We start from the raw sequence: 47,557 nt of genomic DNA on the forward strand, positions 1-47,557 counted from the left end.
CATGTCCTGCGGCGGCGGGGTGAATATTTCCATCCGTCGGGGTGCCCAGGGGACCATGGCATTGCTGGTGACGGATTGTGCGTGAAAAATGACCGGTAGCCTTCTGGGTTTGGAGGAGAGGGTCTTGGTTCCGCTGGCAGCCACCTGCTCAAGTCCCGCTGCAAACCGGCGGGCCTTCGCCTCGTAATAGTCCGGGAAAATGACCTGGAAATTTTGTGTCCGGATCTGTCTCCACCGGATCGATGCAGGATCCTGCCCCAGGTCAAAATACTGCGTAAAACCCTTAATGGATGGCAATACAAGCAAGATAAAACATACCCATATTCTACCCATACCTAAATTTCTCATATCTCCTCTCTCCTTTCTCCTCTCTCCTCTCATCTTCACTCCGGCTTCATCACCACCCCCAGTTTGTTTCTTCCATCAATGAAGATCTCAAGAGGATGTCCGAAGCAGACGTGGCGCAGGTATTCATCTTCATGAACCGCAGGCAGGGTGGAAAGGTAATCAACATCATAATGTCCTTCCCGGATATAGGAATTGATTGTGAAGTATCCCACCCGGAACGAAGTCAGGTTCTGGAAAAAATGCGTCCCCTGGCTGGGATCAACGCGGTAATGTGAAAGTCCTGATTCGACTATCAGCCTGGCAGATGAGATCTGGGGCCATTTGACGGGGATTCCCAGCCAGGGATCTGCCGAGCCCCACCGTCCCGGTCCTATCAGGATGTAATTTTTTTTCTCACCGGTGAACCATTCATTCAACCGGCTGACTTTCATTGCGATATCCTGTGTTTTGCTGGCAATGAAGGTCTGGGGCTTTACATAGACAATATCCCGGATATTCTTTATGGTTCCGTTCCCCAGGGCGGACCGTGAGTATAAAATGGTTTTTTCAAAGGGGATGGTGTCCAGCTTTTCTTCGATCATTTCCGTATTGTCAACGATCGGCCGGATCTGCAGCAGGTTAAAGACCATGGGTTCTCCTTTTACCGGGTTCAGGTCGACGGCAAACTCGATCTCAACCGGGCGGCTCATCTCCTGTGATCCCATTTCAAGGGCCATGTGGATGATCTCTGCAAGTGGAAAGACGTTATGGTTCAAGAGCTGTGAAAACGTGATCACACGCTGTCCCGGAAACTGAATGCCATCCCGCAGGATATTGTTCTCGAAATCCCACGTGGAGGCGATATTTTTCAGTGAATTATCCTTATTGGCTTCATTTACGGGAATTTTAAGCAAATTGATCGCGTCATCAACATCCGGTTTAAAACTGGAGGGATCCAGATTCAGTGCATAGAATATTTTCTGGGTCTCCTTCAAAGCCATCTCGGGGTTGGAAAGCTGCAGGATCTTTCTGGGATGTTTGGGCGAAAACCTCAGGGTAACACCTCCCTCTACGACATATTTCCCCAGTCCGAATGCGATATTGGCAATCCCGTCTTCAGGTTTCTCGGGTTCGATCGGGTAAAAGTTGATGGAGCGGGCCACTCCCGAGATGGAAGGATAAAAGCGGTTGTTGTATTTCTCTCCGCATATCATCTGAATCACGATAGCCATTTTTTCCTCATCGATCACGTTGGAGGTCGCCGTCATATACGACTTGCTGTCGGTGAAGAAGGCAGAAGCGTAGACACATTTGATCGCTTCGCTCAGGATCCGGATCATCAGCCGCTCGTCATTCTCCACATAAGGGATCATGTAGGTGTTGTAAATACCTGCAAATGGCTGATAATGACTGTCCTCCAGAAGACTGGACGATCGGATGGCCAGGGGTTTCCTGATATAGCTGATCAGTGTGTAAAGATCTTCGTGGATGCGGAACGGTAACCTGGCTTTGGCAAACTGTTCCAGGATCTGTTCATTGGAAGCGTCTGACAGGGCTATTTTATGAAGATCGTTCTGTTCGATGAACTCGTCGAAGACATCGGTGCAGAGGACTACCGTTTTAGGGATGGAAACAATGATGTCGTCGTATTTATCGAGGAATCTGTACTTTTTGATGAGTGTGTCCAGAAAGGCCAGTCCCCTGGCTTTTCCTCCGATAGAGCCGCTTCCGATCCGTGTGAAGCTGAGGTATTCATCGAAACTTTCCTTGTTGAATTCGGCGATGACCCCTCGCGACTTATACATACGGTAGCTCCCGATGGCATCGAAGATGAACCGGCGTATGGCATCAAGATCATTGTCAAAATCGGACATACGCAAATCACGCAGCAGATCGGCCAGGGGGAACAGTGCCCTGGCCCGGAGCCATTTGGAGATGTGGTTATGGGTTATGTGGTAAAGCAATGAATCATCCGGAACCTCAAACATCTTCAGCTGGAGGGTTTTCAGGTCAGGAGCCCGGTTGATCTCTTCCATGGTTTCAGGATCCTGAAAGACGAAATCGCCAAAGGCAAAAAATTCGATGATGAAATTCCGCAGCTCGATCGAAAGGGTCTTGGAGGTCTTGTTCAGAAAACCCACATTCAGCTCTTTGGCCAGCTTTTCATTTTCGGCATCGGAGCTTTGCAGCAACAGCGGCATGAAAACATCATCCTTTTTGACCCTTCTGCACAGTTTGATTCCTGCTTCCTTGTCCATTTCCCCGTTTCGCTCATAACTCACATCGGTGATGATCCCCAGCAGGTTATTCTTGAATTTTTCATAGATGGTTGTGGCTTCATTATAATTGGTAGCCAGCAGGATCTTGGGTCTGCCGCGCATCCGCAGCATCTGCTGGTGTTCATTGAGCCCTTCGAGCTGGAATGCCTTGGATTGCTTGAAAATGATCTTGTAGATGTTCGGCAGGTAACTGGAATAAAAACGGATCGAATCTTCCACAAGTAGGATCGCCTGCACTCCAACCTCATTCACATCGTGCTCCACATTCATTTTGTCTTCGATCAGCTTGATGATCGCCAGTAAAATATCCGGATTTCCCAGCCAGCTGAAAAAATAATCGATGTAGCTGTAATCTTCCTGGTTCAGCTTCAGGCTGACTTCCCTGGAAAAGGGAGTGAGAACAATGATGGGTTTTCTGGGGTATGCATTCTTGATCCTTTTTGCCAGATCGAAGGTCCCTGTATTGTCGGCACTCAGCATGATGATAATCAGATCGATGCTTTCATTTTCAAGGATGTCCCATGCCTCGTCGTTGGAGTGGGTGAGCATGAACTGCGGGGGGTACCGGAGGTTGAGCGCCACATATTCGTTAAAGATCTGTTCGTCGATCCGCCCGTCACCTTCCAGGATGAATGCATCATATGAACTTGACACCAGTAGCACATGGTAGATGCGTTTCTTCATCAGGTTGATGAAGGGCGTATCGGAGAAATAATACCGCTTTAAATTCAGAATCTTGGGATTCACAGTCATGTTGAGGCTTGTTGATGTAGCAATACAAATATACGATTCTTTTGATCAAAGGCTTTTTGATGATATTGCAACGGAGTTAAATTATAGCTATTTTTGAGCGGCACAAGTTTGCCTGTAACCAGATCCATCTGGTCAGTTCATTGATCGCTGTTTAACCAATTTAAAAACGAAACCATGAAAAAAATGATCCAATTTGCCTTTTGCTGCCTGGTGCTTTTATTTTTCTCAGCCTGCAGCTCACTGAAGATCACTACCGATTATGACCGGTCAGTCGACTTCACAAAATACCAGACTTTTGATTTCATTGAGCTGGATGTACAGGGTGCTATAAGTGAGTTGAACCAGAATCGCTTCATCGCTGCCATCAAGGCTGAGATGGAGAAGAAGGGATTTAAGCTGGATGAAAGTGACCCGGATATGCTGGTCAATGCTACAGCCATCATTGAGGATAAACAATCCGTAACAGCTGATACCTATGGTTATGGTGGATATTACCGTCCGTACAGGTGGGGCGGGGGTGTGACGACGACCAACTTCGATGTGTATGAGTATAAAACCGGTTCGCTGATCATTGACGTGATCGATGCCTCCACCCGGCAGCTGATCTGGGAGGGAACGGGTAACAAGGAAATTGACACCCAGGTGAAAGATCCGGACGCTGCTGCTGCAAACGTTGTGGCCCGGATCATGGCGGGATTCCCGCCTGTCAGCTCTACGCAGGGGAAGATTCGCCTATAAGGAGCCGGCCGGATGAAAGGGCGTGAGTGAACTCTTCGTCGAACCGTTTGTTCACAATATCGCAGCCATGGTGGAACATTCGGGAACCGAGTGCCCCATCGGGCGTATGGAAAGTATATCTTTCCATATCCGCCGGGATCTTCAGCAAGGTCAGCGCTTCCAGGCGTATATCTTCGAGGCTGGAAGTCCCGTTAAATCCAAATTTTTCCAGCAATGCATTCAATTGCTGATAACCGGTATGCTCAACGGGGCATTCAAGGACTCTCTCAAACGTCTGGATCATTCGTTGTGTGTTTGTGAAGCTGCCACCGGACTCAAAGGGCAAGGATGCTGGCAGGATCAGGTGAGCGTGTCTGGCTGTTTCAGTCAGGAAATAATCCTGAACCATTACAAAGTCCGCTATGGATAGCCAGCCAGCTACCTTTGCTTTATTATAAGCGCATCCCAGTGGATCTTCTCCAAAGATAAACAGGTTCCGCAACTGTGCATTTTCCAGCAATGCGTACAGGTCCAATACCCTTCCCGGGATGGAGTGAACCTGCCACTTTTCCTTCAGACGGCGATGCAAATCCCTGTCACAGATTGGGATTCCGCCTATTCCCAGTTCAGGGGTAATGCCCATGTCGATCAGTCCCTGAGCATTGTTCTTCTCCCTGAGTGCGATGATGCCATTGGATGTCTTGCCCAGCTTGCCGGTCAGCAAGGCCAGGTTGTAAATTTCAGTAGCAGTTCGGGCACAGCATTCTTTTTCGGAAAAGACGATAATGGCGTTGATCTCCCGGTTGATCTCCTTGGCAAATTCGATGACCCTATCCATGATCGGAGCACCGGAAGCATTCAGAAGGTGTACGAAATTTTCTTTAAGCAGATCTTGTTTGTATTGCTCAAAACCGTCACAGTTATCTTCAATAAAAAGACGGTTTTCAAAACTATTGGTGACCAGGTAGTAATTTACAGCCCTGATAAAATGGTAATACGATTGAATGATCACACTGGATTCCACTTTGGGTATCATCGTGCTTTTCGGATGCACCGTGATCAGTTCGACAGGGATGTTGTACTTATGATGTGCCTGGTTGATCATGAAGCCAACGACAGCATTGTCGATGTTCACCTCTGCTCCGATCAGATAAATTTTGCTGGCTCCGCTGATCTGTTCAAAAGGAACATTGTTGGAGGAATCGAATGCATACCCAGTTCCACGGTTCAGGTAATGGAAGCTGCTGATATTATTGGTATTGACAGCAGCCCTGGCCAGTTTCTGGGTCAGGTAGAGCTCTTCATTGGACAGTCTGGCTCCTGCGAAAAATGCATTTTCATTCGGTTTCACTTTACGAATGCGTTCCCGGATGATTTGAAAAGCTCTTTCAAATTCGATTTGTTGAAAATGACCGTTTTCCCTGTAGAGGGGTTTGGTGATCCGGGATCCATCATTGATATAGTGATACCCGAATTTAGCATACCTGCAGAGGTTGCTGTCCTTATTGATCATTCCTTCTGCTCCTGTCACTTTCATGACAAAACCATTTTTATGGTTAAGAGTGATCGTACAACCCACGGAGCAATAGTTACAGATGGTTTCAGCCAGTTGAAGCCTGACCGGTCCGGGTTTGAATGGAACATTTTCCGTGATGGCACCAGTCGGACAGGTGGAGATGCATAATCCGCAGGATTCGCAGGAGGTATTCTGCAAAGGTTTGCCCATTGCGGGTGCCACATAGGTTTCAAAACCCCGGTTAACCAGTCCCAGTGCATTGGCTCCTGCCACTTCACGGCAGATACGTATGCAGCGTGAACAGAGAATGCATTTGTTGTTGTCGATCTCGATGTAAGGATGCCGGAAATCGATCTCCCGTTCGGTGAAATCACCTTTATAGGTGTTCTGTTCAGCTTCGTATTCGGTACAATATCGCTTCAGGTCGCAGGTAAAATATTCCACACAGCCACATTCCAGGCAACGCTGCGTTTCATGAAGGGCCACTTGCAGGTTGGCATAGCCAAGCTCAACTTCATTGAAATTGAGGCGATGGCCGGGATCCAGCGTGGGCATTTCTTCCCGTTTCTGGTGTTGGAAATGAGCTTTATAATCCGCAGGGACCTGTTGTCTGAAATTTTCTTTTTTGCTCAGGAATTCCGATTTGAGCGGAGTTACGGGCTTTTCCATCAGAAAAAGATGGCAACTGTGCGCAGCAATCCGGGCCTGTGCGATGGCCTGGATGAGTGTGGCAGGTCCGCTCACGCCATCTCCTGCAGCAAAAATGGAGGGAATGCCTGTCTGGAGGGTCATCGGATCTGCATCAATATCTCCCCACCGGTTAAGTTTCAGTTCACGCTCATCATAATATTTGTTAATGCAATCCAGGAAGTTTACGTCTGTTTTTTGGCCAATAGCAGCAAGGATATAATCCACTTGTACATCGAACTCCGATCCCTCAAGGGGTATGGGACGACGGCGTCCCGACCGGTCCGGTTCGCCAAGCTGCATCTTCTGACAGGTGATGGATGTGACCTTTCCTTCGGTGTTCTTGTTTATTCTGGCTGGATTCGTTAGAAGCATGTACCGGACTCCTTCGAGTTTGGATTCGTGGATCTCAATCGGATTGGCGGGCATCTCTTTTTCCGTGCGGCGGTAGATGACGATCACCTCCTTGGCCCCGCATCTTCTGGCGGTGCGGCAACAATCCATAGCTGTATTACCTCCTCCGATCACAGCAACGCGTTTACCTTGAAAGTCGAATCGCTCACCGGTAAGTTCCATCTTTTTCAGAAAATCAATACCGGAAAACACATGGATAGCATCATCGCCTTCACAGCCGATGTTCGTACCTTTTTGTGAACCGATGGCGATGATCACAGCATGGTACTTAGTTTTGAGCTCTTCATAATTTTGATTTTCACCCAATTTTCTGTTAAAAAATATGCGGACTCCCATTTCTGTGATGTTGTCCACTTCTTTTTGAAGCACATCGTTCGGAAGACGGTATTCGGGTATGCCATAGCGCAGCCATCCCCCTGCCCTGGGAGCTGCTTCGAAGATATCCACCTGGTGTCCTTCTTTCTGAAGAAAAAATCCGCAGGACAGTCCCGCAGGGCCGGCACCGATCACGGCCACTTTTTTACCGGTGGAGGGCTTCATCAAAGGTTTCCACTTCTCCGGGGAATTCAGGTCTCTATCGGCAGCGAATCGTTTCAGGTAGTCAATGCCGACTGCATGGCCCTCGTCAAGCAGGTTGCGTCGGCAGGCCACTTCACAGGGCCTGACACACACCCTGCCGCAGATGGCGGGCAGCGGATTGGTTTCCTTGATCAATGCAACGGCTTCGTGGACCATTCCTTTCTCGATCAGGGATATATATCCCTGTACATCCACACCAGCCGGGCAGGTATCTTTGCAGGGGCCGATACAATCTGCGTAATGGTTGCTTACTAAAAGGCTGAGGGCTGTTTTCCTGGCACTGCGAATCCTTTCATTATCGGTGGTGATCTTCATCCCCTCACTGATCCTTGTGGAGCAGGAAGGTTGCAGACCGCGGAATCCTTCGATTTCCACCATGCACAAAAAGCATGATGTAAAGGGTTCCATCCTTGGATCGTAGCATAAAGTAGGTATCTGTATGCCGTGCCGGTTGGCCAGCTCAAGGATCGTTTCCCCGTACTTGCCTTTTAGTATCTTCCCGTTAAGTAGTATGTTCAGATCGTCGCTCATGGCAGATTTTCTTAAAACCTCCAGTCCTTATGATAACTTGATCGCTTCAAACTTGCATTTGGAAAAACAGACTCCGCATTTGATGCACTTTTCCTGGTGAATGAAATGAATTTGTTTGCGTTCACCCGTAATGGCTTCCACCGGACAATTTTTCGCGCAGACCATGCATCCGGTGCATTTCTCCGGAATGACCTCATAGGTCAGCAACTTCTTGCAGGCTTTTGCTGGGCATTTTTTATCGCGGATATGTGCCTCATATTCATCCCGGAAATATTTTATTGTCGTCAGAACCGGATTCGGGGCCGACTGGCCCAGAGCGCACAAAGAACCATCTTTGATGTGGTAGGCCAGGTCTTCCAGGCGTTCGATGTCTCCCTGTTCCCCTTTGCCTTCGGTAATGCGGATCAGAATTTCCAGCATCCGTTTGGTACCGATCCGGCAGAAAGTGCATTTTCCGCAGGATTCCTTCTGGGTGAAATCGAGGAAGAATTTTGCCACATCAACCATACAGGTCGTTTCATCCATTACGACCATCCCTCCAGAGCCCATGATGGCACCTGTGGCGGTGACTGAATCATAATCGATGGGCGTGTCGGCCAGGTATTCCGGGATACAGCCGCCCGAAGGGCCTCCCAGCTGTACGGCCTTGAATTTCTTATCGCCACGGATTCCGCCACCCAGCTTGAAAATGATATCACGGATGGTAATACCCATGGGTACTTCCACCAGTCCCGAACGTTTTATTTTTCCTGCAAGAGCAAACACCTTGGTACCTTTGCTTTTTGCAGTGCCATACTTTGCATAGGCCTCACCCCCATTGAGGATGATCCACGGAATATTAGCGTAAGTTTCTACATTGTTGATATTCGTGGGCTTTTTCCACAGACCTGAAGCGGCAGGGAAAGGAGGTCTCTTGCGCGGCATGCCTCTTTCTCCTTCCACAGAGGCGATCAGTGCCGTTTCCTCCCCGCAGACAAAGGCACCGGCGCCTTCTTTGATGTGAATGTCAAAATCAAAACCCGCGATACCCAGGATGTTTTTCCCGAGGTATCCTTTCCGGCGTGCCTGCTCGATGGCAATCGTAAGGCGTTTGATGGCCAGGGGATACTCAGCCCGGCAGTAGATCACCCCCCCGGTGGCTTCAATGGCATACGCTCCGATGATCATACCTTCCAGCACCGAATGCGGATCCCCTTCCAGCACCGACCGGTCCATGAAGGCACCCGGATCTCCTTCATCAGCGTTACATATGATGTATTTCTCGCTGGCTTTGTTGTCGTTTGCGAATTTCCATTTCAATCCTGTTGGAAAGCCGGCTCCCCCGCGACCCCGTAAACCGGATGATGTCACGGTTTGGATGACGTCGATACGGGAAATACGCTGACCCGCGATTTTTTTGATCGCACGGTATCCCTGCCTCCCTTCGTACTCTTCGATGTTTTCCGGGTCAATGTACCCGCAATTCCGGAGGGTGATCTTGATCTGGTTATCCATGAAATCATTGTCTGCGGTAGCAAACAGGTCGGTACGGACCACATATTCCTTCACGGGAACATGCTGCATGATGTGCTTATCAATGATCTCAACGGCTTTTAACTCATCTACCTCACCATACAGGTAGGAGCCTGTGTCATCGATCACTTCAACCAGAGGCTCACGGTAGCACATCCCGATACAGCTTGTTTTCTTCAGCTCAAAGCCAAGATCCTCGGATTGACGGAGGGCGTTGATTTTTTCGTAGGTTTTCCCTGCTCCGGCTGCAATCCCGCAACTGCCCAGTCCAACGATTACTTTAATATTTTCCATATCAGGATGGATAAAGAGTGGTCATTCAATTGTTTTCTTTGATCCGAATTTCCCGGATGATCCTTACGGCGTCCTTTCCTGTCAGCTTCCCATATACCTCCCCGGCTACCATCATCACCGGCGCCAGCGAGCAACACCCCAGGCAGGCAACCGATTCAAGGGTAAAAAGCCCGTCTTCCGTGGTCTCCCCGTCCTTAACCCCAAGGGATTCCTTAATCGAATCTGTGATGGTACTGGCATTCTGGACGTGACAGGCAGTGCCATGGCAAACCTTGATGATTTTTTTCCCTACCGGATGCAGGCGGAACTGAGCGTAAAACGTTGCCACCCCGTACAGATCGCTCAGCTTTAATCCGCTAACCCGGGATATTTTTTCAAACACCTCCCTGGGGATATAACCGTACAAATCCTGGGCACCCTGAAGCAGAGGGATAAGATTGCCTTTTTTATCTTTATATTTCAATAAAAGGGTGTCCAGCAGGGACAGATCAACAGGACTCTGGTCCTCTTTTGCCGGTTGGGTATGGATCCTCGAAATGCGCATAGTCTTCCATCAATATATGACCTGTAAAAGTAAAAAAATTGTTGTGAAAATACTTTAACACCTCAGAATTATTACCATCAGTCAGGTTTTTATACATTTGCCATCAAGATGATGACCATGACTTACTCCAAAGGGCAGGTTATTGCGCTTGTCTCCCTCCGCATCGTGACCGGCTGGCACTTTCTTTATGAGGGACTTGCCAAAATCGTTCAGGAAGACTGGACGGCCCGGGCTTACCTGATGGATTCCAAAGGATTTCTTGCCGGATTCTTCAACGGGATTACTGCCAATCCAGCCCTCTTATCTGTTGCAGATTTCCTGAATGAATGGGGACTCACCTTCATCGGCCTGTCGCTGATCCTTGGCCTGTTCACCAGGATCAGTTCATTATCCGGGATTCTTCTGCTGGCCTTTTATTATCTTTCCCACCCCAGCTGGCCGGGCTTTGAATATCTTTTCCCATCAGAAGGTGTTTATTTCATCGTGAATAAGAATATGGTCGAAATTTTCGGTTTGCTGGTGATCTGCTTCTTCCCGACTAGCCATATCATCGGAATCAAACGGTTGATAATGAAGTGGAAAGGGGTAAATGGGGTTAATAGTCATTCATAGTCATTCATGGTCATTCATGGTTATTTATAGTGGCAGGTATAATCCGACTAATTAACAAAAATGACCTTGAATGACGCGAGGCGCTGAAAGCGCCGAGCAAATAACCACGAATAACCACAAATAACAACAAATTCCGCGTATGGCCACTTTTTCCCGCCGCGATATCATCAAAGGCCTTGCGACCCTTCCGGTTGTTGGCGCCGTAGCTTACGGACTGTACCATCGTCAGAAAAGGGACAGGGAAATCAATCGTAACCTGTTGGAAAACATTCAGATACAATTGCCTGCGGAGGCGCCGGCGGTTCAGGGTGACAAAATCCGTATCGGCATCATCGGCACCGGAAGCCGTGGCCGTTATCTGCTGAAGGCCCTCGGGTACGTCCAGCCGGAATCCATTGAGAAGTGGCGTATAAATGCAGGGGAAGATCCTTTTTACAGGGATTATCTTCAGAATTTCCTGGAGCAGGAAGACCTGAATGTTGAGATCACGGCCATCTGTGATGTTTTTGAATCCAATGCACGGAAGGGGATGCTGGCATCTTCGAACTTCAGCAGGGAAGGCGGAGGAGGGAAACCGGGAAAAGAACCTGTGCGCTATAAGACATACCGCGAACTTTGCTCAGCCCCGGATGTGGATGCTGTGATCATCGCCACTCCCGACCACTGGCACGTTCCCATGGCACTGGAAGCTGCCCGGAATGGAAAGCACGTTTACTGCGAGAAACCCCTGTCGTGGACGGTCGGTGAAACCTATGAGATCCGCAGGGTAGTCAAAGAGACGGGGATTGTATTTCAACTGGGGCATCAGGGAAGGCAAACCGACAGCTACCAGGTGGCACGGTCGCTGATCCGCCAGGAAGCACTGGGAAAGGTTTCACTCATTGAGGTTTGTACAAACCGCAATGACCCGAACGGCGCCTGGGTGTATGAGATCCCCCCGGAGGCAGGCCCGGATACGATCGACTGGCAACAGTTCATCGGCCCGGCCCCGTGGCACGAGTTCAGCCTGGAGCGCTTCTTCCGCTGGCGGTGCTGGTGGGACTACAGCACGGGCCTGAGCGGTGACCTGTTCACCCACGAGTACGATGCCATGAACCAGATCCTGGATCTTGGCATTCCCCATTCAGCCGTGGCTTCGGGTGGAATTTACTTCTTCAAGGATGGCCGCACGGTACCCGATGTACTGAATATGTCGTTCGAGTATCCGGAACGTGACCTGACGCTGCTTTACAGTGCAACCCTGGCCAGCGAAAAGAACAGGGGCAAGGTGATCATGGGTCACGATGGCTACATGGAACTCAGCGAAACGCTGGTCATCAACGCTGATCCCCAGTCGACCAGGTATAAAGCCAAGATCGAACAGGGCCTGATCGAGCCACACAAACCCATTTATACATATGTACCAGGCAAAGACGGAGTGGATGCCGTAACCTCTGCGACTGAAAAATATTTTGCCAGCCGGGGATTGCTTTATACCTACCGTGGCGGGAAGGAAGTGGATACGTCGCACCTGCACCTGAAAGAATGGCTCAACTGCATCCGCCTGGGCAACGGCGCCCGTCCAAGCTGCCCCATCGAGGCCGCGTTCGAGGAGGCCATGACTGCCCATATGGGCACAATCGCCTACAAAGAGGGAAGAAGGGTGTACTGGGATAAGCAGCAGGAGGCGATTCTGTAGTTGGTATCTGGAATCGGGAAGGTTATTCCAAAGGAACGCGGATGACGCCGACAATACGGAAGATCGCGGATCATTCTACCGTGATCGCCCGCGGTATCCGTGTCATCCGTGTTCTGTTTTCCAGGAAAAATTCCTGCTAAAATTTCATTTCATCGTCATTAAATTCTCTTCTTTTCATAAATTAGCCCTTTCAATCTGGACAAATTCGATCATTTCATGAAAACACGCCGGGAGTTCCTCAAAACAGTGGGCGTTCTGAGTGCCAGCACCGTGGTATTGCGTGCATTTCCTTCCTGTTCGGTGAAAAAGGATATTGGTTTGCAGCTTTACACCCTGCGTGATACCATTGAAAAGGATACCCTGCCTATGCTTGAACAGGTGAGCAGGATTGGATACAGCCATATTGAGCCTTATGGGTTTGACGGGAATTTCTACGGGATCCCCGCTCACGAATTCAGAAGGATCGTGGAGGATATGGGCATGCGCATCACCTGTACCCATTCGGGTATTTCAAGCCAGAATGCAGATGCTTATCTGGAAGCCGCCGTCAAAGCAGGCCTGGAATATATCGTGTTGCCTTCTCCCGGCGGAAGGAAAGTGGATACAGCCGATGACTACAGGCGGATGGCCGCTGAGATGAACAAGATTGGAGAAAAAGCCCGGCAGGCAGGGATTCGCTTTGGATACCATAACCATTCCGGAGAGTTCAGCTCAGGTGATGAGGGAGTGTTTTATGATATCCTGCTCAGGGACACCGATCCTGAACTGGTGTGTTTCCAGCTGGATATTTTCTGGATCATCAAGGGCGGATATGAGCCGGTGGCTTATTTCCGGAAGTATCCCGGGCGGTTTGCCCTGTGGCACGTCAAGGATATGGACCCCTCGGGTGAAAGCACCGTGATCGGAAAAGGATCCATCGACTACAGGGAGATCTTTACGTTTGCGGAGCAGGCAGGGATGGAATACTTCTACGTGGAACAGGAGAGCTACACAAAAAGTCCAATTGAATCTGTGAAAGATAGTTATAACTATATTCGGAATAATTTAATCTAAACGGAGGTTGCGAACAGGAAATCGTATCACCATAATTAAGTACATCATGAGTGACAATAAAAAACAAAAAGAAGCCGGCATGGACCGCAGGACATTTTTAAAGACAGCTGGCGTGGCTGCTGCCGGATTCACGATCCTGCCAAGCTATGTCGTTTCCGGTTTGGGGCATACAGCTCCAAGCGATAAGCTGAACATCGCCGGTGTCGGCATCGGTGGCCGGGGCGGAGGGGTGATCAAGGCAGTCAGAAGTGAAAACATCGTCGCCCTGTGCGATGTGGACTGGGGATATGCCGGAGAACTCTTCGATGAATTTCCAAAGGCAAAAAAGTTTTATGACTGGCGGGAGATGCTGGATAAGATGGCAAACCAGATCGATGCAGTGGTGGTAGGAACACCCGACCATACCCATGCGATCATTGCCATCAATGCCATGAAGCTCGGCAAACATGTTTACTGTGAGAAACCACTGACCCATTCGGTTTGGGAATCGCGTCAGATGACGGAAATCGCCCAAAAGTACGGGGTGGCCACCCAGATGGGTAACCAAGGTAATTCAGGCGAAGGGATCCGTCAAACCTGCGAATGGATCTGGGACGGAGCCATCGGCGAGATCAGGGAGGTCCACGCCTGGACCAACCGGCCCATCTGGCCGCAGGGACTGGAGCGGCCCTCCGATGTGATGAAGGTCCCCAAAACAATCCGCTGGGATCTTTTCCTGGGCCCGGCACCCGACAGACCGTATCACTCCATTTACCATCCCTGGAACTGGAGGGGATGGTGGGATTTTGGAACGGGCGCCCTCGGCGATATGGCCTGCCATATCATGGATCCCATTTTCAAGGCACTGATGCTGAAATACCCTGTGAAAGTCCAGGGCAGTTCCTCTCAGTTCAACACTGAATCTCCGCCTCTGGCCGAAGTGGTCACCTATACCTTCCCTGCCCGCGATAATCTGCCCCGGCTGGCCATGCCGGAAGTGAAGGTTACCTGGTGGGACGGAGGACTGCTGCCTCCGCGGCCGGAAGAACTCCCGGCAGGTGAAATCATGGGACGCGACTCCAATGGAGGCGTGCTGTTCATCGGTTCCAAAGGGAAACTGATGAGTGGCTGCTACGGAAGAGATCCTTTCCTGCTGCCGCTATCCACAGATGAAACCTATCAGCGTCCCCTGCCCTCACTGCGAAGGATAGAGACCAGCCACGAAATGGACTGGGTGAGGGCATGCAAGGAAAGCCTTGAGAACCGCACCGAGGCCAGTTCTAATTTCGGCTATTCCGGTCCCATGAACGAAATGGTCGTGATGGGCGTGGTTGCCGTCAGACTGCAGGATCTCAAACGCGAATTGATGTGGGACGGACAGAGCATGCGCTTCACCAATATCGGCGATAACGACGAGATCAGGGTGGTGACCAGCGATAAGTTCCAGATCATCGACGGCCATCCGCATTTCGATACAAAGCATGCAACGATCAACGCCAAACAGGCCGCTGAGGAGTACATTAAACATACGTACAAAGAGGGATGGAGTTTGTAGTCAGCTGTCGGCAGTCGGCAGTCATCAGTAAACAACTTAACAACTTAACAATAGAACAATGAAAAAGCTAATGATTACTATAATGGCAATAACAATGATAGCAGCATGCAAGAGTCCATCCAACGTGAGTCAACAGGGAACGACTCCTGGTAAAGTGAAACTTGAAGCACAAATGGCAGCGCCAAACACGCTGACGCAGGCCGAAATCAGTGAAGGATGGCAACTCCTTTTTGACGGTAAAAGCACCGAACACTGGCGTGGATACAACAAACCTGATTTTCCCGCAGGATGGGAGGTAGTGGACGGAACCATTCACGTGATCGGGTCAGGCAGGGGAGAAGCCGGCCAGGGAGGGGATATCATCACCCGTGAGAAGTTCAAAAACTTTGAACTGGCGCTCGAATGGAAGGTGGATACCGGAGGCAACAGCGGGATTTTTTACCTGGCCAGGGAGGTGGAAGGCGAACCGATCTGGAAGAGTTCTCCCGAAATGCAGATCCTGGATAATTTCAACCATCCGGATGCCAAGCTCGGGATCGATGGGAACCGTAAGGCCGGAGCCCTGTATGATCTTATTCCGGCCGTGCCGCAGAACTTCAAGGGACCGATGCAGTGGACCCCGGTCAGGATACTGGTCTATAACGGAACGGTTGCCCATTTCATGAACGGGGAGAAGGTGCTGGAATATCACCTGTGGACGGACGACTGGAAGAAAATGTGTGCCGGCAGTAAATTCAAGGATTACGACCTGTTCGTCAACACGGCGGAAGAAGGGTATATTGGCCTGCAGGACCATGGCGACGATGTCTGGTTCCGGAATATCAAGATCAGGAAACTCTAGGGATATCCGATTAACCGATATCGGATATCGGATATCGGTTAATCAGATATTATTTCGTTTTTTCAGAGGGGCTTTGGATAATTTGGCGTGCATAGCCTTGGCAGCGATGCGCCCGGCTCCCATAGCCAGAATGACGGTCGCAGATCCCGTGACGATATCTCCGCCGGCATAGACAAATTCCTTGGTAGTTTCCATGGTATCGGGAGTGACCTGGATATATCCTCTGGTATCAAGCTTCATATCTGGTGTGGACTGGAATATGATCGGATTTGGACCATTTCCAATGGCAACGATGGCCATGTCACATTCCTGAACGAAATTAGATCCTTCAATGGGTACGGGCCTTCGCCTGCCCGATGCATCAGGCTCACCCAGTTGCATCTTGATGCATTCCATTCCTTTGACCATCTTGTTATCCGTACCCAGAAAGCGGATGGGACTTGTCAGAAGTCTGAATTTGATTCCCTCATCACCCGCATGATGAACTTCTTCTGCGCGGGCCGGTAACTCCTGCCTCGAACGGCGATAGATGATCGTCACCTCGGTTGCTCCTGTACGAATTGCCGTTCGGGCACAATCCATGGCAACATTTCCTCCTCCGATAACCGCTACTTTATTTCCTTTTGGTTTGGGTGTGTCATATTCCGGAAAGCGATAGGCTTTCATCAGGTTCATTCTGGTCAGATATTCATTGGCTGAAAAAACATTGCCCAGGCTTTCGCCTTCCAGACCTAAAAACCAGGGTGCACCTGCTCCGACACCGATAAAAACGGCATCGAAATGCTCCAATAATTCGTCAATGGTCAGGATATTGCCAATGATATGGTTCAACTCAACCCTGACTCCCATTTTCTTGAGTAAATCGATTTCGAATTTGACAACGCTTTTAGGCAGACGGAATTCAGGGATGCCATAGATAAGAACTCCGCCAGGTTCATGAAGGGCTTCATAGATGGTTACTTCATACCCCAGTTGCCTCATATCAGCAGCCACCGTTAGCCCTGCTGGTCCAGAGCCAACGACAGCAATGCGTTTTCCCGCGTTTATTTTGATCTCCGGAATCTTAACCATATCGGTTTTTCGTTCCCAATCGGCCACAAAACGTTCCAACCTACCGATGGCCACGGGTTCGTCTTTTTTGCCCAGGATGCAGTGCGCTTCACACTGCGATTCCTGAGGACACACCCTACCGCAGATAGAGGGGAAAAGATTGGCTTCCTTGATTTTTTTTACCGCAGCGTCGAATTTCTCTTGTGCAACCATTTCGACAAAAGCCGGAATATCTATATTGACTGGGCATCCATCCACACACCCGGGTTTCTTACATTGCAAACACCTTCCGGCTTCCAGCAAAGCCAGCTCACTTGTAAAACCATAGGGCACTTCCTGAAAGTTACTGGTGCGGACCACTCTGTCCTGCTCAGGCATCGCCTGCCGTGGTATCTTTAACTTTATGAACCGTTCGTCTTCTTTCGTGATCCCATGCCAATGACACCCATATTTCAAACAGAAATAAAAAGGAATAAGCTTGGCATAGGCTGAAACGATCGCTTCTCCTACCTTGGATCCGCAATCTGCGCACCTGACCTCAGAATTAACAATGCTTTGTTTACATTGCGGGCAGAGCAAGTCATCCAGGATCTCTCCGTCGTTAAGTTGAACAGAAGCCCTAACATCAAATACATCCAGGTAAGGACTCAGTCTTAGCTCGAATTCATTTTGATTGTACCTGGCTGTGAAGAGAAGGGATCGCTCATCCTTGCGTTCAATATTAAACGTTTTTTTACAATGAGGACAATAAAAACTGAGGAAAGTCTTAAATTTCAGGTATCGTACGTCCTGTTCTAACATAGGTCGCCTGGGTTAACGGATGGAAAATAAGAGGGATGCTTTTTCGTCGGCCAGATACATATTATTTCTTTTATCCAACTCTTCAAAGTCCACTTGGAATCCGTCAAAGTCAGGTCCATCTACACAGCAGAACCGGATTTCGTTGCTCACTCGGACCCGGCATCCGCCACACATTCCCGTACCATCGATCATAATTGGATTTAAACTCACCATGGTTGGCACATTGAATTGTTTTGTAAGCTTCACGATGTTTTTCATCATTGGAATCGGACCTATGGCATAAACCAGTTTAATATCATATCGTTCTTCCAGGTATTTACTTAGCGGACCGGTTACAAATCCACGTTCGCCATAGGTACCATCATCTGTTGTTATGATCAGTTCATCGCACAGGATCGACATTTCATTCTCAAGGATGAGCATGTCTTTGGTTTTCGAACCAATGATGCCAATGACATAATTGCCCGATTCCTTAAAAGCCTTGGTGATATGATGCAGTATGGCTATCCCCGTACCTCCTCCGATCATGACAACTGTTCCTTTTTTCCCGGTATCAGCAGGCTGGCCCAGTGGTCCTGCAACATCTTTAAGAAAGTCCCCTTCATTAAGCGATCGCATCAGTGCCGTTGTCTTGCCAACAACCTGGAAAATGATGGTAATGATCCCGGCAAATTCATCCTTATCGGCCACTGTAAGGGGTATCCGCTCGCCGGTTTCATTCACGCGAATAATAACAAACTGACCTGCCTTGACTTTCCGCGCTATTTTTGGGGCTTCAATGTCAAAACTTATGATCGTCCCTTGGGCCATCTCTGTTTTTCGCTTGATCTGAAACATAAGCTTTGCGGATTAAGTGATCTAAATAGGATAAAATTACCATTCCAGGCTATCATCGATCTTTATCTCATACAGATCATCATCACTGAGACCATGCCAACGGCAACCTTTCTGGGTGCAGATGTAAAATTCAATGAACTTGATCCGTGCGGAAATATTGATCCTGGCGACCGGAGAATTACACCAAGCGCAGAGTTTGTCCCCCAGTTTCAGGCTTTGATGGCAATGCGGACATTTAATATCTTTCAAGGTCTCATGTTCTCTTAGAAAAACAGTTGATTTTGACGTGAATACATTCAGGTAAGGGCTGAGCATGATTATGCCCTCTTCGTTTCTTTCATTGGTGATGTCCAGTTTGATCATGTCATCTTCAATGAGGCTCTTTAAACAGAGTGGGCAATATGTATGAAGAAAAGTTCCTGATGCGATGATCTCTTTGAATTCATCCACTTTTTTCTCCATTTTATAAATAGGCCGGTCCTCCTGTTTTGAAAGTCCCCTCTCCCTGAAACCATATTCCTGGTAAAGGCGTTTCAGTGCGTCCCCCAGATCGATGAATTCCACAGTGTGGTTTTTACAGCCGGCTCGTGAACAAATCGCAACCTTCCCTCCCATATCCAGGTGAAAGGGCACCATCGTTGCACCACAGGTCAGGCATTCCACCTGAGAAGTAATCTGCTGGTTACAATGCGGACAATAAAAACTGGCAACATTTCCAAAGGGTAGTTCGAGGTCACACAGATAATTATAACTGCCATAGATTGAACTGAGATGGATGGTGCCTTTTTGGTCCTGCATCCGGATAGTGAGTTTGATGCTGGCTTCGTTATCCACCGTTTGATCTTCATCCATGAGCATTTCACCGCACATGGGGCATTTGACTCGTAAGGAAAGAAATTCGTACATAATAGTATAATTAAACGTAATGCAAATATAATTGTTACAAACGCTCTGATCCTGCCGACAAGGTATCTTTTTTACGAATATGCTTCAATCAGCCTCTTCTCTACTGCCATATGATCACCGAAATGCGTTGTTTCCCGTCCATTTTTATGATCAGCGGTTTTTCAAATCGAATATGGTTGAAGAAATCAGTTTGGGTGACCACGGATTGCCTGTCAAGTATATCCCAGCGGATGAATGTTTTTGGATTTTCCTCCTGGATCGAAAAATAGCCAACATTCATCGAAGTGACATTATGAAAGAAGTGCGAGCCTGAGGAGGCATCCAGGGGAAATCCTTCGAGGCTTGTTTCCACAATGATCTTTGCGTTGGAGATCTGGGGCCAGTTGACCGGTATGCCAATCCAGCGGTCACGGCTGCCCCAGCGTCCGGGACCGATCAGCACATATTGCCTGCCCTCTTTTCCCATCTGGGTGTTCAGCCGGTCGATCTCTTCGGCCATCTCCGTGGTACGGGCCTTATCGAACCTGTTTTTGTCGACATAAATGACATCGTGAAGGTTTGATATCATTCCGTTCCCCATTCCTTTCTCCGTGTACAAGAGCAGCTTCTCTTTGTCAATTTCATCCATGTCGACATGGTAATCCTGTGCACTGCCAATCAACGGCTTGATCTGCAGCAAATAGAACGATGCCCTGTAATCCTTGTCCTTATTGAGATCCACGGCAAATTCAATTTCGACGGGAGAGCCCAGTGCTTCCTTGACAATATCCAGCGTAACATCGATGGTCTGCGCAAGGGGGATGAAATTGTATTTCAGAATGTCAGCAAAGTTAACGATCCGGGGTCCGGGCTTGTTCAATCCCGGCATGATGGTATTATTTTCAGCATTGTAGACGGAGGCGCAATGCTTCAGCGTGCCGTGACGTTCGGCATCGTCAATGTCCAGGCGGGCGAGCCCGGCTGTGTCTCCTTCCAGAAGGTTCAGCTCTTTCTTTTTCAGGTCGATGGCAAAAAATTCCAGCTGGGAGTTCTGGAACTGGGCTTTGGGCGTATTGATCTCCACATTGGGATATTTTGGAGAAAAACGATGGGCTTTTTCTCCTTCGACCACATATTTACCCAGACCAAGTGCCAGAACGGCAAATCCTTCTTCCGGTTTCATGTAGGAAAAAGGATAAAAGTTATAGGACTGCGCAACACCGCTTACATGTGGATAATACGCGTCTTCAAACCGGTTGCCGACCACCTCCTGCAGTACGACGGCCATTTTCTCTTCTTCCAGCTTATAGTTAATCGACTGAATATAGCCGCGTGCAGTGGGCGAAAAGGCAGAAGCGTAAACAAGCTTGATGGCATCCATCAGCTGGTTTAACCGCTTGATGGGATCAGGATGCGTGTTGGGCAGAAGGTACGTTTCGAAAATACCGGCAAAGGGTTGCATCAGGGAGTCTTCAAACAGACCGGATGAACGCACGGCCAGGGGCCTTGTGACCAGTTTGAGGTAGGTTTTCAACCGCCTGATAAGGGTCTCCGTTAAATTACCTTTCAGGAACATCTTTTTAACTACTTCATAATCATCCATATACATAACCTTGTCGTATAATTTGTTCCGGATCATGAAGTACTCGAATTCGTCGGTCCCGATCACGGATGTGATGGGTGTTTTGATGTTGATGTTGGGTATGTAACTGGGAAAGTCGAAATTGTAGATCAGCGTGTTGATGAAGGCCAGGCCGCGGCCCTTGCCTCCCAGCGATCCTGACGACAGGCTGACAACATTGGTTTCGTCGAGGATGTTGGATTCCTCAAAGGGGACCACCTTGCCCTTATTTTGCTCGTCGCGGAACTGCTGAATGACGCTGAGTAAATACTGACGTATGTTTTCCGTTGATTTGAACTCCTCCACTTTTTTGGGATGCAGGATACGGGCGGCCTGAATTTCCCCCCGTGCCATAAGCCACAGCGAAAAGTGATCGTGTCTTGCGTGATACAGAAGCGATTCGTCCGAGATCGTCTTCAGCTGTCTTTCAAACTCCTTTAGCGATTGGGCAACCGCGATCTCATTTCCTTCATTGTCCCTGAAAAAGAAATTTCCAAAGCCCAGGTAGTGGGTGATGAAACTTTTCAGATCCTGCAGCAGGCTATCGGAGTTTTTATCAATATAAGTGACTTTCAGATCAAAGGCGATTTTTTCAGTTTCTTTTTCCGACGATTGAAGAATGACCGGAAGGCGCGGGAGGTCCTTGCGGACTTGCTGGATGATTTCCACTCCGGCATCTTCCAGGGGAATACCCTGCTTGTCGAATTTCATATCCGTGATCAGGCACAGCATATGATCCTTGTATTTATTCAGGATCTGCATGGCCTGCTCATAGTTGGTGGCCAGCAAGATCTTGGGCCTGGCTCTCAGCTTCAATACTTTATACAATTCATCCGAGCTGACATCCGTAATGATCTGACGGGTCTGCTCCATCACGATCTGGTACAGCAGCGGCAGATACCGGGAAAAATACTTCGACGAATCCTCGATGAGCAGGATGATCCTGACCAGTCCGACTTCGGTGTCATTGGACACATTGATCTTGTCTTCCAGGTGTTTGACCATGGCAAAGAACATCCTGGATTCCCCGTTCCAGACAAACAGGTTGTCGATGCACCGTGTCAGCTCGATGTTGTTCTCGAACGACGCCAGATCCCTGTTGTTGTTGAGCAGCAGGAATACAGGGATATAAGGGAATTCTCTTTTGACCAGGCAGCTCAGTTCAACCGGGGTGGTCCTATCCACTCCAATCATGACGATGACCAGGTCATAGTGTCTTTTACGCAACTGTTCCATCGCTTCTTCGATCGTCGAGACACCTGTGATCCTCGGAATGGATGTTAAATTCAGCTGTCGGAACTCACCCAGGACATACTCGGCGAACTTTCCTTCCTTTTCAATATTGTAAGCATCGTAGAGGCTCGCCACCAAAAGGATCTCCCTGACTTTGAACGGCATCAGGTCGTGATAGATATCCCTGTTTATATTACTGTGCGTAAGATAATTATGCAGCAGGTGACGGCCGTATTTCGGCTGGTCGGAGGTGGGTTTGAATTTATCAAGAATGGATTGATCGGACAGTGTTTTTTTCAGGATGGCCTTTCCTTTCAGACTATTCAGATATCCGATGATCAATTCGGAGAGATTATGCAACAGCTCCCGTTCCTCTTTCATGAAGGGACCTTCATCGGAGCGGGGAAACTCTTTCAGGTAAAAAATTTCAATGGAACCTTCCTGGTTGTCGATGGTGATAAAGGGCTGACGCTGGGTCCAGCCTGTTTCCCTGAAGCCGGGGGAGATGAATTCCATTCCGGCAAAGCGAATGCGGGCCACGGTAAATTCCGGATATTGCCACGCCTGGGGCAGGATCATGACAATCTGCTGAAGTGAATCCTCCAGGGGTTTTCCTTCCTTCAGGATACTGGTCGTGCGGTTGATGCAGGCCATCTCCTTCAGACGCTCCCTGGTCTCGTAGGCATTTTCCAGCCCTTTCAAGCTGTTCAGGTATCCTACCAGAATGCCGCTGATGTTCATGATCAGATCACGTTCTTCTTTCAAAAACGGACCTTCGTCCGATGGTGGGAACTCCTTCAGATAATGAACCTCGATGGCACCTTTCTTTCCGTCGATCGCTTCAAAATCCTGTTTCTGAGCCCACGGGGTTTCCTCAAAGTTGACACTGTGATAATGATGATGATCATAGATGATCCTCACTACGGTGTATTCAGGATATTGCCAGGCATCCTGCAGGATGTTGCACAATTCACTCAGGGTTTCATCAAGCCGGCGGTTAGACCGGATCAGACTGATCGTCTGATTGATGGCGGTCAGCTCCTTCCTCCTCTCCTGATTCTCGGCCAGCAGTTTTCTTATTTGATCAGGATCACTTTGCATCTGTTTTATGACAGCGTTTTTTTGCTCATTCATGGCCATTTCTTTAATAAAGATAGAGCACCTAAGTTAAGTGCCGGAACCACCAATAAAAATAACGCGATTTTTAGAACTGTTGATGGAATTTATTTAATATTGCTCTTCTTTTTTCTGAAATCACTAATTCAAATATCTTTAATTATGTCAAATCCAGTTCATGACCAGATGGTCAAAGAGTTTATGGCAAAGGTCATTGCCAGAAATCAGGGTGAGCGGGAGTTCCACCAGGCGGTGGAAGAAGTGGTATCATCACTTATGCCGTTCATTGAAGAGAATCCGAAATACCGGGAGGCCAAGATCCTCGAGCGCATGGTTGAACCCGAAAGGGTCATTCTTTTCCGTGTACCATGGGTTGATGACAAGGGAGAGATCCAAATCAACAAAGGGTACCGTATCGAGATGAACAGCGCCATCGGGCCGTACAAGGGTGGCCTGCGGTTTCACCCGACGGTCAACCTGGGTATCTTGAAATTCCTGGCTTTTGAGCAGGTATTCAAGAACAGCCTGACCACCCTGCCGATGGGTGGCGGCAAGGGAGGATCTGATTTTGATCCCAAGGGCAAATCCGACAATGAGGTGATGCGCTTCTGCCAGAGTTTCATGTCAGAGCTTTTCAGGCATATCGGGCCCGACACCGACGTACCAGCCGGTGATATTGGTGTGGGGGGCCGCGAGATCGGATTCCTTTTCGGGCAGTATAAGAGGCTCCGGAATGAGTTTACCGGTGTTTTGACCGGCAAGGGATTGGAATGGGGCGGCAGCCTGATACGCCCGGAAGCAACCGGTTACGGACAGGTCTACTTTGCGGAGGAGATGCTGAAGACCCGCGGCGAATCCTTGAAAGGTAAACTTTGTATCGTTTCGGGTTCCGGTAACGTGGCCCAGTATGCGGTCGAAAAAGCCACACAGCTTGGAGCAAAGGTCTTGACCATGTCCGACTCCAATGGTTTCATCTATGACAAGAATGGCATCGATGCGGAAAAGCTGGCGTACATCAAACAGCTGAAGAATGTGAAACGGGGAAGGATCAAGGAATATGCCGACAAGTTTGGTGCTGAATACGTTGAAGGTCAGCGCCCCTGGGGTATCAAATGCGATGTGGCTCTTCCTTCCGCCACACAGAACGAAATCAACGGCGATGACGCCCGAACACTGATCAGGAACGGCTGTTTTGTGGTTTGTGAAGGAGCCAACATGCCATCCGCTCCGGAAGCCATCGAAGTGTTTTTGGAGTCCAGAATTCTTTATGGCCCCGGAAAAGCAGCCAATGCAGGGGGTGTTTCGACTTCAGGCCTTGAAATGTCACAGAATTCCATGCGGCTTTCCTGGACGCGCGAGGAAGTTGACCAGCGCCTCCACCGGATCATGGTCGATATCCATAAGACCTGCGAAAAATGGGGCAGGGAATCCGATACATACATTAACTATTTCAAAGGTGCCAACATCGGCGGCTTTGTCAAAGTGGCCGATGCCATGCTCGCCCAGGGAATCGTCTGATAGTACCCTACCCCTGCACCCCTCCCCTGCTCGCAGGGGAGGGGACGGGGGAGGGGTATTGAATACGATGCCCCACCCACGCTGGTTTCAGCACAGGCAGGCGATATCCATCGCCCCTGATCATTTTTTACTTATTCAGATAATACGGTAGCGGACGGGTGATGCGGTCAAAGACAAAGAACTGGATCAGCGCCGTGTCATTACCCTCGTTGAACACAGCATAAAGCCTGTCGCGGTCAAATATGACCGGATTGCCTTCCAGGTCAATCTCCCCGGGCATTCCGGGCTTCCGGTAGGTTTTTACGACCTGCTGGCTTCCATCGTTTAACGTGACAGTCAGAATGTGCAGGGGCGGGACGGAGAAGACCGTATCTTTCCGCTGGGGATTCATATCATTGACCAGGGCCTCGAAACGGATATTCATGAAAGAGGTCAGGAAATCAAGCGCCCGTATCGTATCAAATGACCGGATCTCTTCCCGGGAGTGCTCACCGTAGAGCCGGAGAGAAAGGTCGCCTTCCCTGACCACCCTGAATGAATTTATAGGCTTCGCCGGAAATTCAACCGTGACCGAGGCAATATCCTTTAGGGGAACAGCAAAGATGGAATGATCCCTCCAATCATTTTCAATGGTTCTGTAGCGCGATTGAACAAATCCCCTGAAGCCGGGCATGTAAACAATGAAGGGCGTCTTTGAACCCTCCATCAGCATATACGTGCCAATGTTACTCTGGGTGACGTGCCCCACGTAATAGGTCCTGACTTTTTTTTCATGCATCAAAAGCCGAATCTTCTTGAAAAGCATTATGCGTGGCACCCATTGGTAAATCTCAACCTTCACGGAATTCGCCGACAACAGACGCACCACCGTGTTATGTGCAGCCTCGGAAACCGGCTCAAGAACAGCCAGGTTAAGCATGGTCTTTAGCAAAAGATCCACACTCTCCTTTTGTGCCTTGTACTTCCCGTTAAGTTTCCACCCTCCGTTCGGCTGGCGTTCCAGTAAAACATTCCGGTTTTCTTTATCCGAAAGAAAGATCCTGGTGACCGATGCCGTGTCGCTGATGGCAAACGATGCTGCCTTCTGGCGGGTGGTCGTTCTTGAGCTGGAAACAATCAGCAAAATGGCGACGATCGCCAGAATAACGATCAGGATGCCGTAAATGAGGTTTTTTTTCATGAGGTTTCAGATGGAGAAGGTGGATTATTCACGACGGCATACCTTCGTTTCCGCACATAGGCCCTGATGATGCCATACAGGAGGATCAAAACGACCGGTAAGAGCGTGTTGATCAGCTGGTAGGCTGTCCGGCCGGCTGTCAGCTTGGTTTTGTCCAGCAGGCGCAGTTTGATCTCTTTCGATCGCGCTGCGATCAACCCCGAGTCGTCGCAGAGGTAATTGACTGCATTGAGGATGAAATCGCGGTTGCCGAAATGTTGCCGGGTGTATTGATCAAATCCAAGCGGCAAGGGATACCCCTGCGATACATGCAGCTGGTTCCGGATGATGTCGCCGTCCGATACCACGATCATACCGGTGGGCACACTCCGTTCCTGGAATCCGATCAAGGGGCTGTCCTGTATCTGTGGCGGGATCCTGTTCCTGAACACGGACTCAAACTCCCCCTCCAGAAGGACGGCAATCGGCAGGTAAGCCGAGCGGAATAAAAGTGGATCCGGGTCCTCCTGGCTGAGGCGCAGGTCGATGAGGACAGGACTCTGTAAAATCCGGGTGTATTCCGAGGTGGTCAGCAGGATCGTTTTTCTTATGCCATCGGCACTGATCGTGTCCAGGCTGCTCACAAAACCCGTCATGATTGCATTCAGATTTCGGACCAGGGGATGGTCCGAGGTCGGGAAAACGACCGGAAAGTAGTACCAGGGTACAAAGCTGATCTGTGGCTGACCCCCGATCGAACCTGTTACCATCCGGATGGGCAGGGCATTCAGATCCAGGAGCAGGTCGGGATTCGCACGTACGCCATAGTTGAAAAGCATATCCTGAAGGTTCACGTCCCGTGCCAGTCCCAGCGTTGTGGGTGATGATTCCAGGCTATCCATCGTCGCCTGAACCGGATCGATCAGCCATAGAACCTTTCCGCCCTGCATGATGTACTGGTCGATGATGAACTTATCCTTTTCACTGAACATTGAATCCGGCTGTGCAATGATGATGGCCGCATACTTGTTCCGGATGATCATGTTCCCGTCTGCTGTGGTATCCCGCTGAGTAAGGGCAAAGATCTTCTCATCGATCCTGATCCGTTCCACCTGATAATATTCCCCTAATGACTGCGTGATGTCGTACACCTCGATCGCTTGAAGTTCTCCGTGCCCTTCAATGAAAGCAAGCTTTGGCTTGGAGGTGACCGTGAGCTTGTGGATCATGCTGGAGATGTTGTACTCAAGCGACTGGACTGAATGGTTGAGGATCTCTTCCGGCGTCTGACCGATCTGAGTTTGCAGAAATTCAAGCGGCAACTCATTCTGCCTGAAGGAGACGATCGCCCCGGGGAAAATGATCTGCTGGGATGATCCGCCGGTTGTCTTCACCTGCAGGTCGGTTGGATTCAATCCTTTCCTGACCAGCTCCTCGTGCCGGGCATTCACTTCCGCCTGTGTAGCCGCATCCGACGGATTGATGAACTCATACTGTATCCTGGAAGAATAGGCCCTGAATTCATCCAGCGTCTCCTTCACCGCATTGCTCAGCCGTTTAAAGCCGGCCGGAAAATCGCCTTCGAGGTAAACCTTGAAATAAACAATATCCTCCAGGTCCCTCAGGAGCTCTTTGGTTGGTTCGGATAGGGAATAACGTTTCTCAGAGGTCAGATCGATCCTGGTAAAGGCATGCGAACTGATCAGGTTAACCACCACGATGATGCCCAGCACCAATCCAAACGACAGGAGGCTGCTTGCCCTGAGATTCTTCTTCCCTGAAGACCTGAAGACCCGAAGAGCTGAAGACCTGAAGACCCGAAGACCTGAAGACCCGAAGACCCGAAGACCCGAAGACCTGAAGACCCGAAGACCTGAAGACCTGAAGACCCGAAGACCTGAAGACCCGCCCCCCGCCTCCCACTTCCGGCTCTCGACCACCAGCAGTGTCAACGTGAGGAACAGGAAAATGCAACTCAGAAAATAGACCACATCCCGTGTGTCGATTACGCCACGGCTGATCGAAGCATAATGCGATTGAATGCCCAGCGACTGAATGAAAAGGCCAAACCTCCCAAACAGGTCAAGGGAATAGATCAACTCAAAACCAAGGTAGGCGAGTCCACACAAGAGGACACCTATGACGAAGGCAATTATTTGATTGTCAGTTAGTGATGATGAAAAGATCCCAATGGCCACAAAACAGGCTCCGAGGAACAACAGGCCCAGGTACGAACCCCAGGTGCCGCCCATGTCAAGGTTGCCGACAGGCTGACCCAGCCTGTAAACCGAAATGACATAGAGCAGGGTCGGGATCAGGGAAAAGATGACCAGCAGCAACCCGGCAAGGTACTTGGCAAACAGGATCTGAAAATCCGTCAGCGGTTTGGTCAGGATCATTTCGATGGTGCCGCTGCGCTTTTCTTCGGCAAACGATCGCATCGTAATGGCAGGTATGAGGAAAAGGAACACGAAAGGCGCAATGACGAACAAACTGTCGAGTGATGCATAGCCAAAATCGGGGATGTTGAAATCACCCGGGAAGACCCAGAGAAACAGACTGTTGATCAGCAAAAATACAATGATGACCACATAGCCAATGACCGAATTTAAAAAGCTGTTGATCTCCTTCTTGAGCAGGGCTAACATCCGAGTAACTTAATCATTTGTCATTCTCCAAATTCCACCCGCACGGGATCATCAACGTTCATTCCCAGCAAACTGCCTGCATTGCCACGGTTCATGGCAATCTCGAGCAATCCCGTTGTTCCGAAAATGGCCAGCATTTCACCTTCCGGTACGTCACTGTAGGAGGTGCTAATCGACCGGATCTTGTATTGCGGATTGCGGAAGGTGATCGTAAACCGGCTGCCTTTTCCTACCGTGCGGAACAGGTGACTGCTGATGTTGGTGATGAGATTTTCATAGACGTCCACATAGATGATCTTTCCCTTGATGATCTTTCCATCCGCCACAGGCTGAAAGGATATGAGCCGTGTGAGCAAGGGTCGTTTCACCCCGAGCTGTTCAACCGGATTTCCCTGGACGATGTGCACGGCAACCTTCACGAAGACGTCGCGTTCGGAAAAGGTAAAGTAATCCGAATCCTGGATGATGTCCAGCTCGATGATCTTTTCCGGTTCGTGGTCAAAAATGAGTGAGAAGATCCCGGTGTCGGCCCCGATGAAATAATGGCCGTCATAAACAGCCAGGGTGTGCGGCGTGTCGATGGAAGCCTCTGTGCTGATCCCGATGATATGAACCGTGCCCGCGGGAAAATTCTTATAGCTGTTGCGAAGCACAAACGATGCCTGGTTCAGGTCAAAGGGCGCGATCTGGTGGGAGACGTCAACAATGGTGACATCCGGCAACTGTGAAAGCAGGGCACCTTTTACACTGGCGAGATACGGATCCTTCGTTCCCCAGTCACTTGTGAGTGTTATGACAGCCATAGGCAGTTTTCAGAAAAGACGTGCTATCGTTCCGACAATTTGCTTTATTTTTGTCGACCTCAAAATTACGAATTTGATTGGAACGTTGCTGCTTTTTAATAACTTTGATAGGTGTTAACTCCGTATGAATGACCGAAAAGATTTTCAGCATTGAATCGTACAGCGCGCTGGACATATATGGCGTGAATGACCGTAATGTACAGCTTATCCGGAATGGATTTCCCCTTTTGAAGTTTGTGATCCGGGGGGAGTTCATCAAGGTGATCGGTGAGGAAAACGAAATTGAACAGTTTGACCGGAAATTTTCGGCCATGCTGTTGCATTATGATAAATTCGGGAAGCTGACAGAGCGTGATGTGGAGCAGATCATCGGCCAGGCAGAGGATCCCGGATACGATCAGGTCGGTGAGATGGCCAGTGATATCCTGCTGCACGGCCGGCAGGGTAATTTGATCAAGGCGCGTACGGCCAATCAGCAGAAACTGGTTGAAAGTACCGAAAAGAACGATCTGGTCTTTGCCATCGGACCCGCAGGGACGGGCAAGACCTACACAGCCGTGGCCCTGGCCGTCAGGGCCCTGAAGAACAGGGAAGTCAAGCGGATCATCCTTACCCGCCCGGCTGTGGAAGCAGGGGAGAACCTTGGATTCCTGCCGGGTGACCTGAAAGACAAACTGGATCCCTATCTGCAGCCCCTCTACGACGCGTTGCGCGACATGATCCCCACCCAGAAACTGCTTTCGTATATGGAAGACGGTACCATCGAGATCGCACCCATCGCCTTTATGAGGGGAAGAACCCTGGATAACGTTTTCGCCATCCTCGACGAAGCACAGAATTCAACGATCCCTCAGATGAAAATGTTCCTCACACGGATGGGGAAAGCTGCCAAATTCATCGTTACCGGCGACATCACCCAGATCGACCTGCCTGGAAATCAAACATCGGGTCTGGTGCACGCCTCTGAAATTCTTCGGGATATTCCGGGCATCGGTTTTGTCATCCTCGATGAATCGGATATCATTCGCCATAAGCTGGTGGCCAGAGTGCTGAAAGCCTATCACGAAAAACGGTAAGAATACCGGCCGGATGAACACGTGTTAAAGAATTAATGTGTCAACCCTATGAGAGACGCCATTGTTGAAACTAATTTTTCATTCCCCGGACAGAAAAATGTCTATAAAGGAAAGGTCAGGGATGTCTATACGATCGAGGGTCAGTACCTGCTGATGATCACCACCGACCGGATCTCAGCCTTCGATGTGGTGCTGCCCCGCGGAATACCCTGCAAGGGACAGGTGCTCAATATGATTGCCTCCAGGTTCCTGGATGCCACGGAAGATATCATCCCCAACTGGAAGATCGCCACCCCCGATCCAATGGTTACCTTCGGCCGCCTCTGCGAACCGTTCAAAGTTGAAATGGTCATCAGGGGATACCTGTCGGGCCACGCCTGGCGGGAGTACAGTCAGGGAAAACGGATGCTTTGCGGCGTCCGCCTGCCGGATGGAATGAAGGAAAGCCAGCGGTTCTTTTCACCGATCATCACACCGACCACCAAAGCCGTGGCCGGCCACGACGAGGATGTATCCAGGGAAGAGATCATCGCCTCCCAACTGGTCGGAGAGGAAGATTACCGGCAACTCGAAGACTATACTTATGCTTTGTTTGAGCGGGGAACACGCCTGGCCGGTAATATGGGACTGATCCTCGTTGATACCAAATACGAGTTTGGTAAACTCGACGGGCAGATCTACCTGATCGATGAGATCCACACACCCGATTCATCACGGTATTTCTACAAGAATGGTTACGAGGAACGGCTTGAGAATAACGAACCTCAAAAACAGCTATCCAAGGAGTTTGTGCGTGAATGGCTGATGCTCAACGGCTTTCAGGGAAAGGAAGGACAAAAGGTACCGGATATGGATGACGCCTTCGTTCATCAGGTATCTGAAAGATACATCGAACTTTATGAAACGATCACAGGTGAACAATTCCTGAAGGAGGAAGCAACCGATGTGGTCAAAAGAGTGGAGGAGAACACACGCCGGTTCCTTCAGGCCTACCTAAGGTAATTCCTGTAAATTCCGCAGCCGCTCGACAAACAGCTCCACAAGATTCCTGACCATACGCTGGTATTCCGGATCAAACTGATTGGTGGCCCTGTTTGCTATGGCCACGCAAATCGTCAGGGCTTCGTGTCCGAGCAGCGTACATAAGCCGTACAGCGCTGCGGTTTCCATTTCGTAATTGATGATTTTTTTCCCTTTGTATGCGAAGGAAGCTATTCTTTCATTCAGATCCGGGAACGCCAGCGGAATGCGGACCGACCGGCCCTGCGGGCCGTAAAATCCCTGTGCAGTGAGCGTTATGCCCCTCAGCAGCCCGTCGCCCAGGCTGGATGTCAGAAAATCGGAACCTTTTGCAGCATAGGGCAGTGGCAGCTGCTTCGGCCAGCCGATGTGCTCCCTGAACGTGTCGGCAAGCTCTTCCTCCAGCCTGTGGTGGTGATCGTAGTAGTTCAGCAGTCCGTCGATACCGATGGCATATTCCGAAAGAACAAAGGCATTCAGCGGCACCTCGGGCTGTATGGCCCCTGAAGTGCCGATTCGGATGACGGATAACCTGGTATGCTCTTTTTTTCGGGTCCTGGTCCTGAAATCGATATTGACAAGAGCGTCAAGTTCGTGTACGACGATATCAATGTTGTCGGTTCCCATCCCTGTGGAGAGAACGGTTACCCTTTTGTTGCCGAGGTATCCGGTATGGGATAGGAGTTCCCTGTTCCGGATGCGGGACTCCATCCGGTCGAAATGCCGGGATATCACCCCGACCCGGGCCGGATCGCCCACCAGGATGACGGTTGGCGCCACCTGGCCGGGCTTCAGGTGCAGATGATAGATGCTCCCGTTGGGATTGATGATCAGGTCAGTGAATTTATAGGTGGTCGGGTTCATGCCGGCAAAAGTAATTAAAATGGCCTTGCACATCCGTGGCGGAATTCAGTTAATTTTGCCCCTGCCAAAGATCCATTCATGAAAAAAGCTGAAATCATAGCCATTGGGGATGAACTTCTCATCGGGCAGGTCGTCAACACGAATGCCGCCTGGATTGCTGCGGAGTTGAATGCCATCGGGATCGAGGTCGTCCGTATGACAGCTGTCGGGGATGACCGGGCTGAGATCCTGGAATCGATGCAGGCGGCATCCCGACGTGCCAGTCTGATCCTGATGACCGGCGGACTGGGCCCGACAAAGGATGACATTACGAAAACGGCCCTCTGCGAGTATTTCGGTGTCGGGATGCGGTTCGACGAATCCATCTTCGGTCAGGTAGAAACATTGTTGCAGAACCGACGGATCCCCATGAGCGATTCGCACCGTTCGCAGGCATCTGTTCCCGAAGGATGCCATCCCGTTCCGAATTTCCTCGGAACAGCGCCGGGGATCTGGTTTGAGAAAGAGCACCGGATCTACGTCGCATTGCCCGGCGTACCCTTTGAGATGAAGGAAATGATGACGAATCATCTCCTTCCCCGTCTGAAGGAACGCTTCAGGGGCGATGCCATCATTCACAGGACCGTTCTTACCACAGGAGCGGGTGAGTCACAGATCAGTGAAATGATCGCATCCTGGGAATCGGCGCTCCCGGCAGCGATCCGGCTCGCCTACCTGCCACAGCCCGGACTGGTCAGGCTGAGGCTTTCCGCGCGCGGGAAAGATGCTGATGAGCTGAAAAACGGGATCGAAGATCAGGTAAACCGCCTGAAACTGCTCATCCCGGATCTGATCTTTGGCTATGATGATGACTCCCTGGAAGGAGTGATCGGCCAACGGCTTGCAGAAGCTCATCAGACCCTGGCAACCGCCGAGAGCTGCACGGGTGGCTATATCGCCCACCTGATCACCTCTGTCCCCGGAAGCTCGACCTATTTCATGGGATCGGTCGTCTCGTATGCCAATTACGTCAAGGAACAGGACCTGGGAGTTTTAACCGGATCATTGATGCAGTATGGTGCCGTTAGTGAGCAGGTTGCCGCCGAAATGGCCGGTGGCATCAGGAGCAGGTTCAACGTTGACTACGCAATTGCCACTTCCGGCATCGCCGGCCCTGATGGCGGCACACCGGAAAAACCGGTCGGGACGGTCTGGATTGCCATCGCCTCCGCCAAAGGTACGGTCGCACGGAAGTTCTTCTTCAAGGATGACCGCCTCCGGTTCATTCGCAGGACTTCCCTGGCAGCACTGAATATGTTGAGGATGGAGATCGGGGATTCGTAGTCATTTGCTCGGCCCTTTGGACCTCGCGTAATTAATAGTCATTCAGACGAAAAAAAACCATGAATAACCATGAATAACCATGAATAACCATGAATGACTATAAATGACTAAAAAATTCCCCTCATTTGTTTATTTGATTTTTTTTACCGTACTTTGCACCCCACTTTTAAGAACGATCGTAAATTTTAAGGAAAAATGTCACGAATTTGTCAGATCACGGGTAAGGGCATGATCGTAGGAAACAGCGTTTCCCACTCGCATATCAAGACCAAAAGACGTTTCTACCCCAATCTTCAGACCAAGAAATTCTTTATCGAAGAAGAAGGGAAATGGATCACCCTGAAAGTTTCCGCAGCCGGACTGAGGAACATCAATAAAAAAGGTTTGTATGCCTGCATTCAGGAAGCGCGGGAAAAGGGATACCTGGAGAAATAAGATCACAATCAAAAAGCAAGAGATATTTTGGAATGCCGTTACCTTCGGGAAACGGCATTTTTGTTAATGTACCCCACCCCTGCACCCCATCCCTGCCAGCAGGGGAGGGGTATATGGCTTAACTCCCAGTTACTTGCACAGGAATTTAAGTTCAATCCCGATATCCATCAGGATGCCCTGGGGTCCGTACTAGTGATTTACTTTCCCATGTCAGGAAGTGCGGAACGTTGAAAGGTTTGATTTTTTGTTGAAAATAAATTTATCACAGGGTCGTTTTAATTAATCCGCTAAATCGAGGTAACTTTGCTGCTCATGAGGAAGTGCTGTCATATTGCATTTTGTTTTGTATTTCTTCACCTTACCGGTATCGTTCTGGCACAGACAGAAGGCAAGCAGACCCAGGAACACAAAGAGCGATTGGTCCAGTTCTCGGGTGTCGTGGTCACAGCCGACAGCCTCCGGCCGATTCCCTTCACGCACATCATGGTCAAGCAATCCCGCAGGGGCTCTGTGGCAGACTATTATGGCTATTTTTCTTTTGTGGCCCGCGCCGGCGATACGGTGTTGTTCACTTCCGTGGGATACAAAAGATCCTCCTACACCATCCCGGATACCATCACCAGAAGCCGCTATACACTGATCAAAACAATGATTTCGGACACGATCATGCTGGATGAGACCGTGATCTACCCCTGGCCGACAAAAGAGCAATTCCGTGAAGCTTTCGTTAAGATGGACATACCGCAGGACGACCTGGAACGCGCACGGATCAACCTCGCCAGGTCCGAAATGAAGGAACGTGCCATGCAGTCACCCATGGACGGAAGCATGAACTACAAGAACTATATGTATTGGGAAACCTATAAGCATTATTACATCGGTCAGACACAACCCATCACCATCCTTGACCCCTTTGCCTGGGCTCAATTCTTTAAGGCGTGGAAGGAAGGGAAATTTAAGAGGAAGAAATGAGAGAGGAGAGAGGAGAGAGGAGAAAGGAGAAAGGAGAGAGGAGAGAGGAGAGAGATGTGAGGAGGAAATCTTTTGAGGTTACTTGAATGCCTGGAAGAAAGTTTATCGTCATTTTTTTGTTTTCTCTGCTGCCGGTGTTACTACTGGGACAGGAAACGGCTGTCATCCACGGCAGGGTGACGGCCAGCCGTTATGAACCACTGGAGCTGGTGAATATTTCCGTACAAGGGTACCCCAGTGGCAACGCGACGGACAAATCCGGAAAATATGAGATCCGTGTTCCGGCGCGGACGGAGATCAGGGTCGTTTTCAGTTTCGTGGGCTATGTCACCCAGCGGTTTGATCTTTACCTGGAACCAGGGGAGAGGAAAGAGATGAATATCATCCTGATCCCCTCCTCCACTGAACTGCCGGATGTGGTGATCGAAGATCAGAAACTGAGAACCACCACTCTGACACGCATCGACCCGAAAGACGCGACCTTGATCCCTTCCGTATCAGGCAGCTCCATCGAAAGCCTGATCAAAACCCTGCCTGGCGTGGCCGGAACGAACGAACTGAGCTCCCAGTATTCCGTACGAGGGGGAAACTATGACGAAAACCTGGTCTACGTTAATGATATCGAAATATACCGCCCGTTCCTGATCCGCTCAAGCCAGCAGGAGGGACTGAGCTTCCTCAATCCTGACCTGGTTTCGGCCATTTCGTTTTCCGCCGGAGGTTTTGATGCGGAGTACGGCGATAAGATGTCGTCGGTCCTCGATATCAAATACCGGCAGCCCACACGGTTCGCGGGTTCATTCTCCCTCAGCCTTCTGGGCGCCACAGCGCATCTTGAAGGAGCAACTCCGGATCAACGCTTTACTTATCTGCTGGGCGCCCGGTACAAGAACAACCAGTATATCCTGAAGGGTCTTGAAACGGAGGGAAACTACCAGCCCATCTATACCGATGTCCAGGGGCTTATGAAATACAACCTGACCGACAGGCTCAGCTTGTCGTTTCTGGGATATGTGGCCTACAACATTTACCAGGTCGAGCCCGTGTCGCGCGAAACCGCCTTCGGAGCGATCAACGATGCCTATAAGTTCACCGTCTACCTTGAAGGGAATGAGCGTGACAAATTCGTGAACTATCTGGGGGGACTCACCCTGGATTACCACCTGCAAAAGGATCTTACCCTTAAGTTCATCACGTCTGCCTTTCATACCATCGAAACCGAAAATTTCGATATCCTGGGACAATACTGGATCGCCCGGCTGGAAACCGATTATTCGAATGAGGATTTCGGAGAGCCCACCGAAACCCTGGGCGTGGGATCCTACCTGGATCATGCACGCAACGACCTGGATGCCACGGTCTTCAACGTTGAGCACCGCGCCGTGTGGGATAAGTCGCGGCACTACATCCAGTGGGGCGTGAAATACCAGCACGAATGGATTCAAGATGCGCTCAGCGAATGGGAACTGCTTGATTCGGCAGGCTATTCACTCCCTCATCCGCGCGACTCGATCGGGTACCACGACCCTGCCGCCCAGCCTTCTCCTCCCTTTGAGCTTTATTCATCTGTAAAGGCAAGCCATAGCATTGCATCCAACAGGATCACGGCCTTTGGACAGGATAGCTGGACGATCCTGGTGACCGAATCCTCCAAACTTGCCCTGACGTACGGCGTACGCTTGAATTATTGGGACATGAACGGGGAATTTCTGGTCAGTCCGCGCGCCACCCTCTCCTATAAACCAAAATTGAAGCAGGATATCCTGCTGCGCTTCTCTGCCGGCTATTATGTCCAGCCTCCCTTTTACCGCGAAATGCGTGATTTTGAAGGAGAACTGAACACCAGCCTCAAGGCGCAGAAATCGATTCACCTCGTCCTGGGCAGCGACTGGAATTTCAGGGCCTGGTCACGTCCTTTCAAGTTCGTCACCGAGGTCTATTACAAGAAAATGGACGATCTGGTCCCCTATATCATTGATAATGTCAGGATACGGTACCTTGCGACGAATAATTCCCACGGCTACGCTGCGGGTATCGACATGAAGGTGAACGGGGAGTTTGTGAAAGGAATGGAATCCTGGGCCAGTCTCTCTTTTATGAAGACCATGGAGGATATTGAGGATGATTTTTATTATGATGCCGACAGCAATATCGTTCATCCCGGTTTTATCCGCCGTCCTACCGACCAGCGTGTCAATTTTGGATTGTTCTTCCAGGATTACCTTCCCAAAAATCCCACCTACCGGATGCAGATGACCTTTTTGTACGGGACCAATCTGCCGTTCGGACCGCCGGATCAGCCAAAATACAAGCATGTTTTCGAGTCCTCTCCCTATCTCCGTGTGGATGTCGGATTCTCCAAGCAGCTGATTGGTCGGGGAACGAACTTCTCCGAAAAGAATCCGCTGCGCCATATTGAGAATGCCTGGATCAGCCTCGAGGTGTTCAATCTCCTCCAGCATAAGAACACCGTTTCCTATCTCTGGGTGAGGACCATTGACAATTACCAGTATCCTGTTCCAAACCGCCTGACGCCGAGGCAGCTTAATGTACGATTGGTTGTGCAGTTCTAGCAGCTATTGATTTAAGAAACATAGGAACAAAGGATTTTTGAATAATACAGTAAGTCAGAATTCTTAAATCCTCTGTTCCTCTGTTCTTTAAGTCCCATTCCTTTGTTTCTTAAATGAAAAAAGCCTTCATTACCAGGGTAACATTTTCTTCTTTTCGGGATTAACAAATAAAAATGAAAAAATATGACCTTGAAGACAGGCTTGTAAATTTTTCTGTCCTGTCCATCGAGATATCCCGATCCATTCGCTCTTCAAAAGAGGGAAGTTATCTGTCCGATCAATTAATGCGTTCTGGAGTCTCACCATCCTTGAATTACGGTGAAGCTATTAGCGGTGAGTCAAAAAGGGACTTTATCCATAAACTTAAAATTGTTCTGAAAGAATTGCGAGAGACTTATAATTGTCTTCGGATTATTCAACGAACATGCAGTAAGGGATCAGAGACCTTGATTGAAAAAGCCATCAAGGAGAATGATGAGTTAATAGCCATTTTCGTAAAGAGTATTAAGACTCTGAAGGAGAAGATGGAAAGAGACGTTTTACGCTGATTTGATAAACAAAGGAACAAAGGAATTCTGATTTGAAAATTACTTCTGAAATCAAAAATCCTCTGTTCCTTTGTTTCTTAAATCAAAAAAAAGTATCGCCTCCCTGATCCGTTTCACCGCATCAAGGATCTGCTCCTCCGTTATCACCAGCGGCGGAGCAAAGCGAATGATATGCTTGTGTGTGGGCTTGGCCAGCACACCGTTCTCCGCCATCTTCAAACACACATCCCACGCTTCCTTGCCGTTTTTCGGCTTGATGACGATGGCATTCAACAGTCCTTTTCCCCTTACCAGCTCGATCATGTCGGATGGGATCTTTTTCATTTCTGCCCGGAACAGCTGCCCCATTGTTTCGGCATTTTCTGCCAGATTTTCGTCTTTGAGCACCTGCAGGGAGGTGACGGCGATCTTTGCGGCCAGTGGGTTGCCTCCAAAGGTGCTGCCGTGCTGCCCGGGCTTGATGGTGAGCATGATCTCATCGTCGGCCAGGACGGCGGAGATCGGGTAGGCGCCGCCGGACAGCGCCTTGCCCAGGATGATCATATCCGGACGGATATCCTCGTGATCCGAAGCCAGCATGCGCCCGGTGCGGGCCAGGCCGGTCTGCACCTCATCGGCGATGAACAGCACATTCTTCGACTGGCAGAGCTGGTATGCTTTGGAAAGATATCCCTCATCCGGCACAAATACACCTGCTTCGCCCTGGATGGGCTCGACCAGGAAACCGGCCACATCGGGATCTTCCAGCGCCTTTTCCAGCGCCGGGATGTTGTTGTAAGGGATCACGATGAACCCCGGCGTATAAGGACCAAAGCCTTCCCGTGCATCCGGGTCGGTGGAGGCGGAGATCACCGTGATGGTGCGGCCGTGGAAATTTCCTTCACAGACAATAACTTTTGCTTTTGATTCGGCAATGCCCTTGACGTTGTAGGCCCATTTGCGGCAGAGCTTCAGCGCAGTTTCAACGCCTTCAGCCCCTGTGTTCATGGGCAGCATCTTGTCGTAGCCGAAGAATTCGGTGATGTATTTTTCGTAGGGGCCCAGGGAATCATTGTAAAATGCCCGCGATGTCAGCGTAAGCGTTTTCGCCTGGTCGATCAGCGCGCTGATGATCCGTGGGTGGCAGTGTCCCTGGTTGACAGCGGAATAGGCGGACAAAAAATCATAATAGCGCTTTCCCTCCACATCCCAGAGGTAAACGCCTTCTCCACGTGATAGCACCACGGGCAGCGGATGATAGTTGTGCGCTCCGTATCTTTCTTCGAGCCCCATCAGGTAGGCCGAGGTCAATGTTTCTGTAAGTTCCATAAAAACAATAATTTAAGATCTTCTGTTATTGGATTCACAATTCTTTTGCAAAGGTACCGAATTCCGGGATATGGCAAAGGATGATGGGATGAATTTATTAGGGAGGGTCCTGCGTGTTACAAACCAGGTAAGTGATCCTGAAGGAAGATCTGTAAAGAGCATACCCTGAAGCCGCTGCTTAAGTTGTATTCATCACCCTCGGCCGTGATGATGAAATTAAATGTGGAGCCCAGGTTCTGGATGGCAAGCAGGTTGCCTTTATTTGGCCTGATGTCCGACCCATATTTAATTTCAATGGCTGCAAGAGGTTTTCCCCCTTTTTCAATGACAAGGTCTATTTCTGAACCATCGTGAGTACGGTAGAAAAATAATCGTCTTCCAACCTTTAACTTGGCAGAAATCTGGTCAACTACAAAACCTTCCCACGAAGATCCCATTTTCGGATTTGAAATCAGGTCTTCAAAGCTTTCTATACCCAGCAGATAATGGAACACACCCGAATCCCTGATGTAAATTTTCGGGGATTTTACCAGGCGTTTCTTAAGATTCATCGTGTAAGGTCTAAGTTGCCTGACTAAGAAGGCCTTTTCCAGAAAATCAATGTATTTCTTGACAGTTACAGAACTCAGCTCAAGGCTTTTGGAAAGATCACTGTAATTGATAATATTTCCATGAAAATGCGCGAGCATGATCCACAGCCTCTCAGCCTTGATGGGATCCGCAGGGAATCCCAGGTTCGGCAGGTCTCTTTCCAGGTAGGTTTTGACAAAATTATTCATCCATATCTGCCAGGGCGCATGATGAAGGAAGGCATCCGGAAAGCCCCCATACAGCCACAAATCCCTCATCGTATGTTCTTTAATAATTTCTTCCAGGATGAATGGTGCCAGTTCAAGGTAGGCGATTCTTCCTGCGAGTGACTCCGAACTGTCTCTGACCAGGTCGGGTCCGGCAGAGCCCAACAGGATGAATCTTGCCGGCTCTTTTTTCAGATCGATAAGGGCTCTTAACAAAGGAAATAGACCGGGTAACCGCTGGACCTCATCGATGATTACGGTCTTATCTTGTTGTTCCCGAAGATAAGTTTCCGGATCAGCCAGTTTTGAATAATCGGAGATAGTCTCCAGATCAAGGTATATCGAAGGCTTATCCAGCTTTTCCCTGATCATCTTAATGAGCGTTGTTTTACCTACCTGACGTGGGCCAACAATGGCAATACACGGAAAATAATTTGCCAGTTCCAGTATGTCTTTTTCGGCTGAGCGGGTTATCATGAGGCAAAGATACTAATTATTAATAAAAATCTAAATTCTGGGTTAAAAATATAAGGGAAAGGATTGCCAACCGTCAACCGCCAACCATCAACTCTCAACCGCCAACCACCTCTCACCCGCAACGAATAGGCTTCTGAAGCTGGTACGCTCAACCGGAATTTCCAGGCGTTCATACAATTTCCCCCGGCGTTCGTCAAAAGGTTTCATACCCCGATTCATGGGATTGTAAATTTATCAAAAATCGGCAATCGGCAATCAGCAATCAGCAATCGGCAATTAACAATTGAAAATTGACAATCTACAACCATTAACCCTTTAAAACCACTAATCATGAAAACAAAAAATTTACACGTCGTTCGCGGGACAATTTTATTGATGTCCCTTCTGCTTACATTGTCGCTGCACTCACAGATCTCCTATCAGGGATTGATCACAGAGGGTGATGGGGCTGCTGGCTGGAATGCCGATGGCTCCGGTCCCGAACCTCAGGGCAGTGGCCATAGTGGCTATGTGTATTATGTTGCCAGCCGTGATTATGTTGACCCTGACTGCGATTATGGTTCACATGTAACAGGCATTGGTAATGATTTTTCCGCCTTTTCGCAGGCGCTGGCTGATCACGGATTCATCCCGGGGCAGCTGGAGTTCAGAATGGGACTGGCCTCTCTGGGAGATGATCAGGAGGGTTCCGACTGGTTTGTCTTTGGCTCGGAGAATTATATGAATTTTTACCCGATCGAACTGATGATTTACCTTGATAATGAGCCGATGATAAGCGGGTCGGCGAATTATATCATTTTTTATCAGAAACACTACAATGAATCCAAGACGTTACTTCCTTCAGGCATTAACTTTTCTCAACAAAGTGATTAATTATAATTTATCAAAGTCGGTTGTTGGTCTTTCAGTGTTTACCGAATGTGCCACTTTATTTATGTGGACCGGATTGTCATTTTCCCTCAGCAAAAAAATCCTGAATTATTCCGAAAAAGCCAATGCTGAAGATCATTCCAGTTCGTTGATTGACTACCGCTATATAAGGAAAATGCATGATTTTTTTACAGGTAATATTTTTGAAGACCAGGATTATGAGCGTATTTACCAGTCAGGAATGAGGACTGGTGATTTCTGGCCTACAACAATTTATTCTGTATACTCAGGGCTCAATTGTGTAGAATTGGGTAACTATGAAAAGCTGATGGAGCATGTTCATCATTTGGAAAATATTGCTGAGTCTTTCGATAACAGCCATGCACATGCTGAAATTTATCGGTTGTCGGTCCCGGCACATTACCGCTTCAGGAAGTCGGATCAGGCGCTTGAACTTGCTGAGGAGGGGATACGATATACCAGTAAAACAGGTCATTTTGTTTTGCTATTGGTGATTTTAGGCGCCAAATCGCTTTCCCATTCTGCAAAGAATGAAATGGAAGCTGCCAAGCAGGCGTTTGCAGAAGCTGCCAAACTTCTTAAAGACCGTAAAATCATCACCATTTATCATTTTGCTTATGTGCAAGCTAAAGCGCAAGTGGAGTTTCAGGAGTTAAAAATGGCAATTGAACGTAAGGAGAAGCCTGGTAAGAGTGCAAAAACCTTGTTTAAAACAATTGGATTAATGATCAATTTGTCGAAAAAGATGCGGAGTTCTGCCACTGAAGCATACCGTTTAAAAGCCATCACCTGCTGGATGCTCGGTAAACAAAGACAGGCTTATAAAAATTTCATCCTTTCCATCCAGGCCGGACAAAAATACAATTGCCATCTTGAACTTTCACGAACCTATTTTGAAGCAGGGAAATGCCTTCGTGAAGCGAAATCTGTGAAGAGCAGTATCCTTGGGATAAACGAAAGTGAATATTTACTCATGGCAAGGCGGATGTTTGAGGAGATGGATCTTCAGTGGGATTTGCGGGAATACGAGAGGTATATGGAAGGTTAAGTGGTTAGCAGCTTCCTAACCTTAACCTCTAAACCAGTTTATCCCCTACGGGGAATAGATTGAAAGGGTGATGTCCTTCAGCTACAATACTATAACCGCTACGCGGTAAAAAATAAAGCGTCAACGCTGCTCATATGGTTACCAAAAGTTTCATAAAGCTTCCCGCCTCCTGCCTCTTGCTAACTGTCAACTGCCTCTTGCCAACTGCCAATTGCTAACTGCCAACTGCCAACTGCTAATTGCTGACTACCCGGAACACGGGCCAAGTTTGTTTTTCTACTTTCAAACACGAAGGTACCCAAAGTGCTTCACGAAGGAACACTAAGTGATTGATAATCAATTTTTTTATGACCAAAGACCGGATGCGCAAGAACCATAAACATAACAGCCATGGCAGCTGAACGAAACGTTGAAATGTATCCCCGTTTTTTCACGAAAAAAAAGATATCGGATTTATTCCATTTTAGTGCTCGAGTGAGAAAGGTTTTCATAGTTCCGCGACCATGAAACATTCTTCAATGGATAGTAACTACACAGTTTACATGATACTTACTCCCTCAGATCATCCTCATCAAGAAGGAATTTCCAGGCCGGTACTATATAAATCATGAAACCATTTTTCTCAATGGTTTCTTCTTCATCGTCGGTGATGATAAATCCTTTGTCAAGTTTATAATTATCCATCGCTTCCAGCAAGCCTTTCAGTTCCCGATCCCTGGTTTCCGGATCCGCAATGGTATGGCAAACCTGAATGGCCTGGATCACTTTTAGCTTATTTACAACAAGAAAATCACATTCATATTTATTTTTATGGTAATAGATGCCCGCCGTTTTTCTCCGGAGATGTAAAAAAATTATGTTTTCCAGCTGCCGCCCGGCGTTTTCACTGAAACGGAACGATATGCTGTTTGCCAGGCCGTGATCGACACAATAGATCTTTTTGGGATTGACCAGCTGTTTCTTCAGGGAATAATCAAATTTACTGACTGAAAACAGCAGATAACAGTCTTCCAGATAACCGATATATTCTTTGACGGTTATAGCATTGGAAAGTCCGAATATATTCTTAAGTGCATTATAACTGGTTTCCTTTGATATATTGCTGATCAGGAAATGGGTCATTTCGATCAGGGTTCGGATATTTTTAATGTTGTACCTGGCAACGACATCCTTGTAAATGATGTTTTCATACAATGTGTTCAGGTAATCAGGATTCCGGCTAAAAAGATATTCGGGAAATCCTCCCGTTACTACGTATTCCCAGTAAGCTTTCTTTAATATGGTTGTTTTGGCAGGAGAAAGCAGGGTGTCATTTTTAATGGTGATCTTCCTGAAGCGTAAAAACTCGGTAAATGAGAATGGGAAAAGCTCCGACTGAATATACCGTCCCGTCAGATGGGTGCCCAGGTCGGCGCTGAGCATCCTGGCATTGGAACCCGTAATAAATACCTTGTGCCTCTGATTGTGAAGCCTTCTGATGAATTTTTCCCAGCCCTCGATGTTCTGTATTTCATCGAAATACCAGGTCTTTTCCGGATCATACAGCTCGTGAAAGGATTCGTAAAGTTTTTCAAAATCATCGCTGCTGAATCCTGTCAGACGGTTATCGTCAAAATTGATGGCGTAGTTTTTTTCACCGGATGCTCCCTTGATCTGCTCCATCAGTGTTGATTTTCCACACCTTCGTACCCCTGCAATTATTCTGATAAAACGATCACTACCCAGGGTTCTTTCCTGAATACGTCTATCTCTTTCCACAAAGCTGACATTTCCTGTAGTTTCCTTTTGGGCTATGATAACTCTCTTTATATCTGCTTTTTCCATTTTTACTAATTAATAATTAGCAAATTTAATAATTATTATTAGACGTAGATTAGTAATCTTGGTTTTTAATGAAGATTAGGATGTTATGGCCAACAGGTTCGGTCCATTGACAACAGGAGGTTGATAAGGAAAGTGGGTGCGACTCCTCCGCTTGCATTAAATCCTCCAATCCCGGCGTTCATGCCCTGAACCCCGGCGTTCGTCAAAAGGTTGCCTACTTCATATGAAGGGGTTGTAATTTAGCAGTCGGCCGCCTGTCCTGAGGGCCCTGACTGCGTCAGGATAAACTCCGCACCGAGGGATCGGCAAACAGCAATCGGCAATCGGCGGTCAACCGGCAAGGTGGCAAAGATACGCTAGCAAAGCAGCCTCCCGCGCTTCAAAATCAGCCTTTCGGCCATCGGGCGGTTCGGGAAGGGCGACGGCGGGTGGGGTCACATCATTTAAGGACCCGTGGCTGCGCGGAAACGGGATGAATTGCTGGGGATGTTTGAGAAACGGGAAAAATAGGTTTAGGGGTTAAGGTAAGGAGGCCAGTTTGGTTTAAGGGTAAAGTTTAAGGTGCTTGACTATACACTAAACCCTGGCCTCTAAACCAAACCGGCCTCTTAACCCTAACCCCTAAACCAAACCGGCTTCCTAACCTTAACCCCTAAACCAGTTTATCCCCTGCGGGGAATGGGTGAAAGGATGACGTCCTTCAGCTACAACACGATAACCGCTACGCGGTATAAATTAAAGAAGTGCTGCTCACATGCTTACCAAAAGTTTCATTAAGCTCCTGCCTCCCGCCTCCCGCTTACCGCCTCCCGCTGATCCCGACTTTCGTCGGGACGTCGCTTCGCTCCGCTGCCGACTGGCTACCGGCTACTGGCTACTGCTTCCCGCCTCCTGCTTCCTGCTTCCCGCCAACTGCCAACTGTCAACCGGAGAGCAGCTAAAGCATGGTAAACCGTTATCCGGGGAAACGTGAACGGATGAAATCGGGGAACAGCAGGATTTTGTTTGACTGTTCCCTGCTGATCAAAAGGTGCTCGAAATCACGTGCCTTATGTTTAAGATTAATCGTGCCGATCAGATCGAGCAATTGTTGTTTAAGTTGAATATCATTCCGGATGCCGGAAGATTGTTCCAGGAAAGAATAATCCGGGGATGTTCTCGATAAAAGAAACATGCTGTCGTAAAAATCGCGGCCTTTCTTTCTGCTCAAGAGCGTTGAAATTTTCATGGCACATATAACTTCGGGTGTGGGTGTCTGAAAATTGAAAATGTGGCCACAGCCCTTTATCAGTCTGACCTCCGGGGTATAATTCACTCCCTGATCCTGGCTTTCGATCTTGATCAGGAACTTTTCATCCCGAAAGGGGCTAAGCTGGTTTTCGAATAAAAGCCCCGGAAAAACAAGATTTCTCCTGTATGCTTTCAGCGTTTTGTCCTTTTCTTTATCATCTGCCATTACATTAAAACCTGATTTTTGAATAAACCGGACGATACGATCGGTCATCTCTATGAAAGTAATAGCATCCAGCTCTTTGTGGTCAAAATCGATATCTTCTGAAAACCTGTCAATTCCATGAAACAACCGCAGGCTTGTGCCGCCTATGAAATTAAGTTGACTGGCATACTTTGAGTTTGACAGGAAGTCAAGGATCAGATACTGCAAGTATTCACGCAGGATGAACCTGGCGTAATTCTTTTGCTGCAACGGTTCAGGAAACCACTGTTTTATGTTTTCAAAATCGATCATAGGTTGTATATTTCCAGCATCAGGCGGATACGCCGGGTGAGTGACTGATTCTTCATTTCATCAAGATCGTGCAGCAGGCTTGGCGTATGAATGCTGTCAAGCATCATTTGCCGGTCGAGTCTCAGGTTCGCTATTTCATCCGGATCATTGTATTCCGGGTACAGATAGAAAAGATCGATCAATGCTTTTTCGGGAGTGGCGAACAGAATGGATACATCATTCATTTTTCTCGGTTCATACCCCGTAAAAAACGCGGGTAGCATGGTCTGATAGGTAAAATATCCTGCAGGATTATGAAAGGAGGTAGTTTTCAGGGTAGTGACGGAGGTTATGTCGCTGATCATCTCGGGTATGATCCCATAAAAGCTCAGGGCATAATGCAGGCTTATATACGAAGGGCGATACATCCTGTTCGCAAAATAGAGATGAAGCCCTTCCCGCTTCAGATATTCGGGAAAAGTGTAGAGTCCCTTGCGCAACCTCACCACGTATCCCTTTTTTGTCCAGCGTGTTAAATTACGCGGATCGAAACCAGGAAACAGAAGGTTTACCTGGTGGGTGCTGATGACAATCTGGTCGAAAAGCGCATTTTTGAATTCCTGAAACATACGAGTGAACCGAATATTTTATATTTCTAATAGTTGCCAAAAATAGCAAAAAACAGAAATAGTTGAACATTATTTTTAACTTTTATTTATTCCCGCCAACTGCCAACTGCTAACCGTCAACCGGGAAAATAGTAAAGATACGGAAGCAAGGCAGCTTCCCGCGCTTCAAAATCAACCTTTCGGCCATCGGGCGGTTCGGGAAGGGCGACTGATACCCTTCCCTCATCGGGAGTGTGTTAAAATACATTTTTTAAACACGAAGGTACTCAAAGTGCTTCACAATGGAACACTAAGTAATTGATAATCAATAATAATACTTTGTGTCCCTTTGTGAAAACCTTTGTGCTCCTTAGTGGTTAAGATCATACCCCGTAGGAGTTTAAGATGGAATATGTTCATCCCCTACGGGGAATGGGTTAAACGGGTGACATCTTTCAGCTACAATACTTTAACCGCTACGCGGTATAAATTAAAGAAGTGCTGCTCACATGCTTACCAAAAGTT

The 47,557-nt window shown here is 48.7% G+C and carries 34 protein-coding genes; 16 read left to right on the top strand and 18 right to left on the bottom strand.

Annotated features, from left to right (window positions below):
• Together PKI34_10840 and PKI34_10845 are read right to left on the bottom strand one after the other, a co-directional pair.
• Positions 1–297, bottom strand: a 297-nt coding sequence (locus PKI34_10840; protein ID HNS18306.1) for a hypothetical protein, incomplete at its 3' end; no start/stop codon positions are given.
• Between the two features lie 86 nt (positions 298–383).
• Positions 384–3,341 (bottom strand): PEP/pyruvate-binding domain-containing protein, encoded by a 2,958-nt coding sequence (locus PKI34_10845; GenBank protein ID HNS18307.1) that lies wholly within the window; start codon positions 3,339–3,341, stop codon positions 384–386.
• 192 nt (positions 3,342–3,533) lie between these two features.
• Between PKI34_10845 and PKI34_10850 the strand changes: the two genes are divergently transcribed.
• Entirely contained in the window at positions 3,534–4,097 is a 564-nt protein-coding gene (locus tag PKI34_10850) for a DUF4136 domain-containing protein (protein ID HNS18308.1), read from the top strand.
• Here PKI34_10850 and PKI34_10855 read toward each other — a convergent pair.
• The 3 genes from PKI34_10855 to nuoE are packed head-to-tail and all read right to left on the bottom strand — an operon-like array spanning position 4,072 to position 10,153.
• Entirely contained in the window at positions 4,072–7,803 is a 3,732-nt protein-coding gene (locus PKI34_10855; protein ID HNS18309.1) for an FAD-dependent oxidoreductase, read from the bottom strand. The two genes, PKI34_10850 and PKI34_10855, sit on opposite strands and share 26 nt — an antisense overlap.
• A gap of 27 nt (positions 7,804–7,830) precedes the next feature.
• Complete coding sequence (locus PKI34_10860) at positions 7,831–9,609, bottom strand: NADH-quinone oxidoreductase subunit NuoF (GenBank protein HNS18310.1); 1,779 nt, start codon at positions 9,607–9,609, stop codon at positions 7,831–7,833.
• Positions 9,610–9,634: 25 nt separating this feature from the next.
• Positions 9,635–10,153, bottom strand: coding sequence for an NADH-quinone oxidoreductase subunit NuoE (nuoE, locus tag PKI34_10865; protein HNS18311.1), 519 nt, complete (start codon positions 10,151–10,153; stop codon positions 9,635–9,637).
• A gap of 108 nt (positions 10,154–10,261) precedes the next feature.
• Between nuoE and PKI34_10870 the strand changes: the two genes are divergently transcribed.
• The 5 genes from PKI34_10870 to PKI34_10890 all read left to right on the top strand — a co-directional run bounded on the left by PKI34_10870 (position 10,262) and on the right by PKI34_10890 (position 15,871).
• Entirely contained in the window at positions 10,262–10,765 is a 504-nt protein-coding gene (locus PKI34_10870) for a DoxX family protein (protein HNS18312.1), read from the top strand.
• Between the two features lie 139 nt (positions 10,766–10,904).
• Complete coding sequence (locus PKI34_10875; protein HNS18313.1) at positions 10,905–12,443, top strand: Gfo/Idh/MocA family oxidoreductase; 1,539 nt, start codon at positions 10,905–10,907, stop codon at positions 12,441–12,443.
• Positions 12,444–12,659: 216 nt separating this feature from the next.
• Complete coding sequence (locus PKI34_10880; GenBank protein HNS18314.1) at positions 12,660–13,496, top strand: sugar phosphate isomerase/epimerase; 837 nt, start codon at positions 12,660–12,662, stop codon at positions 13,494–13,496.
• Between the two features lie 79 nt (positions 13,497–13,575).
• Positions 13,576–15,030 (top strand): Gfo/Idh/MocA family oxidoreductase, encoded by a 1,455-nt coding sequence (locus PKI34_10885; GenBank protein HNS18315.1) that lies wholly within the window; start codon positions 13,576–13,578, stop codon positions 15,028–15,030.
• Between the two features lie 82 nt (positions 15,031–15,112).
• Entirely contained in the window at positions 15,113–15,871 is a 759-nt protein-coding gene (locus PKI34_10890) for a DUF1080 domain-containing protein (protein HNS18316.1), read from the top strand.
• A 42-nt stretch (positions 15,872–15,913) separates the two neighbouring features.
• Here the strand turns inward: PKI34_10890 and gltA are convergent, their stop codons facing one another.
• The 4 genes from gltA to PKI34_10910 all read right to left on the bottom strand — a co-directional run bounded on the left by gltA (position 15,914) and on the right by PKI34_10910 (position 23,432).
• On the bottom strand, positions 15,914–17,326 hold the full coding sequence (gltA, locus tag PKI34_10895; protein HNS18317.1) for an NADPH-dependent glutamate synthase: 1,413 nt from the start codon (positions 17,324–17,326) through the stop codon (positions 15,914–15,916).
• Between the two features lie 408 nt (positions 17,327–17,734).
• Positions 17,735–18,559 carry a sulfide/dihydroorotate dehydrogenase-like FAD/NAD-binding protein gene (locus PKI34_10900; GenBank protein ID HNS18318.1) on the bottom strand — a complete coding sequence of 275 codons (825 nt, stop codon included), beginning with the start codon at positions 18,557–18,559 and terminating at the stop codon, positions 17,735–17,737.
• A gap of 36 nt (positions 18,560–18,595) precedes the next feature.
• Entirely contained in the window at positions 18,596–19,465 is an 870-nt protein-coding gene (locus tag PKI34_10905) for a hypothetical protein (protein HNS18319.1), read from the bottom strand.
• Between the two features lie 100 nt (positions 19,466–19,565).
• On the bottom strand, positions 19,566–23,432 hold the full coding sequence (locus PKI34_10910; GenBank protein ID HNS18320.1) for a PEP/pyruvate-binding domain-containing protein: 3,867 nt from the start codon (positions 23,430–23,432) through the stop codon (positions 19,566–19,568).
• 144 nt (positions 23,433–23,576) lie between these two features.
• Between PKI34_10910 and gdhA the strand changes: the two genes are divergently transcribed.
• On the top strand, positions 23,577–24,932 hold the full coding sequence (gene gdhA / locus PKI34_10915) for an NADP-specific glutamate dehydrogenase (protein HNS18321.1): 1,356 nt from the start codon (positions 23,577–23,579) through the stop codon (positions 24,930–24,932).
• A gap of 127 nt (positions 24,933–25,059) precedes the next feature.
• Here the strand turns inward: gdhA and PKI34_10920 are convergent, their stop codons facing one another.
• The 3 genes from PKI34_10920 to PKI34_10930 are packed head-to-tail and all read right to left on the bottom strand — an operon-like array spanning position 25,060 to position 29,542.
• On the bottom strand, positions 25,060–26,112 hold the full coding sequence (locus PKI34_10920) for a DUF4340 domain-containing protein (GenBank protein ID HNS18322.1): 1,053 nt from the start codon (positions 26,110–26,112) through the stop codon (positions 25,060–25,062).
• Complete coding sequence (gene gldG / locus PKI34_10925; GenBank protein ID HNS18323.1) at positions 26,109–28,739, bottom strand: gliding motility-associated ABC transporter substrate-binding protein GldG; 2,631 nt, start codon at positions 28,737–28,739, stop codon at positions 26,109–26,111. Before gldG ends, PKI34_10920 begins: the two co-directional genes overlap by 4 nt.
• Before the next feature lie 20 nt (positions 28,740–28,759).
• On the bottom strand, positions 28,760–29,542 hold the full coding sequence (locus PKI34_10930) for an SAM-dependent chlorinase/fluorinase (protein HNS18324.1): 783 nt from the start codon (positions 29,540–29,542) through the stop codon (positions 28,760–28,762).
• A gap of 128 nt (positions 29,543–29,670) precedes the next feature.
• Between PKI34_10930 and PKI34_10935 the strand changes: the two genes are divergently transcribed.
• Positions 29,671–30,618, top strand: coding sequence for a PhoH family protein (locus PKI34_10935; protein HNS18325.1), 948 nt, complete (start codon positions 29,671–29,673; stop codon positions 30,616–30,618).
• A 48-nt stretch (positions 30,619–30,666) separates the two neighbouring features.
• Positions 30,667–31,620, top strand: coding sequence for a phosphoribosylaminoimidazolesuccinocarboxamide synthase (locus PKI34_10940; protein HNS18326.1), 954 nt, complete (start codon positions 30,667–30,669; stop codon positions 31,618–31,620).
• Here the strand turns inward: PKI34_10940 and PKI34_10945 are convergent.
• Positions 31,612–32,535, bottom strand: a complete 924-nt coding sequence (locus tag PKI34_10945) for a nucleoside phosphorylase (GenBank protein HNS18327.1) — start codon at positions 32,533–32,535, stop codon at positions 31,612–31,614. The genes PKI34_10940 and PKI34_10945 overlap by 9 nt on opposite strands.
• Before the next feature lie 45 nt (positions 32,536–32,580).
• On the opposite strand from PKI34_10945, the gene PKI34_10950 reads away from it, so the two are divergent.
• The 5 genes from PKI34_10950 (at position 32,581) to PKI34_10970 (ending at position 38,353) form a co-directional block, all read left to right on the top strand.
• A complete protein-coding gene (locus PKI34_10950; protein HNS18328.1) occupies positions 32,581–33,825 on the top strand; it encodes a competence/damage-inducible protein A in 1,245 nt (414 codons plus the stop codon).
• Between the two features lie 195 nt (positions 33,826–34,020).
• Positions 34,021–34,260 carry a 50S ribosomal protein L28 gene (gene rpmB / locus PKI34_10955; protein ID HNS18329.1) on the top strand — a complete coding sequence of 80 codons (240 nt, stop codon included), beginning with the start codon at positions 34,021–34,023 and terminating at the stop codon, positions 34,258–34,260.
• 312 nt (positions 34,261–34,572) lie between these two features.
• Positions 34,573–35,232 (top strand): carboxypeptidase-like regulatory domain-containing protein, encoded by a 660-nt coding sequence (locus PKI34_10960; protein ID HNS18330.1) that lies wholly within the window; start codon positions 34,573–34,575, stop codon positions 35,230–35,232.
• Between the two features lie 86 nt (positions 35,233–35,318).
• The gene (locus PKI34_10965) at positions 35,319–37,805 is read left to right on the top strand and encodes a TonB-dependent receptor (protein HNS18331.1); all 2,487 of its coding nucleotides are present in this window, start codon (positions 35,319–35,321) and stop codon (positions 37,803–37,805) included.
• Between the two features lie 173 nt (positions 37,806–37,978).
• Positions 37,979–38,353 carry a four helix bundle protein gene (locus PKI34_10970; protein ID HNS18332.1) on the top strand — a complete coding sequence of 125 codons (375 nt, stop codon included), beginning with the start codon at positions 37,979–37,981 and terminating at the stop codon, positions 38,351–38,353.
• 51 nt (positions 38,354–38,404) lie between these two features.
• On the opposite strand, the gene rocD is transcribed toward PKI34_10970, so the two are convergent.
• Together rocD and PKI34_10980 are read right to left on the bottom strand one after the other, a co-directional pair.
• Positions 38,405–39,661: an ornithine--oxo-acid transaminase gene (rocD, locus tag PKI34_10975; protein ID HNS18333.1), complete on the bottom strand. Its 1,257-nt coding sequence runs from the start codon at positions 39,659–39,661 to the stop codon at positions 38,405–38,407.
• Between the two features lie 116 nt (positions 39,662–39,777).
• Positions 39,778–40,935, bottom strand: a complete 1,158-nt coding sequence (locus PKI34_10980) for an ATP-binding protein (GenBank protein ID HNS18334.1) — start codon at positions 40,933–40,935, stop codon at positions 39,778–39,780.
• Between the two features lie 330 nt (positions 40,936–41,265).
• Between PKI34_10980 and PKI34_10985 the strand changes: the two genes are divergently transcribed.
• The gene (locus PKI34_10985) at positions 41,266–41,808 is read left to right on the top strand and encodes a hypothetical protein (GenBank protein HNS18335.1); all 543 of its coding nucleotides are present in this window, start codon (positions 41,266–41,268) and stop codon (positions 41,806–41,808) included.
• Entirely contained in the window at positions 41,753–42,874 is a 1,122-nt protein-coding gene (locus PKI34_10990; GenBank protein HNS18336.1) for a hypothetical protein, read from the top strand. Before PKI34_10985 ends, PKI34_10990 begins: the two co-directional genes overlap by 56 nt.
• A gap of 549 nt (positions 42,875–43,423) precedes the next feature.
• On the opposite strand, the gene PKI34_10995 is transcribed toward PKI34_10990, so the two are convergent.
• From PKI34_10995 to PKI34_11005, 3 genes are all read right to left on the bottom strand, one after another.
• A complete protein-coding gene (locus PKI34_10995; protein ID HNS18337.1) occupies positions 43,424–44,698 on the bottom strand; it encodes an ATP-binding protein in 1,275 nt (424 codons plus the stop codon).
• Positions 44,699–45,653: 955 nt separating this feature from the next.
• Positions 45,654–46,445 carry a nucleotidyl transferase AbiEii/AbiGii toxin family protein gene (locus tag PKI34_11000; protein HNS18338.1) on the bottom strand — a complete coding sequence of 264 codons (792 nt, stop codon included), beginning with the start codon at positions 46,443–46,445 and terminating at the stop codon, positions 45,654–45,656.
• Positions 46,442–47,053, bottom strand: coding sequence for a type IV toxin-antitoxin system AbiEi family antitoxin domain-containing protein (locus PKI34_11005; protein HNS18339.1), 612 nt, complete (start codon positions 47,051–47,053; stop codon positions 46,442–46,444). Before PKI34_11005 ends, PKI34_11000 begins: the two co-directional genes overlap by 4 nt.
• Positions 47,054–47,557 lie beyond the last annotated feature (504 nt).

The sequence above is a fragment of the Bacteroidales bacterium genome, from assembly GCA_035342335.1.
In the GTDB taxonomy this organism is placed as follows: domain Bacteria; phylum Bacteroidota; class Bacteroidia; order Bacteroidales; family JAGONC01; genus JAGONC01.

Excerpts from the sequence above, each read along its gene's own strand:
- gldG (HNS18323.1), bottom strand. The coding sequence starts at position 28,739 with ATGTTAGCCCTGCTCAAGAAGGAGATCAACAGCTTTTTAAATTCGGTC.
- PKI34_10860 (HNS18310.1), bottom strand. The coding sequence starts at position 9,609 with ATGGAAAATATTAAAGTAATCGTTGGACTGGGCAGTTGCGGGATTGCA.
- rocD (HNS18333.1), bottom strand. The coding sequence starts at position 39,661 with ATGGAACTTACAGAAACATTGACCTCGGCCTACCTGATGGGGCTCGAA.
- PKI34_10935 (HNS18325.1), top strand. The coding sequence starts at position 29,671 with ATGACCGAAAAGATTTTCAGCATTGAATCGTACAGCGCGCTGGACATA.
- PKI34_10905 (HNS18319.1), bottom strand. The coding sequence starts at position 19,465 with ATGTACGAATTTCTTTCCTTACGAGTCAAATGCCCCATGTGCGGTGAA.
- PKI34_11000 (HNS18338.1), bottom strand. The coding sequence starts at position 46,445 with ATGATCGATTTTGAAAACATAAAACAGTGGTTTCCTGAACCGTTGCAG.
- PKI34_10900 (HNS18318.1), bottom strand. The coding sequence starts at position 18,559 with ATGTTTCAGATCAAGCGAAAAACAGAGATGGCCCAAGGGACGATCATA.
- PKI34_10995 (HNS18337.1), bottom strand. The coding sequence starts at position 44,698 with ATGGAAAAAGCAGATATAAAGAGAGTTATCATAGCCCAAAAGGAAACT.
- PKI34_10950 (HNS18328.1), top strand. The coding sequence starts at position 32,581 with ATGAAAAAAGCTGAAATCATAGCCATTGGGGATGAACTTCTCATCGGG.
- PKI34_10885 (HNS18315.1), top strand. The coding sequence starts at position 13,576 with ATGGACCGCAGGACATTTTTAAAGACAGCTGGCGTGGCTGCTGCCGGA.
- PKI34_10930 (HNS18324.1), bottom strand. The coding sequence starts at position 29,542 with ATGGCTGTCATAACACTCACAAGTGACTGGGGAACGAAGGATCCGTAT.
- PKI34_11005 (HNS18339.1), bottom strand. The coding sequence starts at position 47,053 with ATGTTTCAGGAATTCAAAAATGCGCTTTTCGACCAGATTGTCATCAGC.
- PKI34_10890 (HNS18316.1), top strand. The coding sequence starts at position 15,113 with ATGGCAATAACAATGATAGCAGCATGCAAGAGTCCATCCAACGTGAGT.
- gdhA (HNS18321.1), top strand. The coding sequence starts at position 23,577 with ATGTCAAATCCAGTTCATGACCAGATGGTCAAAGAGTTTATGGCAAAG.
- PKI34_10945 (HNS18327.1), bottom strand. The coding sequence starts at position 32,535 with ATGTGCAAGGCCATTTTAATTACTTTTGCCGGCATGAACCCGACCACC.
- PKI34_10990 (HNS18336.1), top strand. The coding sequence starts at position 41,753 with ATGAATCCAAGACGTTACTTCCTTCAGGCATTAACTTTTCTCAACAAA.
- PKI34_10965 (HNS18331.1), top strand. The coding sequence starts at position 35,319 with ATGCCTGGAAGAAAGTTTATCGTCATTTTTTTGTTTTCTCTGCTGCCG.
- PKI34_10985 (HNS18335.1), top strand. The coding sequence starts at position 41,266 with ATGAAAACAAAAAATTTACACGTCGTTCGCGGGACAATTTTATTGATG.
- PKI34_10850 (HNS18308.1), top strand. The coding sequence starts at position 3,534 with ATGAAAAAAATGATCCAATTTGCCTTTTGCTGCCTGGTGCTTTTATTT.
- PKI34_10920 (HNS18322.1), bottom strand. The coding sequence starts at position 26,112 with ATGAAAAAAAACCTCATTTACGGCATCCTGATCGTTATTCTGGCGATC.
- PKI34_10940 (HNS18326.1), top strand. The coding sequence starts at position 30,667 with ATGAGAGACGCCATTGTTGAAACTAATTTTTCATTCCCCGGACAGAAA.
- PKI34_10960 (HNS18330.1), top strand. The coding sequence starts at position 34,573 with ATGAGGAAGTGCTGTCATATTGCATTTTGTTTTGTATTTCTTCACCTT.
- PKI34_10855 (HNS18309.1), bottom strand. The coding sequence starts at position 7,803 with ATGAGCGACGATCTGAACATACTACTTAACGGGAAGATACTAAAAGGC.
- PKI34_10870 (HNS18312.1), top strand. The coding sequence starts at position 10,262 with ATGATGACCATGACTTACTCCAAAGGGCAGGTTATTGCGCTTGTCTCC.
- rpmB (HNS18329.1), top strand. The coding sequence starts at position 34,021 with ATGTCACGAATTTGTCAGATCACGGGTAAGGGCATGATCGTAGGAAAC.
- PKI34_10875 (HNS18313.1), top strand. The coding sequence starts at position 10,905 with ATGGCCACTTTTTCCCGCCGCGATATCATCAAAGGCCTTGCGACCCTT.
- PKI34_10970 (HNS18332.1), top strand. The coding sequence starts at position 37,979 with ATGAAAAAATATGACCTTGAAGACAGGCTTGTAAATTTTTCTGTCCTG.
- PKI34_10910 (HNS18320.1), bottom strand. The coding sequence starts at position 23,432 with ATGAATGAGCAAAAAAACGCTGTCATAAAACAGATGCAAAGTGATCCT.
- PKI34_10980 (HNS18334.1), bottom strand. The coding sequence starts at position 40,935 with ATGATAACCCGCTCAGCCGAAAAAGACATACTGGAACTGGCAAATTAT.
- PKI34_10880 (HNS18314.1), top strand. The coding sequence starts at position 12,660 with ATGAAAACACGCCGGGAGTTCCTCAAAACAGTGGGCGTTCTGAGTGCC.
- nuoE (HNS18311.1), bottom strand. The coding sequence starts at position 10,153 with ATGCGCATTTCGAGGATCCATACCCAACCGGCAAAAGAGGACCAGAGT.